Genomic DNA, 57671 nt, shown 5'->3' with positions numbered 1-57671 from the left:
TGTTGGCGACCGTCCCCACGCTGCTCTGCGCGATCGAGAACAGCAGCAGTAGGGGCAGCGCGGCGCCCGCGTAGGCGAGGACGAGCGTGTTGACGACGGACGCGATGTGGTCCCGTCCGATCCGGATGCCCGCTCGGTACAGCCCGCGCCGACCCATTGTCGGGTTGGCCTCGTGCAGCTCCCAGACCGCCGACGTCTGCGTGACCGTCACGTCGTCCAGGACACCCAGCGAACCGATGATGACGCCGGCGAGCAGCAGACCGCTCATGTCGATCGTCGGATAGAGGCCGTGGATGAGACCGGTGTTGTCGTCGGTGTTGCCGGTGAGCGCGGCCCAGCCGATGAACAACGAACCGAGGACGCCGATGATCAGCAGCGAGATCAGGGTGCCGAGCACCGCGACCGACGTTCTGGCCGACAGGCCATGACACAGGTACAGCGCGATCAGCATGATGGCGCTCGACCCGACCACCGCCACCACCAGCGGATTCGAGCCCTGGAGAATCGCGGGCAGGACGAAGAAGTTGAGCACCAGGAAGCTGATGGCCAGTGAGACCAGCGCCATGACGCCGCGCAGCCGGCCGACGGCGACCACGGCGAGGGCGAAGATCCCGGCGAGCAGCGCCATCGGGAACCTGCGGTTGACGTCGGTGACCGAGTACTGCAGGTCCTTCGGGGCGGAGGGTTCGTAGGCGACCACGACCTCCTGGCCCTGCTCCAACTGCCGTGACTGGTCCGGCTGCACGATCTCGATGAACGTGCGGCCCTCGTCCTTGCCCGAGTCGATGCGGATGGTCGCCTTCTTGCAGGTGCCGGTCGCCTGCTGCTGGGCGGAGGAGCCCTCGGCCGTGGAGGTGTCGCCGGTCGGCGTGCCCCCCGAGGCGTTGACGGACTCGCAGCTCACCTCGTCCACCTTGGTGACCGTGGCCTGCTGTGTCTGCCGGTCGAAGCCGACCCCGGTGCGCTCGTGCGGCGGGGCGCCACCGGGCCAGAGCACCGCGAGCCCGACGACCACCGCCGCGGCGAACGGGATGAGGACGGCCGCGATGACCTTGCGCAGGTGCTGGGAGACCGGAGCGGCCGGACCGTGCGCGTGGCTGTGACCGTGCCCGTGCCCGTGGCCGTTCCCGTCACCGCCGGACCCGGAACCGCGCCCGTTGCCGTCACCGCCCCCCGGACCGTGCCCGCCCGGGCCCTGCCCCCCGCCCGGACCGTGCCCGTGGCCTCCCGAGCCGTGGCCGTGGCCTTGGCCGCCGCCGGTGCCGCGCGGAGGCTCGGACGGTGGATACGGGGGATGCTGCGTCGTGGTCACCGACCGATCATCGCAAGAACGGAGGGGGCCCTCTGTTCACCGCGCCCGAATTGACGCTAGCGTGGAGGCACCTTTTGTACACGCGGGAGCTCGGAGCACCGGGCTGAGAGGGCGCTGACCTCCGTCCCAGCGATGTTTCACGGGAAACATCACCGAAGTCGAGTGATGTATCCCACGGAACGTCGGCAGACGGATACCGCTGCGTCGACCGCCGAACCTGTTACCGGGTAATGCCGGCGTAGGGAGTAGGTCTCATGACCAACAAGGACGCACGCACGCCTGCCTCCGCGCAAATCCAGGCCAATGGTTCGGCCGGCGGATCGAGCGACGCGGAGGCCGGGAAGTCCATCGGCTGGCACAAGGCGTACGTCGAGGGCTCGCGCCCCGACCTGCGGGTGCCGGTCCGTCAGGTGCACCTCACCAACGGGCAGTCGGTCACGCTGTACGACACGTCCGGCCCGTACACCGATCCGCACGTCGAGACCGACGTCCGCCGCGGGCTGCCCCCGCTGCGGGAGAACTGGATCGTCGCCCGCGGCGACACCGAGGAATACGCGGGCCGTCCCGTCCGTCCCGAGGACGACGGAATCAAGCACACCTCACCGCGCGGAGGGCTGCGCAACCTCGACGCCGTCTTCCCCGGCCGCCCCCGCCAGCCGCGCCGCGGCCGTGACGGCCAGGCGGTCACCCAGCTCGCGTATGCCCGCCGTGGTGAGATCACGCCCGAGATGGAGTACGTGGCCATCAGGGAGAACGTCTCGCCCGAGGTGGTCCGTGAGGAGATCGCGGCCGGCCGGGCGGTGCTGCCGGCCAACGTGAACCATCCGGAGATCGAGCCGATGATCATCGGCAAGCGGTTCCTCGTGAAGGTCAACGCCAACATCGGCAACTCGGCGGTGACGTCCTCCATCGAGGAGGAGGTCGAGAAGATGACCTGGGCGACCCGCTGGGGCGCCGACACGGTCATGGACCTCTCCACGGGCCGCAACATCCACACCACCCGCGAGTGGGTGCTGCGCAACTCCCCCGTCCCGATCGGTACGGTGCCGCTCTACCAGGCACTGGAGAAGGTCGACGGCAGGGCCGAGGAACTGACCTGGGAGATCTACAAGGACACGGTCATCGAGCAGGCTGAGCAGGGTGTGGACTACATGACGGTCCACGCGGGGGTGCGACTGGCGTACGTGCCGCTGACGGCCAACCGCAAGACCGGCATCGTCTCGCGCGGCGGCTCGATCATGGCCGCGTGGTGCCTGGCGCACCACAAGGAGTCGTTCCTGTACGAGAACTTCGAGGAGCTCTGCGAGATCCTCGCCGCGTACGACGTCACGTACTCCCTCGGCGACGGGCTGCGGCCGGGCTCGATCGCGGACGCCAACGACGAGGCGCAGTTCGCGGAGCTGCGAACGCTCGGGGAACTCAACCGGATCGCCAAGCGTTTCCACGTACAGACCATGATCGAGGGCCCGGGCCATGTCCCGATGCACAAGATCAAGGAGAACATCGACCTTCAGCAGGAGATCTGCGATGAGGCTCCGTTCTATACGCTCGGCCCGCTGACCACGGACGTCGCCCCGGCGTACGACCACATCACCTCCGGCATCGGTGCGGCGATGATCGCCTGGTGGGGCACGGCGATGCTCTGCTACGTCACGCCCAAGGAGCACCTGGGCCTGCCCAACCGGGACGACGTCAAGACCGGCGTCATCACCTACAAGATCGCGGCGCACGCGGCCGACCTCGCCAAGGGACACCCCGGCGCGCAGGACTGGGACGACGCGCTGTCCGACGCCCGTTTCGAGTTCCGGTGGGAGGACCAGTTCAACCTGGCCCTCGACCCGGACACGGCCCGGGAGTTCCACGACGAGACCCTGCCGGCCGAGCCCGCCAAGACGGCCCACTTCTGCTCGATGTGCGGGCCGAAGTTCTGCTCGATGAAGATCTCGCAGGACATCCGGCGCGAACACGGCGGCAGCCAGGCCGAGATCGAGGAGGGCATGGCCCAGAAGTCGAAGGAGTTCGCGGCGACGGGCAACCGCGTGTACCTGCCGATCGCGGACTGAGGAAGCGGTCCCGGAGGTCCCTCCCGTCTGCGGGACCTCCGGGACCGCACCCTCGGGCTCGTATGGGTAAGTCGGACATGACGGAGATCGCCGTCCGCTTGTGGCCGGTTGGCGTGATCATTACCTTTGGCCTCTTCGTTCGCCCGCCCGTGCTCGTCCGGCGGGCGCATCCTGAGCCTGTAAGGGAGATCCATGCGCAAGCGCGCAGTCTGCGCCGTGCTCGCCGCCGCCACCGCGCTGGGCGGACTCACCGGCCCCTCCGCCTCCGCGGACGAGGTCGTCGGCGACATCCAGATCACCGACGTCTCCGTCAACGGCGACAAGAACATCGTGGTCGCTCTGGCCGACAAGACAGTCACGGTGTCGGTGACCGCCACCGACCCGTCGGGCATCTGGGACGCGGACTTCCACCTGTGGCGCGGGACCGATCCGGACAACCCCGACGGCTACATCACACCGAACGAGGACACCACCCCGGCGGACTGCGTGGCCTCCAGCGCCACCACCTCCACCTGCTCGAAGACCTTCACCTTCGAGCCGGACTGGTGGCTCACCAACGCCGACGCCGGGACCTGGAAGGTCTGGGTCACGGTGTCGGCCAACGACGACAGCTGGATCGTGCGGGACGCCTACACCACGACCCGTCTCCAGCGGCACTCCCAACTGACCGTGAACGCCGGGCCGGAGCCCGTCACCAAGGGAAAGACCCTCACGGTCACCGGCAAACTCAGCCGGGCCAACTGGGACACGCTCGACTACCGCGGCTACACCAACCAGCCCGTCAGGCTCCAGTTCCGCAAGGCGGGCAGCACCACGTACACCACGGTCAAGACCGTCAACACCTCCAGCACCGGCGGTCTGACCACCACGGTCACCGCCGCCGAGGACGGCTACTGGCGCTGGGACTTCGCCGGTACCTCCACCACGCCGGCGGTCAAGGCGACCGGCGACTTCGTGGACGTGCAGTGACCCCGATCGCCCCAGTGACCCCATGACGGACCCGCCACCGTCCCACGACGGCCCCGTGTCCGGCCCGGTCGGGCCCGGAGACGGGACCTGGGGCGGGGCGCCGGCCGGTGGTCACTCCGGCTGGTGGTCCGGGCCTCCGAAGTCCGGGCTTGTGTAGTCCGGGCTGGAGAAGCGCGGCCGCCGGCCGGACCCACCGTCCCCGGGGCTGGAGAACCCCGGCCGGTCGTAACCGAGATGGGGCATGCGGCTGGTCGGCGCGGGCGAGGCCGTACCGCGCAGCGCGGTCGCCGGGCCGGGGTCGGCGAGCGCCTCCTGGAGGAACGGCAGTATGCCGCGCTCCAGCAGGGCCTCGCGCCAGGCGTCCCGGGCCTTGGCCACTTCCGCGTCCAGCGCGCCGTACAGACCGGCGTCGTCCGACGGCCTGTTGCGCAGGGCGGTGAGGAGCAGTCCCGCGGCGGCGACCAGGATCGCGACCGCGGTCACGGCGCCGAACACCCACCCGGTGGTGAGCATGGTCTGCGCGAACGCCGGCTCGGGCGTGAGCATCTTCAGGATGTACCCGACGAGCAGGAAGATCGCGGCGGCGGTGCCCGCGAGAACGGGCGCCAGGACCGCGACGACGGCGCCGGCACCCGCACCGGCGGTCTCGGCGACCTCGCCCATGGTGGTGGCGAGCCCCACGCCGGCCGAGTCCGACTCCGTGGAGCCGGTCTCGCGGACGGACGACGACGTGGCCGGCGCCGGACGGCGCAGTTCCTCGCGGGCCTTGACGTAGTGCTGGTACTCGGTCGCCGCGGCCGCCGTGATGAACGCGGTGGCGCCCAGCGCCATGGTGCGCAGTTGTTCGGGGTTGAGCCGCTGTCCCACAGCGGCCAGTTCCGGGCGGTGTGGTGCGGAGCGCAGCGCCTCATCGAGGAGCCGCTCGTACTCCTGGCGGTCCTCGCTCAGCAGGTGCTGCGGAACGCTGTTCATGTGCATCCCCCGATGCTCCGTAGGGCTTGGGGCTCGCATGCCAACGAGCCGTCGGGCAGAAACGGAGGGGAGCCTGCTACGGATAAGCCGATGGTAGAGCGGTGACGGTGCGCGGTGACAGGGGGTTTCCAGAAATTGGGCCCTGGCCTGCGCGGTCGCCCCGCCGGTCCGTCGTGCCGGACGCCTGCCCAAAGAGCGTTCAGATATCCAGGGGAAGTTGCTGGACCAGCAGTTTTCCGGCCATGGTCACTCCGCCGTCCATCGCGATGGCCAGTCCGTCGGCGTAGACGTGCGGTCCGTCGACGACCGGGCCCGAGTTGTCCTCGCCGTCCTCGGAGCCGACTTCGCCGAGCAGATAGGGAATCGGGCTGTGGCCGTGGACGACGCGGGTGCCGCCGTACGTGTCGAGCAGTGAGCGAACGGCGTCGGAGCCGCCTTCGTCGCGGAAGGAGAAGCGCTTGGTGAACTTGCGGAACAGGTCCCACACCTCGTCCGCGTCGTTGCGCGTGATCGTCTCGCGGACGGTGTCGTTGACCTCCTCGATGGAGGCGCCATAGTCGAGGTAGGCGGTGGTGTCGGAGTGCACGAGCAGGTGCCCGTCGACCTCCTCCATGGCGTCGAGACGGGCCATCCACTGCAGGTGGTGGTCCTGAAGACGGTCCATGTCGGTCTTCTGACCGCCGTTGAGCAGCCAGGCCGCCTGGAAGGTGGCGGTGCCCGCGCCGGAGTTGACGGGTGTGTCGCCGAACCGTTTGGCGCCGAGCAGCAGCAGCTCGTGATTGCCCATCAGCGCCTTGCAGTAGCCGCCGGCCGCGGCGGCCTCGGCGGACAGGCGCATCACGAGGTCGATGACGCCGATGCCGTCCGGGCCGCGGTCGGTGAAGTCGCCGAGGAACCACAGCCGGGTGGTGCCGGCGCACCAGCGGCCGGAGGCGTCGATGAGGCCCTTGTGCTGGAGGGCCGTCACCAGTTCCTCGAGGTAGCCGTGCACGTCCCCGACGACGTACAGCGGACCGGGACCGTCCGCCGGCTGCGGGGCGGGCGCGGGCACGGCCGCGGGGTCGACGGTCACCTGAACGGTGTCGCCCCGGTTGATGACGGGCAGATCGCGCTGCGTGGGTGTGTACGACTCCGGGAACTCCACCGGTTCCTCGACGGAGCCGGTGAACGGAGTCGCCTGCGAGCCGCGGGTGTACGGAGCGGCTTCGTGGACGTACGCCGGCACCCGGAAGTCGCGCAGCGTCGCCGTCCGCTCCACCTCGGGTCCCTGACCGGCCCCCTGAGTCATCGACCCCTCCACCATCGCGCCGCATCTGCACCGCTTCGGACTGCCTGGTCGCAGCGGCCCGCGGTGTCGTGGGCCCATCATAGGAATGCGGATCGCGCCATGTGATGACCCAGGGGTGGTGAATCGGAGCAAGACTCCAGTTCACCGCGGCTTTCGCCCCGATTGGGCAGGGCTTCGACCACCTGCGACCGGCGCCGACGCGGCTCTACTTCTCCTCGGGCGACCGTGGCGGGCTGACGGTCGTGCGCGGCGAACGTCGCTGGGACGAGGTACGCACGATCAACTCGGTCGGTATCACCTGCTCGACCGGCTGCTCCGACTCGAGCCCTTCGATGGCGTCGATGAGCAGTTGGACGACCGCCGTGCCGATGCGGCGCGGCTTCAGGGAGAGCGTGGTGACGGGCGGGTCGGTGTTGGCGTACACGTTGGACTCGCTGCAGCAGACCAGCAGCAGGTCGTCCGGGACGCGCAGTCCGTAGCGGCGGGCGGCGGCGAGGAGGTCGGTGCCGTTCGGGTCGAACAGTCCGTAGACGGCGTCGGGCCGGTCGGGGCGGGCGAGCAGCCGGTCGGCGGCGATGGCGCCCGCGCACGGGTCGTGCGCCGGGTAGGCCTCGTAGACGGGGTCCTGGCCGACGCGTTCGCACCAGCGCAGGTAGGCGGTCGTGGACAGATGGGTGTACGTGTCGGTCGTGGTGCCGGTGAGCAGGCCGATGCGGCGTGCGCCGGCGTCGGCGAGGTGGTCCAGGATGCCGAGGACCGCGGCTTCGTGGTCGTTGTCCACCCAGGCGGTGACCGGCAGTGAGCCGGCCGGGCGGCCGTCGGAGACGACCGGTAAGCCCTGCCGCACGAGTTCGCTGACCACCGGGTCCTGGTCGGAGGGGTCGATGACGACCGTGCCGTCCAGGGCGACGTTCGACCACACGTCGTGGCGCGAGGTCGCCGGGAGGATGACCAATGCGTATCCGCGGGCGAGCGCGGCGGAGGTGGCCGCGCGGGCCATCTCGGCGAAGTACGCGAACTCGGTGAAGGTGAAAGGTTCATCCCCGTACGTGGTCACGGTCAGGCCGATGAGTCCTGACTTGCCGGTGCGGAGTGTTCTGGCGGCGGCCGAGGGCCGGTAGCCCAGTCGATCGGCGACCTCACGGACGTGGCGGCGGGTGGCGTCCGGGAGCCGGCCCTTGCCGTTGAGGGCGTCGGAGACGGTTGTGATGGAGACTCCGGCGGCGGCGGCCACGTCCCTGATGCCCGCCCGACCCGGCCGGCTGCCTCGGCGTGAGGTATCCGCGCGGCTCACCTGGTGCTTCCCTGCTGCTGTCATGGCGAGCCGATAGTAGGGCTCATGCGGTGGGGTAGTGCGGACGCATATGCACTCGTTGACAGGCACGTTTCTGCATGGCCATAAGAGGTTAACTGCCTTAGAAAGTAAGTCAGTTGTGCGATCTGATACCGATACCTGACTTACTGACGTGCACAGGCCTGCACAGTCCCAGATGTTGCGAAGAGGTCTCAACTCACCTTCACGGGGGATGCGCGCCACGGCGCGAACTACCGGCGCGTAGATATATGTGGGGCGCGCCCCCCGGTTCGTACGCCTTCGGGCGGTGATGCCCCGATGCCAGTGTGACGAACGAGATCTCGGTGGCAGGGGCACGCCGGGCCTCTCCGTCGGCATGAGGTCGGCGCGCGTTCGCCGGGCGGCCGGCAGGAGCCCGCTTCGTGCCTATACGCAGCGGCGCCGAATCCTCATAAGGTGAGCAGTATTGGATGCCGGTGGTCATGAGGAGGACTGCGGTGAGCGAGACGAGCCCCAAGCTGCGCGCCGAGCTGGAGGGTATCCCCACCTACAAGCCGGGCAGGCCGGCCGCCGCGGGTGGCCCGGTGGCCTACAAGCTGTCCTCCAACGAGAACCCCTATCCGCCGCTGCCGGGCGTGATGGAGAGCGTCACGGCGGCGGCCGCGTCCTTCAACCGCTACCCGGACATGGCCTGCACGGGCCTGATGAACGAGCTGTCCGAGCGGTTCGGGGTGCCCGCCTCCCACCTGGCCACCGGCACCGGCTCGGTCGGCGTCGCGCAGCAGCTGCTCCAGGCGACCTCCGGGCCCGGCGACGAGGTGATCTACGCCTGGCGGTCGTTCGAGGCGTACCCGATCATCACGCAGGTCAGCGGTGCCACCTCGGTGCAGGTGCCGCTGACGCCGGGCGACGTGCACGACCTGGACGCGATGGCGGACGCGATCACCGACCGGACCCGGCTGATCTTCGTGTGCAACCCCAACAACCCGACCGGCACGGTGGTGCGGCGGGCGGAGCTGGAACGCTTCCTTGACCGGGTGCCCGGCGATGTGCTGGTGGTGCTCGACGAGGCGTACCGCGAGTTCATCCGCGACGCCGAGGTGCCCGACGGCGTGGAGATCTACCGCGAGCGGCCCAACGTCTGTGTGCTGCGGACGTTCTCGAAGGCGTACGGTCTGGCGGGGCTGCGGGTGGGCTTCGCCATCGCCCATGAGCCGGTGGCCGCCGCGCTGCGCAAGACGGCGGTGCCCTTCGGCGTGAGCCAGTTGGCGCAGGACGCCGCGATCGCCTCCCTGCGTGCCGAGGACGAGTTGCTCGGCCGGGTCGGATCGCTGGTGTGCGAGCGCACGCGGGTGGTCGACGCGCTGCGGGCCCAGGGCTGGACGGTGCCCGAGACCCAGGCCAACTTCGTGTGGCTGCGGCTGGGGGAGCGCACCGTCGACTTCGCCGCGGCGTGCGAGCAGGCGGGCGTCGTGATCCGGCCGTTCCCCGGTGAGGGTGTGCGGGTGACGGTCGGGGAGAACGAGGCGAACGACATCTTCCTGAAGGTGGCGGAAGAGTTCCGCAAGGAGTTCTGAGGCGCGTGACCGCGGGGCGTGGGCGTCTGCGGGCGTTCTACGCCCCGGTCGCGCTCTCCACCCGTACGGGGTCCCCGGCGCGCACCGTCGTCAGCAGGCGGGCGTCACCGTCCAGGCGTCCCATCACGTTGCACGGGCTCGCGAGGCGGCACTCGTCGCCTCGCGAGATCGGCGTGGGCCCGTAGGGGAGCGCGAGGGCGTCGCCGTCGGTCCAGAAGGCGACCGTGCCCGGCTCGACGACCTCACGGGCGTTGGTTTCACGTGGAACGGTGATGCCGGTGTCGAAGTAGACCTCCTCGCCCCAGGTGCGGGCGGTGGCGGTGAAGGGCAGCGCCTCGGCGAGTGCCCGGGTGGTCGGAGTGTCGTCGAGGGACGCGGTGAGATGGCCCGCGGGCCAGGAGATCCGTATCCGTGTCGGCTGTGTCTGCATGCCGGGGATTCAACAAGATGTTGAAGTTGCTGCCAAGGGGTTGACCGGAAGGGGACCCCCCGTTCGGACCTCGAAAACCGGTGCGTCATAATTGCTTGTGAATGTGAACGCTTTCACAAGCGTGTCCCGGTTGCTCCACTCGTGGGTGTGACGAAAGGGACGAAGTGCCTGTGTCCACGGCGATGTAAGGAGAGCCCGACGTGGAATTGGCTTTGGCGCCCGAGACGCTCGCGCGTTGGCAGTTCGGCATCACCACCGTCTACCACTTCCTGTTCGTCCCCCTGACGATCTCCCTCGCCGCCCTGACGGCCGGCCTGGAAACCGCCTGGGTGCGCACGGGCAAGGAGAAGTACCTCAGGGCGACCAAGTTCTGGGGCAAGCTCTTCCTGATCAACATCGCGATGGGCGTGGTCACCGGCATCGTGCAGGAGTTCCAGTTCGGCATGAACTGGTCCGACTACTCGCGGTTCGTCGGCGACGTCTTCGGCGCGCCCCTCGCCTTCGAGGCGCTGATCGCGTTCTTCTTCGAGTCCACCTTCATCGGCCTGTGGATCTTCGGCTGGGACAAGCTGCCCAAGAAGATCCACGTCGCCTGCATGTGGATGGTCTCGATCGGGACGATCCTGTCGGCGTACTTCATCCTCGCTGCCAACTCGTGGATGCAGCACCCGGTCGGCTACCGGATCAACGAGGCCAAGGGCCGGGCCGAGCTCACCGACTTCTGGCTGGTTCTCACCCAGAACACCGCGCTCGCCCAGGCCTTCCACACCCTCTCCGCCGCCTTCCTCACCGGCGGTGCCTTCATGGTCGGCATCTCGGCCTTCCACCTGCTGCGCAAGAAGCACATCCGCGACATGAAGATGTCGCTGCGGCTCGGCCTGGTCACCCTGGTGGTCGGCGGCACGCTCACCGCGATCAGCGGTGACGTCCTCGGCAAGATCATGTACGAGCAGCAGCCGATGAAGATGGCCGCGGCCGAGGCCCTGTGGGACGGCGAGGCACCGGCGCCCTTCTCGGTCTTCGCCTACGGCGACGTCGAAAAGGGCCACAACAAGGTCGCCATCGAGATCCCCGGCCTGCTGTCCTTCCTGGCCAAGGACGACTTCAGCTCGTACGTCCCCGGCATCAACGACGTCAACAAGGCAGAGCAGGAGAAGTACGGGCCCGGCGACTACCGGCCCAACATCCCCGTGACCTACTGGGGCTTCCGCTGGATGATCGGCTTCGGCATGGCGTCCCTCACCGTCGGCCTGGCCGGACTCTGGCTGACGCGGAAGAAGTTCATGCTGCCGCAGCATCTGCGGGTCGGCGACGACGAGGTGCCGCACCTGGTCCTCTTCCCGAACAAGGCACTCAGCCCGAAGCTCACCACCTGGTACTGGCGCATCGCGATCTGGACCCTCGGCTTCCCGCTGATCGCCAACTCGTGGGGCTGGATCTTCACCGAGATGGGCCGCCAGCCGTGGGTGGTCTACGGCGTCCTGAGGACCCGGGACGCGGTCTCCCCCGGCGTCTCCACGGGCGAGGTCCTCGCGTCGATGATCGTCTTCACCACGCTCTACGCGATCCTCGCCGTCGTCGAGGTCAAGCTGCTCGCCAAGTACGTCAAGGCGGGCCCGCCCGAACTCACCGAGGCCGACCTCAACCCGCCCACGAAGATCGGCGGCGACACCCGTGACGCCGACAAGCCGATGGCCTTCTCGTACTAGGCCGAGGGAGCTGCACAGTCATGGAACTGCACGACGTCTGGTTCGTCCTGATCGCCGTCCTGTGGACCGGCTACTTCTTCCTGGAGGGCTTCGACTTCGGGGTCGGCGTCCTCACCAAACTGCTCGCCCGCAACCGGCCCGAGCGGCGGGTACTGATCAACACCATCGGACCGGTCTGGGACGGCAACGAGGTGTGGCTCCTCTCGGCCGGCGGCGCGACCTTCGCCGCCTTCCCCGAGTGGTACGCCACCCTGTTCTCCGGCTTCTACCTGCCGCTGCTGCTCATCCTGGTCTGCCTGATCATCCGGGGCGTGGCCTTCGAGTACCGGGCGAAGCGGCCCGAGGAGAACTGGCAGCGCAACTGGGAGCACGCGATCTTCTGGACCTCGCTGCTCCCGGCGTTCCTGTGGGGCGTGGCGTTCGGCAACATCGTCCACGGCGTCAAGATCGACCAGGATTTCGAGTACGTCGGCGACCTCTGGGACCTGCTCAACCCGTACGCGCTGCTCGGCGGGCTGGTGACGCTCACGCTGTTCACCTTCCACGGCGCGGTGTTCACCGCTCTCAAGACCGTCGGGGAGATCCGGGAACGGGCGCGGAAGCTGGCGTCGCGCGTCGGTCTTGTCACGGCCGTACTGGCCCTGCTGTTCCTGCTGTGGACCCAGGTCGACGGCGGTGACGGCAAGAGCCTGGTCGCGTTCGTCGTAGCGGTCGCCGCGCTGGTCCTGGCGCTGGTGGCGAACCAGGCCGGACGCGAGGGATGGTCGTTCGCGTTGTCCGGCGTCACCATCGTGGCCGCCGTGGCGATGCTCTTCCTGACGCTCTTCCCCAACGTCATGCCGTCCTCGCTGAACGAGGACTGGGGCCTGACCGTCACCAACGCCTCCTCCAGCCCCTACACCCTGAAGATCATGACCTGGTGCGCTGTGATTGCCACGCCGATCGTCCTGCTCTACCAGGGCTGGACCTACTGGGTGTTCCGCAAGCGGATCGGCACCCAGCACATCTCCGACCCCGTGCACTGAGGTGTGTTTCACGTGAAACCCATTGACCCCCGCCTTCTCCGGTACGCCCGGACCACCCGGCACTTCCTGCTGGCCGTGGTCGGTCTGGGCGCGGTCGGAGCGCTGCTCCTCGTCGCGCAGGCCATGCTCATCGCCGAGGTGGTGGTCGGGGCCTTCCAGCAGGGGCTGTCCGTCGCCGGACTGCGCACTCCCCTGCTGCTGTTGGTGGCCGTGGCGGTCGGCCGCTCCTTGGTCGCATGGCTCACGGAACTGGCCGCTCACCGGGCGAGCGCGGCGGTGAAGTCGGAGCTGCGCGGGCGGCTGCTGGAGCGGGCGACCGCGCTCGGCCCCGAATGGCTGGGCGGACAGCAGACGGGATCGCTGGTCGCCCTGGCCACGCGGGGAGTCGACGCGCTGGACGACTACTTCTCGCGCTACCTCCCGCAGTTGGGGCTCGCGGTCGTGGTGCCGGTGGCGGTGCTGGCGCGGATCGTCACCGAGGACTGGGTGTCGGCGGCGATCATCGTCGGCACACTCCCGCTCATCCCGGTCTTCATGGTGCTGATCGGCTGGGCCACCCAGTCCCGGATGGACCGCCAGTGGCGTCTGCTGTCCCGGCTGTCCGGACACTTCCTCGACGTCGTGGCGGGACTGCCGACGCTGAAGGTGTTCGGGCGGGCCAAGGCGCAGGCCGAGTCGATCCGGCGCATCACCGGTGAGTACCGGCAGGCGACCATGCGGACCCTGCGGATCGCCTTTCTGTCGTCCTTCGCCCTGGAACTGCTCGCCACCCTGTCCGTGGCGCTCGTCGCCGTGACGATCGGCATGCGGCTCGTCCACGGCGACATGGACCTGTACGTGGGTCTGGTCATCCTCGTGCTCGCCCCGGAGGCGTATCTGCCGCTGCGCCAGGTCGGCGCCCAGTACCACGCGGCGGCGGAGGGCCTCGCGGCGGCCGAGGAGATCTTCGCCGTCCTGGAGACGCCCGCGTCGGCCCCGGGTACCGCCGCCGTGCCCGACGGAGCGCTCTCGTTCGAGGGCGTGACCGTCCGCTATCCCGGGCGCTCCGAGAACGCCGTGTCCGACGTGACGTTCGCGGTCGCGCCCGGGGAGACGGTCGCGCTCGTCGGACCGAGCGGCGCGGGCAAGTCGACGCTCCTGAACGTCCTGCTGGGCTTCGTCCGGCCCGGCCAGGGCAGCGTGCGCGTCGGGGGAGCCGACCTTCGCGGCCTGGACCTGGCGCAGTGGCACGCCAGGGTCGCCTGGGTGCCGCAGCGCCCGCACCTGTTCGCCGGGACCGTCGCCGAGAACGTACGGCTGGCCAGGCCCGAGGCGGACGACGACGCCGTACGGCGGGCGCTGGCCGACGCGGGGGCGCTGGAGTTCGTGGACGCGCTGCCCGAGGGCCTGGGAACCGTGCTCGGCGAGGACGGCACCGGGCTGTCCGCCGGGCAGCGGCAGCGGCTCGCGCTGGCCCGCGCGTTCCTCGCGGACCGGCCGGTGCTGCTGCTCGACGAACCGACGGCCGCCCTGGACGGCGCGAGCGAGGCAGAGGTCGTGGCGGCGATACGGCGACTGGCGGCCGGGCGGACGGTCCTGCTGGTCGTGCACCGGCCGGCACTGCTGGAGCTGGCCGATCGCGTGGTGCGCCTGGACGGCGGGACGTCGCTGCCGACCCCCGCGGTTCAGGCCTCGGCCGCGGCGGTCGGGGCCCGACGGGTCGAGGAGGCGCCGGCAACGAACGACACCTCCGGACACCAGACGGAGTCCGGCAGCGCCGCGGGCGGTGTACTCGCGCGGGTGCGGGCCATGTCCGGTGCCCGGCGCGGGCGGCTCGGCCTGGCGCTGGTGCTCGGGAGCCTCGCTCTCGGCAGTGCCGTCGGGCTCATGGCGACCTCCGGCTGGCTCATCTCGCGGGCCTCGCAGCAGCCGCCGGTGCTGTATCTGATGGTGGCCGTGACGGCGACGCGCACGTTCGGCATCGGCCGGGCCGTCTTCCGCTACGGCGAGCGCCTCGTGTCGCACGACGCGGTGCTGCGGATGCTCGCCGACACCCGGGTCGCCGTGTACCAGCGGCTGGAACGGCTGGCGCCCGCCGGTCTGCGGCGGACCCGCCGGGGCGACCTGCTGTCGCGGCTCGTCACCGACGTGGACGCGCTGCAGGACTACTGGCTGCGGTGGCTGCTGCCCGCCGGAGCCGCACTGCTGGTGTCCGCCGGTTCCGTCGCCTTCACGGCGTGGCTGCTGCCCGAGGCCGGCGCCGCCCTCGCCGCTGGGCTGCTGGCGGCCGGTGCCGGGGTCCCCCTGGTCACCGGTGCCGTCGCCCGCCGAGCGGAACGCAGGCTCGCTCCCGCCAGGGGAGTGCTCGCGACACGCGTGACCGACCTGCTCACCGGCACCGCGGAACTGGCCGTCGCCGGTGCGCTGCCCGCCCGGACGGCCGAGGCGCGGCGGGCCGACGGCACACTCACCCGGATCGCCTCACGCGCCGCGACCGCCACCGCCCTCGGCGACGGGCTCACCGCGCTGATCTCCGGCCTGACCGTCGCCACCACCGCGCTCCTCGGTGCCCAGGCGGTCGCCGACGGGCGGCTCGGCGGCGTCGTCATGGCCGTCGTCGTCCTCACCCCGCTGGCCGCCTTCGAGGCCGTCCTCGGGATGCCGCTCGCCGTCCAGTACCGGCAGCGGGTGCACCGGAGCGCCGAGCGCGTGTACGAGGTGCTGGACGCCCCGGCGCCGGTACGCGAACCGGCGCGGCCCCACCCGGCGCCCGACGCGCCGTTTACGCTCGTCGTGCGGAACCTGGCCGCCCGCCATGCGGGGCAGGACCGGGACGCGCTGGCCGGGCTCGACCTGACCCTCGACGAAGGGCGCCGGGTCGCGGTGGTCGGGCCGTCCGGGTCCGGCAAGACGACGCTCGCGCAGGTACTGCTGCGGTTCCTGGACGCCGACCAGGGCTCCTACACGCTGGCCGGGGTCGACGCACGCACCCTGGACGGCGACGACGTACGGCGGCTGGTAGGGCTGTGCGCGCAGGACGCGCACCTCTTCGACAGTTCGGTGCGCGAGAACCTGCTCCTGGCCCGCAAGGACGCCGACGAGGGGGAACTGCGCGACGCGCTCGCCCGCGCCCGGCTGCTCCAGTGGGCCGACAGCCTGCCCGACGGGCTCGACACGCTGGTCGGCGAACACGGGGCGCGGCTGTCCGGCGGGCAGCGGCAGCGGCTGGCGCTGGCCCGTGCCCTGCTCGCCGACTTCCCCGTCCTCGTTCTGGACGAGCCCGCCGAGCACCTCGACCTGCCGACCGCCGACGCGCTCACCGCCGACCTGCTCGCCGCCACCGAGGGCCGCACGACGGTGCTCATCACACACCGGCTTGCGGGCCTGGAGGACGTCGACGAGGTGATCGTCCTGGACGAAGGGCGCGTGGCCCAGCGCGGGTCGTTCGCGGAACTGACCGCCGTACCGGGGCCGCTGCGGGCGATGGCGGAGCGGGAGGCGGCGACAGAACTGCTGACGGCGGCCCACTGAACGGGCGGCCCGCTCTCGTGCGGCGGGCCGCTCGTGACGGCAGACGGCAGGCGGCAGACGGAAGGCGGCAGGCGGCGTCGGCGATCCGGCCGAGCTCGTCGGCCGGGCGTCATGTTTCACGTGAAACGACGCTTCCCGACTTTCTGCACCAAACCCAGCTGATTAGGCTCGGTTCATGTCCGCCACCCCAGCTGCCGGTCCCCCGCCGCCGGACACCCGGGTGCGGCGGCTGCTGGAGGCAGTGCGGTCGGTCGGCAGCGGTCTGGAAGTGCACGGCATGCTGCAGCGGATCTGCGTCACCGCGGCGGCCCTCACGGACGCCCAGTACGCGGCCCTCGGCGTACTCAACGAGGACGGGAACGGCCTGGCCGACTTCGTCCACCACGGCGTCGACCCGGAGACCGCCCGCCGTATCGGGCGGCTGCCCGACGGGCACACGGGCCTGCTCGGCGCCCTCATCCGTGACCCGGAACCGGTCCTGCTCACCGACCTGACCACGGACCCGCGTACGCAGGGCATCCCGGTAAACCACCCGGCGATGCGCGCCTTCCTGGGCGTCCCCGTCCGGCTCCGGAACGAGGTCTACGGGAATCTGTACCTGGCCGAGAAGCGCGGCGGGAGGCCGTTCGACGAACAGGACCTCGACACGGTCCGGGTGCTCGCCACGGAGGCCGGCATCGCCATCGGCAACGCCCGGCTGTACGAGACGACCCAGCAGCGGGAACGCTGGATCGACGGATCGGTCGCCGTCACGGCCGCCCTGCTCTCCGGCGGTGATCTCGAAGACGCCCTCCAGGTCGTCGCCGAGCACGCCCGCCGGCTGTCCCGGGCGCTCGCCGGGATCGTGCTGCTGCCCGCCGACGAGGGCGGCCTGGAGGTCGTGGCCGTCGCCGCGGACGAGCCCGCGAAGGCGCTGGGGATCGTCGTACCGCCGGACAGCCCCGTCGTCGCCGCACTCCTCGACGGCAAGGACGTCTTCATCGACGACGCGGCCACCGACCGGCGCCTGACCAGCGATGTCCTGCGCAAGTGGGGTCCGGTGATGCTGCTCCCGCTGTGCAGCGGCGGACACCTCCTGGGGTGCCTCGTCACGCCACGCGCGCGCGGGGAACGTCCGTTCACCACCACGGAGCGCACGCTCGCCGCTCAGTTCGCCGCGCAGGCCGCGCTCGCGCTGATGACGGCGGAGGCTCAGCGGGACCGGGAACGGCTCGCGGTGTACGAGGACCGTGACCGTATCGCCCGCGATCTGCACGATCTGGTGGTCCAGCGGCTGTTCACCACCGGGATGATGCTGGAGAGCGCGCAGCGCCGGTCGGACGTGCCTCAGGTGCGCGACGGGGTCGGCAGGGCCGTGGACGAACTGGACGTCACGATCCAGGAGATCCGCACCGCCGTCTTCGCGCTCCGGCAGGATTTCGCCGAGGCGCCGTCCGGACTGCGCACGCGTGTGCTGCGCGAGATCAGCACGGCGGCCGTGCCCCTCGGCTTCACGCCCTCGCACCGCTTCGTCGGTCCGGTCGACACCGCGGTCGGCGACGTGACCGGCAAGAACCTCATCGCCGCGCTGCGGGAGAGCCTGTCGAACGCCTTCCGGCACGCGGGTGCTTCACGGATCGAGGTCGTCGTGGACGCGACGGTGACGCTGCCGGACGGCAGGCCCGGCGTCCGGCTGGCCGTCGCGGACGACGGCGTCGGCATCCCGGAAGGCGGTCGCCGCAGCGGTCTGCTCAACCTCCGCCGGCGCGCCGAATCCCTGGGAGGCGACTGTCTGCTCGGCCCGGGACTCGGGGAGGCCGGCGGCGGCACGACGGTCGTGTGGCGGGCACCCCTCGAATGACCCTCAGTCAGTCGTGACGCGGGAGACGGCTGTTCGGCGGTACCGCTCATCCGTCCGTGGCGTGTGGTCCCCCAGCCGTACGACGTGAACAGGACCGCAGCGGCCGTCGCGGGACACGATCGCTGTCATGCGATCGTCCCGCCGCCACCCGCTGCTCGTCCTGGCGCTGTTGTGCGCGCTGGCCGTGCTCGCCGCCCGGCCCACCGACGCCGCGGAGGACGGCTCCGACACGAGTGCCGGCGCGCAGGTGGCACGGCTCTACGCGGACGCGGCCGTGGCGACGCGGCAGTACGAGGCGGGGCGGCGCGAGGCCGAGGTGCAGCGGGCGGAGGCACAGCGGCTCGAAGGGCTGCTGGAGCGGGAGCGGCAGAAGATCACGGTCCTGCGGGAGGACCTGGGCCGGATCGCGCGCGCCCAGTACCGCACCAGCGGTGGGCTTCCGCTGGCGGCGCACATGGTGCTGGCGGACAGCCCGGAGGAGCTGATGCGCGGTCAGCACGCGGTGTGGCAGGCGGATCTCGCGGTGCACAACGCGGTGAGCAAGAGCCGCCGCGCCGAGGCCAGGCTCGCCGCCGACGAGGCGAAGGCCGCCGCGGCCTGGCAGGTCCTGGAGAAACGCACCAGCGAGCTCGCCGCTCTGAAGAAGGACATCGAGCAGAAGCTGGAACGGGCCCGCTGGCAGCTCCAGGGGCAGGCGGACGCCTCCGTCGCTGCAGGCGCGTGCCGGGGCGCGGTGCGGCTGGACCAGCCGGAGACACGGTTCACGGGCAAGTGGGTGGCACCCGTGGAGACGTACGAGCTGTCGGCGGGGTTCGGCAGTGGCGGCAGTCGGTGGGCGAACCGGCACACCGGTCAGGACTTCGCGGTGCCGATCGGGACGCCGGTGCGGTCGGTGGGCAAGGGCCGGGTGGTGCGGGTGTCCTGCGGGGGCCCGTTCGGCATCGAGACGGTGATCGAGCATCCCGGCGGCTACTACACGCAGTACGCGCACCTGGCCTCCGTCGCCGTCGACCAGGGGGAGCGGGTGTCACCGGGGCAGTGGATCGGTCAGGCGGGCACCACCGGCAACTCCACGGGACCGCATCTGCACTTCGAGGTGCGGGTCACCAAGGAGATGGGCTCGGCGCTGGACCCCCAGCCGTGGCTGGCCGAGCGCGGCGTACGGCTCGGCCAGGGATGACAGCCCGCGGACGACGCCTTCGCCGGGGTGCTCCGGCCCTACGACGCTCTTGCCGGGGTTGCCTCCCGCCTCACGCGCCCTCGCCGGCATGCCCCGCCTTCCAGCGCTCTCGGCGGGCTCCTGTGACGCCGCGGCCCCCTGGCAGTCGTGCCGTGCCGCTGTGGCCCTTGGCAGTGTGCTGTGACACCGCGGCCCTTGCCAGTCGTGCTGTGGCGCCGCGGTCCCCTGCCAGTCGTGCCGTGACGTTACGGCAGCTCGGCCAGCAACCGTTCGATCACGACGGCCACCCCGTCGTCGTTGTTGGCGACGGTGCGTCCCGACGCGGCGGCGATCACATCCGGGTGCGCGTTGCCCATGGCGTACGACTGACCGGCCCAGGTGAGCATCTCGACGTCGTTGGGCATGTCACCGAAGGCCACGACCTCCTCATGCGAGATGCCGCGCTCGGCGCAGCACAGGGCGAGCGTGCTGGCCTTGGAGACGCCGGGGCCACTGATTTCCAGCAGGGCGCTGGGGCTGGACCGGGTGACGTTGGCGCGGTCGCCGATGGCGAGGCGGCCCAGGGTGAGGAAGGCGTCGGGGTCGATCGAGGGGTGGTGGGCGAGGATCTTCAGCACCGGCTGACCGGCGGCGGGGCCGGAGTCCCCGAGGAGCTCCTCGGCGGGAGCGAGGTTGTCCGGGACCTCGATGTGCAGCTTGGGGTAGTCCGGCTCCTGGTGGAAGCCGTAGGTCTGCTCGACTGCGTACACCGTGCCGGGTGCCGCTTCGCGCAGCAGCCGTACGGCGTCGAGCGCGTTCTGCCGGGCCAGCTCCCGCACCTTCACGAACCGGTGCGCGCCGGGGCCGCCGTGCAGGTCGACCACGGCGGCGCCGTTGCCGCAGATCGCCAGCCCGTGCCCGTGCACGTGGTCGCTGACGACGTCCATCCAGCGGGCGGGGCGGCCGGTGACGAAGAAGACCTCGATGCCGGCCTCCTCGGCGGCGGCGAGGGCGGCCACCGTGCGCGGTGAGACCGACTTGTCGTCGCGCAGCAGGGTGCCGTCGAGATCCGTGGCGATCAGCCGCGGACGGACAGCGGCGGCGGGGATGTCGGGCTGTCGGGTAGCTGAGGTCACCCGGCCATTGTCCCGCATATGCCTGCACGGGCGTGCGGGAGTCCGCACATCTGAGGAGATACGGCCCCTCGGCGGGGCCGTACCGCCCGTCGGGTCAGCCGAGCTGCGCCGCTGCTTCCAGGGCGATCTGCTCGAAGACCTTCTGGTCCGCGGCGAAGTCGGAGTCGGGGATGGGCCAGTGGATCACGATCTCGGTGAAGCCCAGTTCCCGGTGCCTGCCCGCGAAATCCACGAACGCGTCCAGGGACTGAAGCGGGCGGCTCCGGTCCGGGGTGAAACCGGTGAGCAGGACCTTGTCGATCGTGGTCAGGTCCCGGCCGATGGCCGCACAGGCGTCGGCCAGCTTCTCGGCCTGGCCGCGAATGGCCTGAATCGACTGTTCAGAAGTGCCGTTCTCGTACAGCTTGGGGTCGCCGGTCGTGACCCACGCCTGCCCGTGACGTGCGGCGAGCTTCAGTCCGCGCGGCCCGGTCGCGGCCACCGCGAAGGGCAGCCGGGGCCGCTGTACGCAGCCGGGGATGTTGCGCGCCTCGTGCGCCGAGTAGTAGTCGCCCTCGTACGACACCGAGTCCTCGGTGAGCAGCTGGTCGAGCAGGGGAACGAACTCGGCGAACCGGTTGGCACGCTCCCGCGGGGTCCAGGGCTCCTGGCCGAGCGCCGTGGCGTCGAAGCCCGTGCCGCCAGCGCCCACGCCGAGGGTGACCCGACCGCCGGAGATGTCGTCGAGGGAGATCAGTTCCTTGGCCAGGGTGACCGGGTGCCGGAAGTTGGGCGAGGTCACCAGCGTGCCCAGGCGCAGCGAGTCGGTGACGGCCGCGGCGGCGGTCAGCGTCGGCAGGGCACCGAACCACGGACCGTCCCGGAAGCTCCGCCAGGACAGGTGGTCGTATGTGTACGCGGTGTGGAAGCCGAGCTGCTCGGCACGCACCCAGGCCGAACGGCCGCCTTCGTGCCAGCGGCGGTACGGAAGGATCACGGTGCTCAGACGCAGGCTCATGGCATGGAGCGTATGCGGTCGGCCGGGTTTCACGTGAAACAGCTGCTTCACGTGAAACCGCTCCTCAGCGTGACCCGGGAAACCGCAGGTACTGCGGCGGTACGGCCTTGGTCAGCCACACGCCGTTGTCGCTGACCCGGAACTCGTGGCCGTCGCGGTGCATGGCGCCGGCGTCCACGCTCAGCACGACCGGTCGGCCGCGGCGGGCGCCGACCCGGGTCGCGGTCTCGCGGTCGGGCGAGAGATGCACGTCGTGCCGGTCCATCGGCCGGAGCCCTTCGGCGCGGATCGCGTCCAGATTGCGGGCGACCGTGCCGTGGTAGAGGTACGGCGGCGGGGTCGCGGCAGACAAGCCCAGCTCTACCTCGACGCTGTGGCCCTGGCTGGCGCGGATCCGGGTGCCCTCGACCGCGAAGCGCCGCTTGTCGTTGGTGGCCACCACGTGGTCCAGTTCCTCCCGGGTGAACGGGAAGCCGTGGGCGGCGGCAGCGGCGATCAGGACGTCGATCTCGACCCAGCCGCCCTCGTCCAGAGACAGCCCGATCCGTTCCGGCTGGTGCCGCAGGTGCTTCGAGAGGTACTTCGACACCTTCACGGTGCGTCTGTCGTCGGGCTTGCTTTCGCTCATCCCACCAGGGTGCCGGGAGAGACGCGAATCACGCGATTGATTTTGCCTCCGATGTTTGATCCACAACCAACTGCAGTTATCCACAGGCAGATTGGCGATTCTGTGGACAACTGGCCGCTCCCTCCCCGGAGTTCGCCAAGTCTGTGGAACCAGCGAGGACTTGACGTCCAGACTGTCAACCGCCGTTCCGTCGGCCAGAATTGCCGGAGAACGAGCCAACACACGTCACAGAGGCGGTCGCAGGCGGGCGATCGACCTCAACAGGCCGGGAGACAGACGGGAGATCAGACGGGCTCCCCGCGCCTCAACCGACACCGGAACGACGGCGTCGTCGCGCGCCACGGCCTTGAGAATTGCCCGAGCAACCTTCTCGGGCGGGTAGTTGCGCAGTCCGTACAGGCGCGCGGCGCGTTCCCGCAGCCGGTTCTCCTCGTCGGGATCGGCGCCCGCGAAGCGCGCGGTCGACGTGATGCCGGTGGTGACGAAACCGGGGCAGATCGCCGTAACGCCGATGCCCCGACCGGCGAGTTCGGCGCGCAGGCACTCGCTCAGCATCAGGACGGCCGCCTTGGTCGTGCCGTACGCCGGCAGCGCGCGCGAAGGCAGATAGGCCGCCGCCGACGCGACGTTGACGATGTGACCGCCCTGGCCGCGCTCGGTCATCTGCCTGCCGAAGAGACGGCAACCATGCACGACTCCCATCAAGTTGACGCCGAGGATCGTCTGCCACTCCTCCGGTGTGGTGTCGAAGAAGGAGCCGGACAGTCCGATGCCGGCGTTGTTCACCAGGACGTCCACCACGCCGTACTCGGCGGCGACCTTCTCGGCGAGCTTCTCCATGGCCTGCGCGTCGGACACGTCGACCGTCTCCGCCCAGGCGGCCGGCGCACCCGACCGCAGCGCCGACTCGGCCGTCCGGGCGGCGGATTCGGTGTCACGGTCGGCGGCGATCACGCGAGCGCCCGCCGCCGCGAACGCGAGCGCCGTGGCGCGCCCGATGCCGCTGCCCGCGCCGGTGACCAGGACGAGCTGTCCACCGAACCGGTCGGCGTGCCTGCCCGTCGCGGTCGGCTCCGTACGGCCGTTCTCCACTGAGGACACGAAGTCCGAGATCCACGTGGACAGTTGCTCGGGCCGGGTGCGCGGGATCCAGTGCCCGGCCGGCAGCGTGCGCCGGGTCAACTGCGGAACCCACTGCTCCAGTTCGTCGTAGAGCCTCTCCGAGAGATACGCGTCGCCCAGGGGCGTGATGAGCTGCACCGGCACGTGCGCGTGGGCGTCCGCGCGGGGGTGGCGCAGCCGGGGCCGCACGTTGTCCCGGTACAGCCAGGCGCCGTGTGCCGCGTCCGAACGCAGCGACGGGGTGGGGTAGTCGCCGCCCGGCACCTTCTCGACGCGTTCGAGGACGCGGGGCCACAGCCTGCCGAGCGGGCCCCGCCAGGCCAGTTCGGGCAGCACGGGCGTCTGGAGCAGGTACACGTACCAGGACTTGGCGCCCTGGCCGAGGAGTTGACCGACGCGCCGCGGGGTGGGGCGCCTGAGACGCTTGGTGATCCAGTGGCCGAAGTGGTCGAGGGACGGCCCGGACATCGACGTGAAGGACGCGATCCGGCCCCTGGTGCGCTCGACGGTCACGAACTCCCAGGACTGCACCGACCCCCAGTCGTGCCCGACCAGGTGCACCGGGCGGTCCGGGCTCACCAGATCCGCCACGGCGAGGAAGTCGTCCGTCAGCTTCTCCAGTGTGAAACCGCCGCGCAGCGGCTGCGGGGCCGTCGAACGGCCGTGCCCGCGCACGTCGTACAGCACGACGTGGAAGCGGTCGGCGAGGCGGACGGCGACCTCGGACCAGACCTCCTTGCTGTCCGGATAGCCGTGCACCAGCAGGACCGTCGGCCGCTGCGGGTCGCCCAGTTCGGCGACGCACAGCTCGACCCCGCCGGTCCGCACCCAGCGCTCCCGCGCGCCTGTCAGCATCGTCACGCCTCCTCCGTCCGTCGCCGCGCCCGCCCACGTCGGCCGTCCCGGCACGGTCGCCGACCGCGGCAGGTGTCCGGCACGTGGCTTCCGGCGAATCTCGCAGTTGTTAGAGACAGCGTCAATAGGGTCGCGATCACCGGCTGCCCGCCGTTCGCCCTCAGGGGGACCCCTAGGGCCCCGTAATACCTGAGAGTGACGTGAGAACGGCTCTGCGGTCTGACGACCGGCGTGGCCCGCGTCACTACTGTCGACGACGTGACTGTGATCGCGACCGAAAGCCTGAGCAAGCGGTTCCCCCGGGTGACCGCGCTTGACCGGCTCTCCGTGGACGTCGGGCCCGGTGTGACCGGACTCGTCGGAGCCAACGGCGCCGGCAAGTCCACACTGATCAAGATCCTGCTGGGTCTGTCCCCCGCCACCGAGGGCCGCGCCGAAGTGCTCGGACTCGATGTCGCCACCAACGGCGCCGCCATCCGCGAGCGCGTCGGCTACATGCCGGAGCACGACTGCCTGCCGCCCGACGTCTCGGCCACCGAGTTCGTCGTCCACATGGCGCGCATGTCCGGCCTGCCGCCCACCGCCGCGCGCGAGCGCACCGCCGACACCCTGCGCCACGTCGGGCTCTACGAGGAGCGGTACCGCCCCATCGGCGGCTACTCGACCGGCATGAAACAGCGCGTGAAACTCGCGCAGGCGCTCGTGCACGACCCGCGGCTGGTCTTCCTCGACGAGCCGACCAACGGCCTCGACCCGGTCGGCCGCGACGAGATGCTCGGTCTGATCCGGCGCATCCACACCGACTTCGGCATCTCGGTCCTGGTCACCTCCCACCTGCTGGGCGAACTGGAGCGCACCTGCGACCACGTCGTCGTCATCGACGGCGGCAAGCTGCTCCGCTCCAGCTCCACCACCGACTTCACGCAGACCACGACGACCCTCGCCATCGAGGTCACCGACACCGACGAGCACCCCGACGGCACCCGCGCGGTGCGCGACGCGCTCCACGCGCGCGGGGTGACCGTCCAGGCCGGCAGCGGCCTGCCCGGCGCCGGGCACGTGCTGCTGCTCACCGCGCAGGGCGAGGAGACGTACGACCTGGTGCGGGACGTGATCGCGGACCTCGGCCTCGGCCTGGTGCGCATGGAGCAGCGCAGGCACCACATAGCCGAGGTCTTCAAGGACGGCGACCGGGAAAGCGCCCACCGGGACGGCGCGGGCCAGGACAGCGACACACAGCGGAAGGAGGCGGTCGGCCATGGCGGTTGAACGGCCCCTGCGGGCACCGGTGGCACCCACGGATGACCAGACCCGCATCCACAACATCGGCTACCGCAACTACGACGGCCCCCGCCTGGGCCGCGCCTACGCCCGGCGCTCGCTGTACTCGCAGTCCCTGCGCGGCGCCTACGGACTCGGCCGCTCGGTCAAGTCCAAGGTGCTGCCGATGCTGCTGTTCGTGGTGATGTGCGTGCCCGCGGCCATCATGGTCGCCGTCGCGGTCGCCACCAAGGCCAACGACCTGCCGGTCGACTACACGCGCTACGCGATCGTGATGCAGGCCGTCATCAGCCTGTACGTCGCCTCGCAGGCACCCCAGTCCGTCTCCCGCGACCTGCGCTTCAAGACCGTCCCGCTGTACTTCTCGCGGCCGATCGAGACCGCCGACTACGTCCGGGCGAAGTACGCGGCGCTGGCCTCGGCGATGTTCATCCTCACCGCGGCCCCGCTCCTCGTGCTGTACGTGGGCGCGCTGCTGGCCAAGCTCGACTTCACCGACCAGACCAGGGGATTCGCGCAGGGACTCGTGTCCGTCGCACTGCTGTCACTGCTGTTCGCCGGAATCGGCCTGGTCATCGCCTCGGTCACGCCGCGCCGCGGCTTCGGCATCGCGGCCGTCATCGCCGTCATGACCATCTCCTACGGCGCGGTCTCCACCCTCCAGGCCATCGCGGACGCGCAGGGCAGCGGCGGGGCCATCGCCTGGATCGGCCTGTTCTCACCGATCTCCCTGATCGACGGGGTGCAGTCCGCGTTCCTCGGCGCGACCTCGACCTTCCCCGGCGGGGTCGGCCCGAGCGACGGCGAGGGCGTCGTGTACGTCCTGGTCGCCCTCGGCCTGATCGCCGCCGCCCACGGCCTCCTGATGCGCCGCTACAAGAAGGTGGGACTGTGACCACGCCCACCCTTCTCCCGCCACCACCCTTTCTAAGGAATGGGCTGCGCCCATGAGCACTCTTTCCCTCGACCACGTCTCCCGCTGGTTCGGCAACGTGGTCGCCGTCAACGACATCACGATGACGATCGGCCCCGGCGTCACCGGCCTCCTCGGTCCCAACGGCGCCGGCAAGTCCACCCTCATCAACATGATGGGCGGCTTCCTCGCCCCTTCCACCGGCACCGTCACCCTCGACGGCCGGCAGGTCTGGCGCAACGAGCAGATCTACCGGCACATCGGCGTGGTCCCCGAGCGGGAGGCGATGTACGACTTCCTCACCGGACGCGAATTCGTGCTCGCCAACGCCGAGTTGCACGGCCTGGGCGCCAAGGCGGCCCAGCGGGCACTCGCCACGGTCGAGATGGAGTACGCGCAGGACCGCAAGATCGCCACGTACTCCAAGGGCATGCGGCAGCGCGTGAAGATGGCCTCCGCGCTCGTCCACGAACCGTCGCTGCTGCTGCTCGACGAGCCGTTCAACGGCATGGACCCGCGCCAGCGCATGCAACTGATGGACCTGCTGCGGCGCATGGGCGACGAGGGCCGCACCGTGCTGTTCTCCTCCCACATCCTCGAAGAGGTCGAGCAACTCGCCTGGCACATCGAGGTCGTGGTCGCCGGACGGCACGCGGCCGGCGGCGACTTCCGCAAGATCCGCCGCCTGATGACCGACCGGCCGCACCGCTACCTGGTGCGCTCCAGCGACGACCGTGCCCTCGCCGCCGCGCTGATCGCCGACCCGTCCACGTCCGGCATCGAGGTCGACCTCGCCGAGGGCGCGCTGCGCGTCCAGGCCGTCGACTTCGGCCGCTTCACGGCCCTGCTGCCGAAGGTCGCCAGGGACCACGGCATCCGGCTGCTCACGGTCTCGCCGTCCGACGAGTCCCTGGAGTCCGTGTTCTCGTACCTGGTCGCGGCGTAGGAGGCCCAAGAGATGTACGACCCCACAGTCGCCCGGCTCACCTACCGGGCCCTGCTCGGCCGGCGCCGGGCCCTCATCCTGGGCGCGCTGCCGCTGCTGCTGATCGTGATCTCCGTGATCGTGCGCGCGCTGGTCGGCGCCGACGACCAGACGACGGCGGACGTGCTGGGCGGGCTCGCGCTCGCCACCATGGTGCCGATCATCGGTGTCATCGCGGGCACCGGCGCCATCGGTCCCGAGATCGACGACGGTTCCGTGGTCTATCTGCTGTCCAAGCCGATCAAGCGGCCGACGATCATCTACACCAAGCTGATCGTCGCGGTCGCGGTGACGATGGTCTTCTCGGCGGTGCCCACGCTGATAGCCGGTCTGATCCTGAACGGCAACGGCCAGCAGATCGCCGTCGCCTACACCGTGGCCGCGCTGGTCGCCTCCATCGCGTACGCGGCGATGTTCCTGCTGCTCGGCACGGTGTCCCGGCACGCGGTCGTGTTCGGCCTGGTCTACGCGCTGGTCTGGGAGGCGCTGTTCGGCTCGCTGGTGCCGGGGGCCCGCACCCTGAGCGTCCAGCAGTGGTCGCTGGCCGTCGCCCAGAAGGTGTCCGGCGGCGATCTGGTCACCTCGGACGTCGGCCTGACGACGGCCACGGTGCTGCTCGCGGCGGTCACGGTGCTCGCCACGTGGTACGCCGGGCAGAAGCTGCGCGCGCTGACGCTGGCCGGGGAGGAGTGACAGGGGCGGGGCGGACGGCGGCGACGCCCTCGTGCCCCGCTCGTTAATCGGTGGCCGTCGATCCGGCGCCCGCGCACACTGGTGGTGGCCGCGCCGCCGGTGGAGTCGGCGCCACGGTCCGGGAGAACGGGGAGCAGCCCGGGGCGGCCGCTTCGAGCACGCGGCGCGGCTACGCGTCCGCGTGGGCCGCCTTCCCCGTTGTGCCCCGTGTCATGGGGCACCCTGCGCCGGGGCGGGCGGGGTTGGCCGCGCGAACCGGCGCCGACGGTGCCGGCCGCGCCCACACCCGCACCGCCCCGGCGGCACGACTACCCGCGGCTACGCCGACCGGGCCAGCATCCGCTCCAGCACCACCGCGATGCCGTCCTCGTCGTTCGAGACGGTCACCTCGTCCGCCACGGCCTTCAGCTCCTCGTGGGCGTTGGCCATCGCCACGCCGTAGGACGCCCAGGCGAACATCGGGAGGTCGTTGGGCATGTCGCCGAAGGCGATCGTGTCGGCGGCCTTCAGCTTCAGCCGGCGCGCGGCCAGCGACAGTCCCGTCGCCTTGGACAGGCCGAGGGGGAGCAGCTCGACGATGCCCTCGCCCGCCATCGTCACGGTGACGAAACCGCCCGCGGTCTGGCGGGCCACCTCGGCCAGTTCGTCGTCCGACAGGGTCGGATGCTGCACGTAGATCTTGTTCAGCGGGGCGGTCCACAGGTCCGACGCGTCCGTGAACGGGGTCGCGGGCAGCGTGCCCTGGACCGCGTAGCCGGGGCCGACCAGGACCTCGCCGTCGAGGCCGTCGCGGCTCGCCGCGAGGTACAGCGGGCCGATTTCCGCCTCGATCTTGGCCAGCGCCAGACCGGCCAGCTGGCGGTCCAGCGTCACCGTCGTCAGCAGGCGGTGCGCGCCGGCGTCGTACACCTGGGCGCCCTGGCCGCAGACCGCGAGGCCGTCGTAGCCGAGGTCGTCGAGGATGTGCCGGGTCCAGGGGACGGCGCGGCCGGTGACGACGATGTGGGCCGCGCCCGCCGCGGTGGCCGCGGCGAGCGCCTCACGGGTGCGCCGCGAGACCGACTGGTCGGAGCGCAGCAGCGTCCCGTCCAGGTCGGTCGCGATCAGCCGGTACGGGAAGCCCCCGGTGGGAGCCGTTCCGGTCGGTGCGGGGGCCGCCGCGGTCACTTGGCCACCGGTTCCAGGACCTCCCGGCCGCCCAGGTAGGGACGCAGCACCTCGGGCACGCGCACCGAACCGTCGGGCTGCTGGTGGTTCTCGAGGATCGCGACGATCGTGCGCGGTACGGCGCACAGGGTGCCGTTGAGGGTCGCGAGCGGACGCACCTTCTTGTCCTCACGGACCCGGATCGACAGCCGCCGGGACTGGAACTCGGTGCAGTCCGAGGTCGAGGTCAGCTCGCGGTACTTGCCCTGGGTCGGCACCCACGCCTCGCAGTCGAACTTGCGGGCGGCGGAGGAGCCGAGGTCACCGGAGGCGAGCTCGATGACGCGGAACGGCAGCTCCAGCGACGTCAGCCACTGCTTCTCCCACTCCAGCAGGCGCTGGTGCTCCGCCTGCGAGTCCTCGGGCGTGACGTAGGAGAACATCTCGACCTTGTCGAACTGGTGGACGCGGAAGATGCCTCGCGTGTCCTTGCCGTGCGAGCCGGCCTCGCGGCGGAAGCAGGGCGAGAAGCCGGCGTAGCGCAGCGGGAGCCGGTCGACGTCGATGATCTCGTCCATGTGGTACGCGGCGAGGGGCACCTCGGACGTGCCGACCAGGTACAGGTCGTCGTCGGCGAGGTGGTAGACGTCCTGGGCGGCCTGGCCGAGGAAGCCGGTGCCGGCCATCGACTGGGGGCGGACCAGGGCGGGCGTGAGCATCGGCGTGAAGCCTGCCGCGGTGGCCTGGGCCATCGCCGCGTTCACCAGGGCGAGTTCCAGCAGGGCGCCGACGCCCGTGAGGAAGTAGAAGCGGGAGCCGGAGACCTTGGCGCCGCGCTCGACGTCGATCGCGCCGAGGATCTGGCCGAGCTCCAGGTGGTCCTTGGGCTCGAAGCCCTCGGCGCCGAAGTCGCGGATCTCGCCGTGCGTCTCCAGCGTGACGAAGTCCTCCTCGCCGCCCACGGGGACGTCGGGGTGGATCAGGTTGCCGAGCTTGAGCAGCAGTTCCTGGGTCTCGGCGTCGGCGGCGTCCCGTTCGGCGTCGGCGGCCTTGACGTCGGCGGCGAGCTGGCTCGCCTTCTTCAGCAGCTCGGCCTTCTCGTCGCCGCTCGCCTTGGGGATGAGCTTGCCGAGCGCCTTCTGTTCGGCGCGCAGCTCGTCGAAGCGGACGCCGGACGACCTGCGCCGCTCGTCGGCAGACAGGAGGGAGTCGACGAGCGCGACGTCCTCTCCACGGGCGCGCTGCGAGGCGCGCACACGGTCAGGGTCCTCACGGAGCAGGCGAAGGTCAATCACGGGGCCAAGGCTACCGGTGCGCGATGACAGCCCACGACTCACTATTCCGAGCGGTGCCGGAACTATGGCTTACGTTCCGTTATGGGGTAATTGCCCGTCGTGTCAATGCACGGCGTCTCACTCCCTGGAACGGGGCGGTCCCGTGGCGGCCCGTTGACTGGATTTCCTTGTGGAGAGCGGGACTTGAGGCCGGTCGGCGGCGCCACTGTCCACAGGAATCCACAGTGCCGCGGAGTTATCCACAGGCTGTGCGAAAGATCTGTGGACGCGGGAAGTGGTCATTCCGAAAGGTCGTGCAGGGCTGTGAATTCCCGTTCCAAACCCGGTTCGCACCCACTTTCGGGTGGAAATGGGTCGCTCCAAAGGATTCATCGAAGGAAACGAGTGGACGAAGGGTGATGTGGGTGACTGTGGAGGAGGTTGGGGCCCGTAGGGGGATTTGTCGACTGGATGGGGCTTCGCTGTCGACTTGTCCCCAGGTCGAGAAGCTGACCTGTGGATAACTCCTGTGGATAACGAAAATCAGCAGGTAGGACTGGCTGAAACCCTACAAGGAGAGGCACCCGGAACCCGGCTCGCAGGCCCGCCCGGAGCGGAGCCCGACGCCGCGGAAAGCCGGCGAAACGCTCAGAACCGCCCGTCCTGGCACCGCGCCACCCAGTCCGCCGCCGACGCGAACTCCTCGTCCGAGGTGCCCGGCCGCGGCGCCCGTACGTCGGCGACGGTCAGATCGGCGCGCGGGTACGAGCCCAGGTACCGCACCTGGAGGCAGATCCGCTTGAGCCCCATCAGGGCCTCGGCCATCCGGCGGTCGGAGATGTGGCCCTCGGCGTCGATGCAGAAGCAGTAGTTGCCGATGCCGGCGCCGGTGGGCCGGGACTGGAGCAGCATCAGGTTGATGCCGCGCGTGGCGAACTCGCCGAGCAGGTCGCGCAGCCCACCGGGGTGGTCGTCGCGCTGCCAGATCACGACGGACGTCTTGTCGGCGCCGGTCGGCGCGGCGGGCCGGGCCGGGCGCCCCACGAGCACGAACCGCGTCTGGGCGTTCTCCGCGTCGTGGATGTCGGTCTCCAGGGCCTCCAGGCCGTACCGGGCGGCGGCGAACTCGCCGGCGAACGCGGCGTCGTAGCGGCCCTCCTGCACCAGGCGGGCGCCGTCCGCGTTGGAGGCGGCGGACTCCCAGACCACGTCCGGGAGGTGGGCCTTGAGCCAGTTGCGGACCTGCGGCTGCGCGGCCGGGTGGGCGGTGACCGTCTTGATGTCCGACAGCTTCGTGCCGGGCCGCACCAGCAGCGCGAAGGTGATCGACAGCAGCACCTCGCGGTAGATCATCAGCGGCGCGCCCGCGACCAGTTCGTCGAGGGTCGTCGTGATGCCGCCCTCGACGGAGTTCTCGATGGGCACGAACGCGGCCTCGGCCTCGCCGTTGCGGACCGCGTCCAGCGCGGACTGCACGGACACGTACGGGACCAGTTCCCGGGTGGCCGCCTCCGGAAGGGTGCGCAGGGCGACCTCGGTGAAGGTGCCCTCGGGGCCGAGATACGCGTAGCTCGCTGGCATGCCCTCACCCTAATGGCCGCAGGAGGCCGGAGGGGGCGCGTGTCTCACACCCTGACCCCCGGGAGAGTGATGCCTGCCGCACGGCTCGCCTGCCTCCGGCTCGGCATGAGGGAGGGCACGGCGAAGCCACCGGTGTTCGTTCGGCCGGTCGTGCGCCGTCACCCCGCCGTGGGCCCGGCGCCCTCACCCCTCCAGCAGGCGCTGCCCCACGTACTCGCCCTCCGCCGCACCGCCCGGCACCGCGAACAGCCCGCTCGCCTCGTGCCGGACGAACGGCGACAGCGCGTCGCCCCGGTCGAGCTTGCGCTGCACCGGCACGAAGCCGCGCAGCGGGTCCGCCTGCCAGCACACGAACAGCAGCCCCGCGTCGGGCACACCGTCCGCGTCGAAGCCGTCGTGGTACGAGAACGGGCGGCGGAGCATCGCCGCGCCGCCGTTCTGGTCCGGCCGGCTGATCCGGGCGTGGGCGTTCACGGGGACGACAGGATTGCCCTGTGCGTCCGTCTTCTCCAGGTCCATCTCGGTCTTCTCGTCGCCGCCGGTCAGCGGTGCCCCGTCGGACTTGCGGCGCCCGATGACGTCCTCCTGGGCCTTGACCGACAGCTTCTCCCAGTCGTCGAGGAGCATGCGGATGCGGCGGACGACGACGTAGGAGCCGTTCGCCATCCAGGACGGCTCTCCGGAGGCGGGCACGAAGATCCGCCGGTCGAAGTCGGGCTCGCTGGGCTTCGGATTGCGCGTGCCGTCGATCTGGCCCATCAGGTTGCGCGTCGTCATGGGCCGGGAGGTGGCGCCCGGCGACCGGTTGAAGCCGTTCATCTGCCAGCGCAGCCGGGCGGCCGAGCCCACGTCCTTCTGGAGCGCGCGCAGCGCGTGGAAGGCGACCAGCGCGTCGTTGGCGCCGATCTGCACCCACAGGTCGCCGTTGCTGCGGGAGGTGTCGAGACGGTCGGAGGAGAAGTCCGGCAGCGGGTCCAGCGCGACCGGGCGCTGCTTCTCCAGGCCGGTCTTCGCGAAGAAGCCGTGCCCGAAGCCGAAGGTGACCGTCAGCGACGACGGTCCGGCGTCGCGGGCCACATCCGTGTCGTCGTGGGCCGCGGGCTCGCCCGCCATCAGCCGCCGGGCGGTCTCCGACCAGCGGCGCAGCAGGGCGGCCGCCTCCTTGCGTCCGGCGCCCCCCGCCAGGTCGAAGGCGACGAGGTGGCCGTGCGCCTGCATCGGCGTGGTGATGCCGGGCTGATGTTTCCCGTGAAACATCACCTCCTCGGCGCCGAGCGAGGTGAGCGGCGTGGCCTCGGCGGGCCGGGCGGCGTACCCCGCGGCACCGCCCGCCGCACCGAGTACGAGCCCGGTGGCGCCGGCCGTGCCGAGCAGCCGGCGCCGCGAGATGCCCGCGTCGGGCTCGGAGCGCGAGGGCACGGCCCTCGTGGCCGCCTCGGGGCTGCGGGCCTCCGGAATGGACTGGTCAGGCATGGTGCTCAGCCGATCTGCGCGTTCTTGGAGACGGTCACCTGGTCGACGTCGGAGGTCCGCACGGTCACGTCGACCTTCCAGTCGCCCGCCATGGGGAGCTGCACTCCGCTCGCCGACCAGTGCCCGGTGGTGATGTGGTCGGGGACGACGGGCAGCGGCCCCAGGTCCTTGGACTCCAGGGTGAAGGCGATCTTCACCTCGGGGATGTCGAAGGCACGGCCGTTGGGGCGCTGCACGTAGACGTGCAGCTCGTTGGCGCCCACGCGCGCGGGGTCGAGGTCGATCCGCACGAGTCCCTTGCCGTCCTCGCCGCCGGTGTCGAACGGCATGTCCAGCGTCAGTGCCCCGGACGGCGAGGCCGACGTGGCGGAGGACGCGGAGGCGGCGGCCCTGGCGTCCTGCTCGGTGCGTCCGGGCTCGGTCTGCGTCAGCACGGTGGTGACGGCGAGGACGACGACGGCGACACCGGCCTCGGCGAGCACCGAGCGGCGCAGTCCGGAGCGGTTCGGGTCGGCGTCCCGCAGCCGCTTGCGCCGGGCGGCGGCCATGGCGGCCTCCTGCCGGGCGAGCTGCTCGGCCCGCTCCGAACCACCGGCCGCGGCTCGCGCACCGACGCGCGCGCGCCCCGCCTGCGCCGCTACGACGTCCGGTACGACGTCGGACGCGTCCTCGCCCCGCTCGGAGCCGCCACGCGAGGAAGCGGCTTCCTCGGACCCGACCCGCGTGGACTCGGCCCGCTCGGACGCCGCTTCCTCGGCCGCAGCGCGCGTGGCCCCGGCCCGCTCGGACCCAGCCTCCTCGGAGACCTGCGCGGACCCGGCCCCCTCGGCCCCGGCCCGCACGGACCCGGCCTCCTCGGCCCCGGCCCGCTCGGACTCGGCTCCCTCGGCTCCCGCCCTCTCGGACGCGACCCGCTCGAACCCAGCCTCCTCGGACCCGGCCCGCACGGACCCGCGCCCCCCGGACCCAGCCTCCTCACCCCCGGCCGTCCCCGCCAGCCGCCCGGTCCACCGGCGCGAGAACCACGCGACGCCCACCAGCAGCGCCACGAGCGCCAGCTTCAGCAGCAGCAACTGCCCGTACCGGGTGTCGGTGAAGGCCGACCAGGAGCCCAGCTGCCGCCACGACTGGTAGATGCCGGTGACGACCAGCGCGACGACGCTGCCGAGGGCGACCCGGGAGAAGCGCCGTACGGCCGCGGCCCCGACCGGGGTGTCCTCGGGCGCCCGGTGCAGGGCGACGAGCAGGGTCGTGAGCCCTCCGAGCCAGGCGGCGACGGCCAGCAGATGGACGACGTCGACCGGCATCGCGATGCCCGGCTGGAGACCGCTGGAGGCGTGCTCCGACATCGCCCAGGTCGCCGCGAGCCCGGCGGCGACGACGGTCCCGCCGACCGCGAGCCCGAAGACGAGGTCCCGCTTCTCCTCGTCCTCGCGCTTGTCGTAGGCGCCGAACAGCACCGCGACGAACAGCGCCGCCGCGGCGAGCAGCAGCAGCCGGGACACCAGGGCGGCGCCCGTCCTGGTCTGGAGCACCTGCCCGAGGAGCTCCAGGTCGAAGACGTCACCGGCCTTCCCCGAGCCGGTGTAGGAGCCGCGCAGGAGCAGCAGCGCGAGCGTCGCGGCGGTGAGCGCCACCCACCCGCTCACGACGAGCCGCTGCACGGGCCGCACCCCGCAGCCGCGCGGCCAGCAGGCCAGGACGAAGGCGGCACCGCCCGCGAGGACGACGAACCCGGCGTACGACACGTAGCGCCCGAGCCCGTAGAGGAAGCCGACGACCCCGCCGCCGGCCTGCTGCCCGGACAGCGCGACGGACGTCTCGGAGGGCGCGCCGACGGAGAAGGTGTAGGCACCGGCGACGGGATGGCTGTCGGCGGACACCACCTGGTAGGCCACGGTGTACGTGCCGTCGGGCAGCCCGGAGTGGAGTCCGACGGCGTACGTCGTGCCGCCGACACCCGCCGGCGTGCCGCTGTCGACGCGTTCACCCTTGGGGTCGAGGACGCGCAGCGCGCCGTCGGACATCGCCACCTCCTCGGAGAAGGTGAGCGTGATCCGGGTCGGGGCCCTGTCGACCACCGCCCCCTGCCGGGGGTCGCTGCCGGTCAGCGCGGCGTGCGCGGAGGCCGGGGCGGCGCCGGCGAGCAGCGCACCGGTGACGGCCAGGAACAGCAGCACCAGGATGCGCGTGCGCAGGGCGATGGTCGGCGTCACGTGGTCCCTCCCTCAGTGTCCGGAAGTCGGCCGGTACGTGGCCGGCTTCACCGGCATCTCGACCGTGACCGGGTCGGAGTGGGCGAAGCGCAGCTCGACGGAGACCGTCTCACCCTGTTCTGGCCTGTGCGTCAGCTTCTCGAACATCAGGTGGTTGCCGCCGCTCTCCAGCACGAGCCTGCCGCCGGCCGGGATCTCCAGGCGGTCGACCTCCCGCATGGTGCCGTCGGCGGTCTCGTGCACGGTGACCCGGCCCGCCGCCTCGCTGGTGACGGAGGTCAGCTCGTCGGCGGTGCCGCCCTCGTTGGTGACCGTGAGGAAACCGGCCGCCATGGTGTCGGAGACCGGCTGCGGCATGTAGGCGGCGCCGACCGCGAGGTCCGGCGCGGAGTCGGAGGAGGAGCCCGAGCCGCAGCCCGCCAGGGCGAGCGCCCCGGCGAGTCCCGCGGCGAGCGGACCGAGCCGCCTCACGGCTTCTCGCCCTTGATGAGCTTGGGCAGGTCCTTGATGTAGTCGTCGGGGCCGGCGTCCTCGCCGTAGAGCACGTAGCCGCCGTCGGTCTTCGGCGAGAACGCGATGACCTGGGTGCCGTGCATCGAGACGACCTTGCCGTTCTTGTCCTTGTGCGGCGGGTCGATGGAGATGCCGAGGGTGCGGGCGCCGGCCTGGATAGTGTCGAACTCGCCGGTCAGACCGATGAAGTCGGAGTCGATGCCCTTGAGCCACTTGCCGAGCTCGGCCGAGGTGTCGCGCTCGGGGTCGGTCGTGACGAACACGACGCGCAGCTTGTCCTGCTCGGCCTTGGGCAGCTGCTTCTTGGCGACGGCGATGTTGTTCATCGTCAGCGGGCACACGTCGGGGCAGTGCGTGTAGCCGAAGTAGACCAGGGTGGGCCTGCCCGCGGTGGCCGCCCGCAGGTCGTACTTCTCGCCCTTAGTGTCGGTGAGGACCAGGTCCGGCTTCTCGAACGGCTTGTCGAGGACGGTGGCCGCCTTTTCGGAGCCGGCCTCCTCGGAGACCGCGGTGACGGGCTTGTCGTCGTCGTCGCCGCTGCCGCAGGCGGAGAGGGTCAGGCAGGCGGCGGCGAGCAGCGCGGCCGCCGCGAACGTCTTCTTGCGCATAGAAAAATGTCCCAGATGTGAGTGCTCCGGCGCGCACCGGGGTCGCACGGCTCGTCGAGTCCGCCGACGGCCCCGGTGCGCACCGGGAGAGGTGGACGTCAGACGGTGGTCCGCCGACGGCCGGCGAACACGCCGTAGGCGACACCGGCCGCGCCGACGACGATGCCGACGACGCCGAGGACGCGGGCGGTGGTGTCGGTGTCGTCGCCGTCGGCGGCGGCCGCGGTGTTCTCGGTGTCCGCCGCGTCGTCGGAGGCCTCCTCGGCAGCCGTGTCGTGGCTGTGGCCGTCCTCCTCGGCGGCCGACAGCTCGAGCACCGGCGCCGGGAACTCGGGCTCCTCCTGGCCCTCCTGCGGGACCTCGATCCAGCGCACGACCTCCTTGTTGGAGTACGTCTGGAGCGCCTTGAAGACCAGCTCGTCGGCGTCCTCGGGCAGGGCGCCGACGGAGACCGGGAACTTCTGGAAGTAGCCCGGCTGGACACCCTTGCCGTCGGCGGTCCAGGTGACCTTGGTGACGGCCTCGGTGATCTTCTTGCCGTGCAGTTCGAGGGGCTTGTCCAGCTTCGACTTGGTGACCTCGACCTTCCAGCCGTCGACGGCCTGCGGCATCACGGACGCCAGCGGGTGGTCGGTGGGGAAGCTGACCTCGAGCTTGGTGGTGGAGGCGTTGTCGCGCTCGTTGGGAACCTTGAAGTTCACCACCGCGTAGCCGCCCTTGGCGGCCTCGCCCTCCGGCTGCACGCTGACGTGCGCGAGCGCGGGGGAGGACAGGGCGAGCACGGCGGTGCCGGCGACGGCGCCGACGGCAGCGATACGGGAAGCCTTCATGAAGGAGCACTCCGCTTCGAGTGAGTCGGTGGCGCACGGGAGTTCCCGTGCGTCCGGTGACGGTGACGAGGGGGTTCGCGCGCGGCCGGCTCCGGGGCGCCCGGCGGGCAGTCCCGGAGAGGGGCGCCCGTGGGCACTCCCGGCAGGGGGCGCCTCGCGGTTGCCCGGGAAAAGGGGCGCACGCGCGCGTGCCGCACGACGGCGGCCCCCTCCGGCACAGGGCGGAGCGGTGGTCGCGTCGTGTCAGGCGGCGAGAGCGAAGGCGCCGGCGGGCGGGCCGCGCCGGACGACGCTGTGCTGGAGTGCCGTGGTGCGCAGCTCCGGCGGCGCGAGCAGCGCGGTGCTCGGCAGGGCGGGCCCGGTCCGCGGCGCGCCCGGCAGCCCGGCGTACAGCGCGCGGGTCAGCGCCAGCGCCCCGCGCAGGGACCGGACGAACGCCCCCTCGGCGACGGTGTGCGCCGACAGCGCGGGCATCTCCAGCAGCCGCAGCAGGGCGAGGTCCCCGCGGCGCAGCAGCCAGCCCGCGACGACCGCCGCGAGGACGTGGCCGAGCAGCATCGACAGGGACGGCAGCAGCGCGGCCGAGGACCCCGCGGCGGTGGACATGGCGTCCGCCGGGTGGTGCGCGACGGTGGTCTGTCCGGCGAGGTCCGGGTACACGCGTGCGTCGGTGAGGATCCGCTGGGCGTCGGCGGGGCTGAGGCCTCCCGCCGTGGTCCCGCACACGAACCGCGCGGCGTGCTGGACGAGCGTGGCGTCGGACACCGGTGTGGCGGAGCCCGCGCCGGACGCGGTGGCCGCCGTCGAGGTGTGCTGCCCCAGCCCGAACAGCGTGTGCAGCGCGGTCTGACCGACCGCGAGCAGCGCCACGATGCCCGGCAGCGAGCGCTCGCGCCCGGTGAACGGCACGGCGACCACGACCGCCCCGAGGAATCCCACGCCGAGCGTCCACAGCGGAATGGTGCCGAGGGAGGCCAGTGCGTGCCCGGCCGCGGCCAGCACGACGCAGACCGCGGCGAACATCGCGGCCTTCGTCACCCGGAGATCGTGTCCGGGGCGCGTGCACGGGTGGGGGGCAGTCATGGCGGGCCCATCATCGCACCGGCGGGGTGGGCGCCGTACGGCAGGTCCGCAAGATGACGTACAACCGGAAGATCACCTTCTGGGGTGAAAGTGCCCTCGCATACACCGTCCGCCGCCCTCGGCGCATCCCCCGTATGGGCGGCATCACGTCAACTTCGTGCTTACCGGAGAGTACTCGGGGCAATACGTAACGGTATGTCGAGGCACGGCCAGGAGGCTGGAGCATGAGCATCTGGTGGTCACTCCATCTTCGGCGCGAAGCTGCCAGCGTGCCGCTGGCCCGCCGCCTGCTGCTCGGCACCATGGAGACCGCGGGCGTCGACCCCGACATCTCCTACGACCTCTCCGTCGCCCTCAGCGAGGCCTGCGCGAACGCCGTGGAGCACGGCGGTGACGGCGGGCGCGGCGGCTCCTCGGAGGCCTACCGCGTGACCGCCTACCTCGACGGCGAGCGGTGCCGCATCGAGGTCACCGACGCCGGACCGGGCTTCGCGCACGAGCCGTCCCCGGTGAGGGAACCGGCCCGGCTGCCGCGTCCCGACGCGGAGCACGGCAGAGGGCTGTGCCTCATCGAGGAGCTCACCGACCACGTCCACATCGGCAACAAGCCGGGCCGGGGCGGCGCGGTGGTCAGCTTCGACAAGATCCTGAAGTGGAAGAAGGACACACCGCTGGTCGCCGTGTAGTCGACGGCACGGGCGAACAAGTCGCTCCCGCTCGCCCGCGGACGGATGGCCGGGCACCCGAGGTGCCCGGCCATCCGTCCACGGCAGTACCGTCAGCCCTTGAGTGAGGCCATCCAGCTCTCGACCTCGTCCGACCGGCGGGGCAGCCCGGCCGACAGGTTCCGGTTCCCGTCCGCCGTCACCAGGATGTCGTCCTCGATACGCACGCCGATCCCCCGGTACTCCTCCGGCACGGTCAGGTCGTCGGCCTGGAAGTACAGCCCCGGCTCGACGGTGAGCACCATGCCCGGCTCCAGCGTCCCGTCGACGTACGTCTCGGTCCGCGCGGCGGCGCAGTCGTGGACGTCCATGCCGAGCATGTGCCCGGTGCCGTGCAGCGTCCAGCGCCGCTGGAGACCCAGCTCCAGCACCCGCTCGACCGGCCCCTCCACGAGGCCCCACGCGACGAGCTTCTCGGTCAGCACCCGCTGCGCGGCGTCGTGGAAGTCCCGGTACTTCGCCCCGGGCCGCACCGCCGCGATACCGGCCTCCTGGGCCTCGTACACGGCGTCGTAGATCTTCTTCTGGATCTCGGTGTAGCGGCCGCTGATCGGCAGCGTGCGCGTGACGTCGGCGGTGTAGTACGTGTGCGTCTCCACGCCCGCGTCGAGCAGCAGCAGGTCGCCGGAGCGGACCGGGCCGTCGTTGCGGACCCAGTGCAGCGTGCAGGCGTGCGGGCCGGCGGCGCAGATGGAGCCGTAGCCGATGTCGTTGCCCTCGACGCGCGCGCGGAGGAAGAACGTGCCCTCGATGTAGCGCTCGCTGGTCGCCTCGGCCTTGTCGAGGACCTTCACGACGTCCTCGAAGCCGCGCACGGTGGAGTCGACGGCCTTCTGCAGCTCGCCGATCTCGAAGTCGTCCTTGACGAGCCGCATCTCGGAGAGGAAGACCCGCAGTTCCTCGTCGCGCTCGGCGGTCACCTTGTCGGTCAGCGCGGCCTCGATGCCGGCGTCGTGACCGCGCACGACGCGCACCGGGCCGGTGGCCTCGCGCAGCTGGCCGGCGAGCTCGCGCACGTCGGAGGCGGGGATGCCGTACAGCTTCTCGGCCTCGGTGAGGGAGTGGCGGCGGCCGACCCACAGCTCGCCCTGGCCGTCCAGCCAGAACTCGCCGTTCTCCCGGTTGGAGCGCGGCAGCAGGTAGATCGTGGCGCGGTGTCCGTCGGCCGTGGGCTCCAGGACGAGGACGCCGTCCTCGGTCTGGTTGCCGGTGAGGTACGCGTACTCGACGGAGGCGCGGAAGGCGTACTCGGTGTCGTTCGAGCGGGTCTTCAGGTTGCCCGCCGGGATCACCAGGCGCTCGCCGGGGAAGCGCGCGGACAGCGCGGCGCGGCGGGCGGCGGTCTCGGCGGCCTGGGGGATCGGCTCCAGGTCGCGCAGCTCGGTGTCGGCCCAGCCGCTCTTCATGTTCTCGGCCAGCTCGTCGGACACGCCCGGGTACAGACCGTTCTTCCGCTGCTTGATCGGCTCTTCCTCGGCAGTCTCCGGGGTCTCCGGAAGCTCCTCCGCCACGGTCATCCTCCTTGGGTACGGCACTGGACCGTCCTCCATCGTACGGTCGTACGGCGGGGGACCCGGGGCCGAAGGACCCGTTACCGGCACGTGCGCGCAGAGCGCCCGGAAGCTCCCGCGATCACCGGGATGGCGGCGGACGGCGCGCGGCAGCCGCCGGAACCGGCCTCGCCGGCTACTCGAAGCGCACCGCCAGCAGCACCACGTCCTCCTCGCTGTCGGCCTCGTCGAGACCGCCGGGGAGCATGGTCCGCAGGACGTGGTCGGCGAGGGCGCCGGGGTCGTCGCGGATGCTCCGGGGGACGTTCGCGGCCGCCGCGTGGAGCCGGGCGAAGGCCCGGTCGGCGGGGTCGCCGGTGCGGTGCAGCAGGCCGTCGGTGTACAGCAGAACCGTCTCTCCTGGTTCTGCCTGGACTTCCACGCTGGGCGCCTCCCAGCAGGCGAGCATGCCGAGCGGCGCGGACACGGACGTCTCCACGAACTCGGTGCGCCGCCCGCCGATCAGCAGCGGCGGACTGTGCCCGGCGCCGGCCACGGTGATCTTGCGCAGGGCGGGTTCGCAGTAGCCGAACAGCGCGGTGGCGGAACGGGCCGGTTCGGTCAGCCGCAGCAGCAGTTCCAGGTCGGACAGGACGGCCACCGGGTCCTCGCCCTCCATCACGGCGTAGGCCCGCAGCGACGCCCGCAGCCGCCCCATCGCCGCCACGGCGCTCGGCCCGGACCCGGTCACGGAACCGACGGCGAGGCCGAGCGCGGCGTCCGGCAGCGGCAGCGCGTCGTACCAGTCGCCGCCGCCGCGCGGACCGGTGCGGTGCCGGGCGGCGAGCTGGACTCCCGCGACGCGGGGCAGCCGGGAGGGGAGCAGTTCCTCGGTCATCGTCGCCAGGCACGCGCGCGTGCGCTCGACCTCGACGAGGCGGGACAGGTGCTCGGTGGCGTAGCGGGCGTAGAGGCCCACGAGGTGGCGGCGGTGTGCGTCCGGCTCGGCGGGCTCGTCGTAGAGCCACACGGCGGCGCCGAGGCGGCCGGTGTCCCCACCGGCCAGGGGGAGCGCGTAGCTGGCGGCGTAGCCGAGGCGGGCGGCGACCTCGCGGTGCCGGGGGTCGAGCGTCTTGTCGGCCATCAGGTCGGGCTGGGTGATCTCGCCGTCGCCGCCGGGCAGTCCGTCGAGGATCCTGCCGATCGACAGGGCACTGCGCGGCACGGTCTCAAGATGACCGAGGTCGGCCTGGCCGAGTCCGAGACCGACGGTGGTGTCGGGTCCGAGGCCGTCGGCGGGCTCCAGCATGACGAGTCCGCGCCGGGCGCCGACCAGGGCGGCTCCGGCGTTCAGCAGTTCCTGGAGCGCGGCGCCGAGGGAGTCGGTGCGGGCCAGGCGTTCGGTGAGTTCGTGCAGGGTCGTGAGGTCCGAGACCCAGCCGGCGAGGCGGTCCTGGAGCGCCATGCCGGGGGCGTTCGCGGCGGACGGCGGGGTGACCGGGGCGGTTCCGGGCGCGGCGGCGGACGCGACAGTGTGGGCGGGAGCGGGAACCGTTGAATCGATTCCAGCCACTTTCGACGGGTGAGGGGCGTTCATGGCGTCCGGCTTTCCGACCGGTGCGTACTGCTCAAAAGCATCGCAAACCCCCATGTCATTCTGCGCCGCTAGCAGTGTCTCCACATGTACACGCACTCGTGAGGAGATGTCCAGCATTGTCCTGCTGGGATTCCTGGTGTCCGTGGGACTTTGGCGAACTCTTTCCAGATCTCTTGCGTAAAGGCAAAATTGGCTTGAAACTGCCTCGGGGAGCGGCTTATTGCGGTCGACTGACCTTGCTCCACGGAGCGTCACAGCGGTCGTGATGGGTACGTACTCGGAGAAGGCCAGGGGTGGTTGACAGCCACCGGGAACCTGGTGACCGACCCGGGCGTCTTAGCCACCGACGACCGTGCCCCATCCTCCCGTGGCGGAGGCGGAGAGAAACACGCGCGACGGCAAACGCCAGACTTCGCCACCCCACGCCACGCCCGTGCTCATGAGACACGCGGTACGGGCGAGGCTGCCGCGGACGCAGCCGACGCTCGGCCCATAGGGGTTCCCCTTGTCCACGACAGGGGTGTGATGCGCCAACAGGTACGCACAGTGAAGTGATCGACACATGACGTGATGTGGACCCACGGTGTTGCCAGGCGTGCAACGGAAAGGAACGAGCGCACATGCGCGAGATCCTCGGAAGGCGACGCAGGCTCCTGTCCCGGCGTAACAACGGGCAGCCTGAGTTGATCAGCGCGGCCCGGACTTTCGCCACGGAATGGCAGTGGCCCGTACTCCCGGGCGTGGCGGCGGACCCGAGAGGGCGTTCCCGTTGCGGCTGCCCCGACCCGGAGTGCACGGTGCCGGGTGCGCATCCCTTCGATCCCGGCCTCCTCGCGGCCACCACCGACGAGCGCATGGTGCGCTGGTGGTGGGGCAACCGGCCGGCCGCGCCGATCATCCTGGCCACCGGCGGCAGGGCCCCGTGCGCGGTGTCGCTGCCCGCGCTGCCCGCAGCCCACGCGCTGGAGGCGCTCGACCTGCTGGGCATCCGGCTCGGCCCCGTCGTCGCCGCGCCCACCCGCTGGTCGATCCTCGTCAAGCCGTACTCCATGGAGCAGCTGGGCGAACTGCTGTACGCCAAGGACTTCGTACCCGGCTCCCTCCGCTTCCACGGCGAGGGCGGCTACATCACGCTGCCCCCGTCCGAGACCGGCCAGGGCGCCGTCCGCTGGGAGCGCGCGCCACTGCCCGGCTCGGCCGCGCCGTGGGTGCCCGACGTGGAGGCCGTGGTGGACGCCGTGGTCGAGGCCCTCACTCGTACGGGTGTGAGCGCACCCGAGTTGTAAGGGTGTCGGACGCGGACGGAACCGGGCGCGCGGTACGGCGCGTTAACTTCCCCGCATGCTGCGTCGATCCGGTGAGTACGGCACGCCGAGGTCACCTGGCGGCGGCCGTGACCCGCACCGCGTCCGGCTGCTCGCCCTCGTGGGCGCCGTCGCGTGCGCCGTCCTCCTGCCGCTGGCGGTGGCGTCGGCGGGTTCCGTACGGGACGAACGGCGGGGCGCGCCCGCGGGCCCCCCGCCCGGCGACGCCGCACGTCCCGGGGCGCGCGACGACGGGAAGGCGCCCGTCGGCGGCCCCGGAAGACCACAGGCGCCCGCGGTGCCGGCCGAATCCCCGGGGCTCGGCCTCGGCGGCGGCACCGCCGTCCGCTGCGGACCCGAACTCACCTCACCCGACGGGATCGAGGCACAGACCTGCATCCTGGCCCAGGGTGCCGACACCTGGGCGCGCACCTACTACCGCAACGCGACCGGCGACGCGCTGACCGCCGTCCTGAGCCTCATGGGGCCCGCGGGCCGCGCCGTCCGGATGCACTGCGCCGTCGGCGCCGAGGACGCGCCGGCGATGTGCGAGACGCCCAGGGAGCCGGCCCGCGACGGACTGGCGGCCTACACGGCGGTCACGGAGTTCGCCGGACGCGGCGGGAGCGGGCCGCTGCTGCTGCGGTCCGGAAGCAACTCGCCTCTGCAGAACGGCAGTTGAAAGTCGGCTGCGGTCCGTGAGGAACCGCGGACATGAAAAGACCCGGTTGCTGGCGACGGGGGATGCACCAGCAACCGGGCTACTGGAACGGTAACAAGAGATCGGCTGTTCGCAAATTCGATCTCTGCTTTTCCAGTCACCGACTAGCGTGTCTTCACCGGGAGTTGTGACCAGAGTCACCGCGAACACGGTCGGCGCGGCGTCCCGTCAGCTGAGTGTGACCTGCCGGTTGGTGAGGCCGCCCCGCGCCCGGCGCTCGTCCGCGGTGAGCGGCGCGTCGGAGGCCAGCGCCACGGCGAGACGCTCGGCGAACTCGGCGGCCGGCTTCTCCACGTCCTGCGCCGTCATCCCGGTCGGCAGGTCCCAGACCGGGACGGTGAGCCCGTGGGCGCGGAAGGAGCCCACGAGGCGCGTGCCCTCGCCCAGGCTCGACGTGCCCGCCGCGTGCAGCCGCGCGAGCGCGTCCAGCAACTGCTCCTCCGGGTGCGGCATGACCCAGCGCAGGTGGTTCTTCTCCGGCGTCTCGCACCAGTACGCGGCGTCGACGCCCTGCAGCCGGACGGTCGGGATGGCCGCGGCGTTGGCCCGCTCCAGGGAGGCGGTCACGTCCGGCGTCGCGTTCTCCGGGTCGGGGACCCAGAACTCGAAGCCCTCGTGCACGACTGGCTCGAAGGCGCCCTCCGGGTCGAGCACGTCCTGAAGCCGCGGACCGTCGGCCGGGGCGCGGCGGCCCTGCACCGGCGTGCCCGGCTGCGCCTCCAGCGCGCGCCGCAGGGTGTCGGCGAGGTCGCGGCTGATGTCGCCCGACGCCGTGTCGTTCTGCAGGCCGAGCAGCACCGAGCCGTCGTCGCGGCGCAGCGCGGGCCAGGCCATCGGCAGCACCGTGGCCAGCGTGACCGACGGGACGCCCTCGGGCAGGCCGTCCTTCAGGGTCAGCTCGACCGTGGCCGCCGGCACCAGCTCGCGCAGCGCCACCCAGTCGCACTCGCCGGGCAGTCCTTCGAACGGCCGGTGCACCAGCTCGGTCACCGCGTGCGCGGCGGCCCGGCCGTGACAGGCCTTGTAGCGGCGGCCACTGCCGCACGGGCAGGGCTCGCGCGCGCCGACGACCGGGACCTCTCCGTCGGTGAGCTGCGGGCGCTTGGCCTTCGTCTGGGGGCGCTTCTTGGCCATCTTGGGTGTCTCCCGGTTACGGCTCGTCTCGTACGTCGGGAGCCTAGCCGTTCGCGCCATGGCCGACGGGTCCCTGTGGACAACGGGGCGGTGTGGACGACCCGACCGGGCGGCCGGGCGTGCGGCCACCGGTGCTGTGCGGGCGCGGCCGTGTCTCCACCGGCGCTGCGCGGGCGGCCGTGCGCGCGGTCACCGGCTTGCGCGGCCGGGAGCCGGGGTTGCGCTGCGACCGGCGTTGCGCGCGGCCGGGGCTGCGCTGCCACCGGCGTTGCGCGGGGCCAGGCTGTGGTGTCACCGGTGTCGTGCGGGCCGCGACGCACCGGCCCGCGCGGACCGGCACCGTGCTGCCACTGATACCGCCACCGCCACCGCCGTGGCGGCTCGGCCGGTCAGTCCAGGTCGTCGAACGCGTCCGCGAAATCCAGGCCGGGAATCTCCGACACCGAGGGGGCCGTCACGCGCGCGGCGAAGTCGTCGCGGCGGTAACCCGCGTCCGGGTCGTGGACGTCGCCGTGCACGACCACCCATACCGTCACTTCGCCCCGGGCGTCGTCCCGTACGCCCCAGTCGTCGGCCAGCGCGGTGATGATGTTGAGCCCGCGGCCGCCGTGCGCGGTGACCGAGGGCGTGGCCGGAGCCGGGCGGGTCGGACCACCCCCGTCCGTGACCTCCACGATGAGCCGCCCGCTCGCGTCGACGCGCCACGCGGCCCGGACGTCACCGTCACCGGCCAGGGCGTCGCCCAGTGGTCTGCCGTGTTTGCACGCGTTGCTCAACAGCTCCGAAAGGACCAGAACGGCGTCGTCGACGACCGATTCCGCCACGCCACCGCCGCGCAACTGCTCGCGCATCCGGCGTCTTGCTGCCCCCACGCCCGCAGGGCCATGGGGTACGGCCATGCTCGACGACGTGGGCACCTCCTGTGCCACCACCAACGCCACCCCCGAGACCTCCTTCGCCCCACGCCACGGTGTGGATGCCCTTTTGGGTTGTGCCGGAAACCGGTCGATCGCCCTCCGGTGACGCGTTCGCCACGTTCGGACACGGAGGGAACGCGTCGTAGTACTCCCGGTAACCGAATGGCTGGAACGCAGCGGTCCGGATCGGCCCACGCGCGCGTGCCGGGCTCAGCGGCCGAGCCGGTCCAGCACCGCGCGCGGGCGGTTCGTGATGATGGCGTCGACGCCCAGCGCGACGCACACGTCCACGTCCTCGGGCTCGTTCACCGTCCACACGTGCACCTGGTGCCCCGCCTGCTTCAGGCGTTCCACGTACGTGGGGTGGTTGCGCACGATGCGGATCGACGGGCCCGCGATGTCGACGCCCGCGGGCAGCCGTCCGTCGCGCAGCCGGGGCGAGACGAACTGCATGAGGTAGACCGTCGGCAGGTTCGGCGAGGCGGCACGCACGCGGTGCAGCGATCTGGCCGAGAAGCTCATGACGCGCACCGGCGACTCGGCGGCGCTCGCGGGCGTGTCCAGCCCGAAGCGCTTCAGCAGGAGCAGCAGCCGCTCCTCGACCTGGCCCGCCCAGCGCGTGGGGTGCTTGGTCTCCACGGCGAGTTCCACGCGGCGTCCGGCGTCGGCGACGAGTTCGAGCAGTCGCTCCAGGGTGAGGACGGAGGTCGCCTCGCGGTCCTCGGGGCGGTGCTCCCAGTCGGGCTCCTCGTCGCGACCCCGGAAGGCGTCGCGGTGCTTCCAGGAACCGAAGTCCAGGGCGGCGAGGTCGTCGAGCTCCAGCGCGGAGACGGCGCCGCGGCCGTTCGACGTGCGGTTGACGCGGCGGTCGTGGACGCAGACGAGGTGGCCGTCGGCGGTCAGCCGGACGTCGCACTCCAGGGCGTCCGCACCGTCCTCGATCGCCTTCTTGTAGGCGGCCAGCGTGTGTTCGGGGGCGTCTTCCGAGGCTCCGCGGTGGGCGACGACCTGGATCCGGTGCTGTCGTGCGTGGGTCACCGCGTCATGGTGCCACCGCCCGGGGGTAGGCGTGCAGGCGGAGCCGCCGGGCTTGCGTCCTTTTCGTCTGACATGACCTATATAAAGAATGGTCGTGGACCCACAGGTACCGCTTATGGTGCTCTGACGGCCCGTGGGAAAAGCTGACCGCATACAGAAAAGACATGCGCAGCTGAACGCACCGGACCGTCGACCAGCGTGAGCGGGCGCGGCCGAGTGCGACCGAGAAGAACAGCCGTGGATCGAGGAGAGAAGCTGTGAGCACCGAGAACGAGGGCACCGCGGTACCCCCGGCCCCGTCTGCACCTCCCGTGCCGGTGGACGCTCCCGCAGCCTCCCCGCAGGCGGCGGCCCCGGCCGGCGACCCGCCCACGACCCCGATGCCGTCGGCGCCCGCGAACGCTCCCGGCGCACAGGGGCAGCAGGGGGCGCAGACCGACGGCCATGCTCCCGCGTACGCCTCGGCGGGCACGCCGGAGCCGACCGGCTCCCACGGTGCGGAGGGCCATGGCGCCGGACCGCGGGGCTCGGCGCCCGACGCCTCCTGGCCGCCGCCCCCGCCGCCCGGCGGCCCCTACGGCGACGGCGGCCACGGCGGCCAGGGCCCCTACGGCCACGGACCCGGCGGTGCCGGTGGGTCCGGCGGCCCCGGTGGACCTGGCGGCTGGGGAGCCCCGTACCAGCAGCCCGCCCCCAAGTCCGGCCGCGGTCGCGGCGGTGTGGTCGCGGCGATCCTGACCGCGGCGCTGGTCGCGGGCGGCCTGGGCGGCGGCCTCGGCTACACGCTGGCCAAGAACAACGACGAGACGGGCTCCACGACGGTGTCCGCCTCCCAGAGCGGCGGCGACCTCAAGCGCGACCCGGGCACGGTCGCCGCGGTGTCCGCCAAGGCCCTGCCGAGCACGGTCACCATCGAGGCCGAGAGCGACAGCGGCGAGGGCGGCACCGGCACGGGCTTCGTCTTCGACACCCAGGGTCACATCGTCACCAACAACCACGTGGTGGCGGAGGCCGTCGACGGCGGCAAGCTGTCGGCGACCTTCCCGAACGGCAAGAAGTACGACGCCGAGGTCGTCGGCCACGCGCAGGGCTACGACGTCGCCGTCATCAAGCTCAACGACGCGCCGTCCGACCTGAAGCCGCTCACCCTCGGCAACTCCGACAAGGTCGCCGTCGGTGACTCCACGATCGCGATCGGCGCGCCCTTCGGCCTGTCGAACACGGTCACGACGGGCATCATCAGCGCCAAGAACCGCCCGGTCGCCTCCAGCGACGGCACGGGCAGCCAGGCGTCGTACATGAGCGCGCTGCAGACCGACGCGTCGATCAACCCGGGCAACTCCGGCGGCCCGCTGCTGGACGCCCAGGGCAACGTCATCGGGATCAACTCCGCGATCCAGTCCACGAGCAACGGCGGCTTCGGCACCGGTCAGTCCGGCTCGATCGGCCTCGGCTTCGCCATCCCGATCAACCAGGCCAAGTACGTCGCGCAGCAGCTCATCAAGACCGGCAAGCCGGTGTACGCGAAGATCGGCGCGTCCGTCTCCCTGGAGGAGTCGGCGAACGGCGCGAAGATCACCGACCAGGGCGCGGGCGGCTCCGAGGCGGTCGAGCCGGGCGGCCCGGCGGACAAGGCGGGCCTCGAACCCGGCGACGTCATCACCAAGCTCGACGACCGCGTGATCGACAGCGGCCCGACCCTGATCGGCGAGATCTGGACCCACCAGCCCGGCGACAAGGTCCGCATCACCTACGAACGGGACGGCAAGGAGCACACGGTGGACCTCACCCTGGCCTCCCGAGTCGGCGACAGCTGATCCCACCGGCCCCCGCGGACCCGCTACCCTTGACCCGCGCCGCCGATCACGGCCGGCGCGGGGTGGGTTGCCCGAGCGGCCTAAGGGAACGGTCTTGAAAACCGTCGTGGCGCGAGTCACCGTGGGTTCAAATCCCACACCCACCGCACATGTGAACGGCCCCTGACCAGGCGATACGGTCAGGGGCCGTCGTATTGTGGGCTCGGGGGCCGTCGGTGGGACCGTGTTTCGGTTGGCCGGGCAGGGCGTTGCGCAAGCCGGCCTGATACTCGCGGGCCACCGTCGACGGCGGTGCCTTCGAGGACGGTCCTCACGTACTGGAAGCCTCCGTGGCCTCCTCCCAGGTGTGGTGTTCGGCGTGGCCGACGAAGAGACAGCAGCCCTCACCGTCAGGTCCTGGGGCCGCCATTGGACAGTCCGGCAGGGCGACCAGCTCCGCCTCCGTCCTCCCGAGCCAGCGGAGCCACAAGGCAGTTCCGTACTCGTCGAGGTCATCGAGGAAGCCGTAGTGCTCACCGTCGTCGTGAAGGGGCAACTGGCACTGCACGGCACTGTCGACGCAGCTCGACGCCAACCTCTCCTGGGCTTCCCGCAGCAGGGCCACGGGCACCCGGTGCCAGTGCGCGCACCGTGTCACGACTCCGCCCGAGGTGAGCCGGTGAAGCGCGGGGAGAGGTCCGTGCAGCGCGGGCACAGGCACGGCGGAAAGCCGATGGGGTTGTCGAGAAGCACCGGATTCTTGTCCTCTCGTACCTCTGTCACCCGGCCCCAAGTCCGGCCGGAGTCACGGGAGACCCTGAGCGTCATGAGGACTCGCTGCTCAGCACTTGGAGGCGGTGTCGACGCACCGTCTTCCGGTTCGCGCGACGGAGCCTTGCTTCTCGTGACCATGACTGAACTCCTCCGTGAATCCCGCAGCTCGTTCGGGGCAGAACCCAGGAAAGCGCGGGGAAGCGGGGGTCTCCACGGCATCAATGCGGCAGTCTTGGCGCAGGTCCGTGCACGGTGCCGAAGGTGCCGAACCGCGGGAAGGGGGCGCCATGGGACTGGCGGAAGCCGCAGGGCCCTGGGCTACAGTCAGGAAAAGTTGTCCCAGTTACTCGGCGTGGACCGCACGACGGTCGGACGCTGGGAAAGCGGAAAAGTCGCTCCTCAGCCAGTTCAGCGACAGGGCTTGGCCGCTGTGCTCGACATCAGTCTTCGAGAGTTGGACACCCTGCTGAAGCTGCCAGGAGCCGCAGGCCAGCAGACCGCCGGGCACCATCGCAGTGATCCTCCGAGTGCGGGAGACCCCGACGACATGATCCGCCGTGAGTTCCTCCGCATACTCACTGTCAGCGGCGCCCTGTCCGCCTTGCCGGTCGAGGAGGCCGGGCCCTGACCGAGGGCGTTCGTCGGGGAATGCCCGCAGACTTCGCGCGGATGAACAGACACCTCTGGCAGGTGTACCGGCTGGCTCGCTCCAAGGGGTCTGTCCATCCCGTCGTCCGGGATCAGTTGACGACGCTGAACGAGGCTCTGGCAAGCAACAGGGGAAGCGCGCGGTCCTTGCTGAGCGCGGCCGCCGACCTGTTTCAGCTGGCCGGCGAGGTGGCGTTCGACAGCAATCGGTACTCCGAGGCGTCCGCTTCGTACGCGCTTGCCGCGTCGCTCAGCAAGGACGCCGAGGCGTACGACCTGTGGGCATGCGCGCTCGTCCGGCACGCCTACGTCGACATGTCCGAGCAGCGGCATCGGCAGGCCGTCCAGATGCTCGGTGCGGCCGAGCGACTGGCCGACCGAGGGGACAGCAATTACTCGACCCGGCATTGGGTCGCCGCGGTTCAAGCCGAGGCGTACGCCGGTCTTGGCGACCTGGATGCGTGCGAGCGGGCGATGGACCGGGCGGAGGCGGTCCGCGGTCTCAGCGCGGACGGCGCCACCGGTGGCTGGCTCAGGTTCGACGGAGCGCGTCTGACCGAGGAACGGGGGTCCCGCTACGTACAGCTCGGCCGCCTCGACCTGGCGGAGAGCACCCTGAGGGATGCCCTGAAGCAGACGGCCCTGGCGTCCGGACAGTCGTACCGGCGGCGTGGAGCGGTGCTCACCGACCTGGCTGCCATCGGTGTGAAGCGCCGGGACGGCGAACAGGTCGTGGCGTACGGCAGGGAGGCCATCGACCTGGCTCGATCGTCCAGGTCGGGATACGTCGCCCGTAGACTCCGGGCCCTGTGCGACGAGTTCGGCCCCTTGAGCCGTGACCACCGTGTGGCGGAGTTGCGGGCCGAGATCGCCGCTCTGAGTACGCCGTGACGAGAGGGGTTGGGCATGTCGCAGACCGAGGGCGCACGACTGTTCCGGGAAGCCTGGATCGCGGGAGTCAACCAGCACTTCCCGGGAGAGCCGAAGGCCGGTTACGTCACGCCGTGGGACGACACCCCGCAGTGGGAGCGTGAGGCCGCGGGTGCCGTCTATGAGCAGGTACGGCACTTCGTCCAGATCAGCGGTGGCACCACGGCGCGACTGACGCGTGAGCAGAAGGGCCGCTTCGTGGCGACGTGCTGGACGGCCCAGATGTTCAAGCACTTCGACGAGCCGAAGCCGGGGTATGTGGCCGACTGGTCCGAACTGCCGCACTGGCAGCAGGAGACCGATGCCGACATCTTCGAGGCCATCGAGAAGTCACTGAGCTGACCGCACCGCGTCGGCCTGCCAGGTGGTAATCACTGACGAGTGACCGGTCGGTGCGGACAGCGGGACACCGGCCCTCAGTCGAGAGCGTCGGCGACGGACAAGAAAACCCCCGCGCCGAACACGGCCAGGACCACGAGGGTCAGGGTCACCAGCACGCAGCACGACGCGAACGCCGTCGTCACCCAGGCCCGGCCGACCGCGCGGTGGTAGTCCGTGTCGTCGTCCCAGTCGTCCCAGTCGTCCCAGTCGCCCCAGTCGCCCCAGCCGTCCATGCCGCCCCCCTTCCGGCCGGTCACAGCTCGTAGTCCCGGGCCAGGTCCTCCCACGGCACGTCTCTGAGGCCCTCCTCCGCGTCGTGGCCCGACGGGACCTCCGGGGTCGGCTGGAACCAGACGATCGTGAGGCGGGAGCGGTACAGGACCGGGTCGTGGTGGGCCGGGTCGACGGCCGTCGAGTGGAAGGTGCCGACACACGCCACCCGGGGCAGCACCTCCACCGGCCCGAACGCCCCCGCGTACTGGTCCGGATGCTCGCGCGCGGGCGGCACGAGGTGGACCGGCGCGGCCGGCTCGGCGCGTTCCGCCGAGCGCAGCAGGGCGTTGATCCTCATGTCGTTGACCGGCTTGCAGGGGTAGCCCTCCAGCATCCCGCCGTACGTCGAGGACAGCCGGAGCTCCGCGAGGTCGATCGAGCGTCCGGAGGCGAGGACGACGCGGGTGAGCGACATGGTCGGGACTCTACGGCGGTGGTGCATGCGGGTCTTTCGGTGGGGCCGGGAAGCGAGGGCGCGTGCGGTGTGCCTGTGTCAGGGGCGGTGGCCGGTCATGCGGGCCGCCGAGGCGATGGTCGCGCGGGCCTCCCGTTCCGTCAGGCCGGTGTTGAGGGCCGCGTCGACGAGCGGGGCGACCAGCGCGGGGCCGATGCCGTCCTCGTAGGCGCGGCAGGCCGCCCAGAACAGGCGGGTGTTGCGCTGGCCCTCGTGCGCGGCGAGGACGAACTGCACGAGGCCCTGGCCGTGGCTGCCGGCCGGCGCGGAGCCGGGGGGCGCGGTGCCGCGCGCGCGGGGCGTGCGCGGTGGTGGGAGCAGGAGGCGCAGCAGGGCGGGTGGGCAGGTGGCCGGCGGCAGGTGGGCGGTGCCGGGGGCGGCGGTGTAGACGCCGTGGTCGGTGCGGGAGCCGGGGCCGACGAGGTAGCCGCCGGCGCCGCGGATGTCGATGCCGGGGGCGAGCCGGCCGGCGGAGTTGGGGACGACCGCGTCGGGCGGGCCGCTCAGCCACAGGTGCCGGCCGCCGCTGGGGGTCAGGACGACGACCGTGGCGGGGATCGTGAACAGGTGGCGCAGGGCGAGTTCGCGCAGCGCGACCGAGGAGACCGAGGAGACCGAGGAGTCGGTGTCGGACCGCACGTCCAGGTCGATGCCGATGAGGTGGTGCGGGGGCAGGCCGCAGGCGATGCCGTAGCCGGTCGCCCGGGGCGCGGCGGCGAACAGGGCGCGGATGCGGGCGGGGTCGGTGGAGGCGTCGTAGACCCCGTGGCCGAAGCGGCCGCACTCGCCGTGGCAGGGGCCGGCGGCGGGGTCGTCGCGGTGCGGGGAGCGCAGGGCCGGGAGTTTCGTCCGGGACAGGGGGATGACGGCCAGCCCGCGTTCGGCGGCTGACAGGGCGTGTGCGAGGGCCAGCGTCGTGGCCTGCCGGTCGGTGGTGGCCATGCCTCCATGTTCGTACGTGCGTTCGAAAAAGGGAAGGGTGGCTCGCCGGGCGCGGGGAGATACGGCGGTCGACCGGGGGCGTGATGGCGTGGCGCCGCCGTCGTCCCGACAACCGTCCCGCCCCGTGAGGGCGCCCCCGCACCCCCCAAGGGGAAACCCGCAGTACGGCTCGTCCCCTCGTCCACCTTCAGGAGGTGCAGTCGGCCCCGCCCCTACAACCTGAGGGGGAGTTCCCTTCGGGACCTCCGGGCGATCCGCCCGAGTCCCCGCCGCTCATAGCGTTGAGCCATGACCACACTCGTCTGCACCAACGCGTCAGGAGCCGCCGCGCCGGCGACGCGGACCCGCCCGTACCCGTCGTTCTCGTCGTACGTGATGGCCCGCCGCCCGGTGCTGCTGCGGACCGCCCGGTCGCTGACCGCGAACCCGAGCGACGCCGAGGACCTGTTGCAGACGGCGCTCACCAAGACGTACGTCGCCTGGGAGCGCATCGAGGACCATCGCGCGCTGGACGGCTACGTGCGCCGCGCGCTGGTGAACACCCGCACCTCGCAGTGGCGCAAGCGCAAGGTCGACGAGTTCGCGTGCGACGAGCTGCCCGAGCCCGAGCCGCTGCCCGGCCGCGACGACCCGGCGGAGCAGCAGGCGCTGCACGACGCCATGTGGCGGGCGATCATGAAGCTGCCCGCCCGGCAGCGGGCGATGGTCGTCCTCCGGTATTACGAGGACCTCAGCGAGGCCCAGACGGCGGAGGTGCTCGGTGTCTCGGTCGGCACGGTGAAGTCGGCCGTCTCCCGTGCTCTCGGCAAGCTCCGCGACGACCCTGAGCTGGGGCTTGTCCGGCAGTGACGGGTCCGGCGCGGGCGGCCCCGGGGTGAAGAGGGGGATGTGGTGAACTGATCGATCACTCGCCCCTAGTGACATACCACGCGGTATGTGCGCAGAATCAGCCCAACCCTTGCCGCCGCGTAGGCAATGTCGCCCCGGGAGGACACCGTGCTGAGCACGATGCAGGACGTACCGCTGCTGATTTCGAGGATCCTGACGCACGGGTCCACGATCCACGGCACCTCACAGGTGACCACCTGGACCGGCGAGCCGGAACCGCACCGCCGCTCGTTCGCGGACATCGGCGCCCGCGCCGCCCGGCTGGCGCACGCCCTGCGCGAGGACCTCGGCGTCGCGGACGACGACCGTGTCGCGACCCTCATGTGGAACAACGCCGAGCACGTCGAGGCGTACTTCGCGATCCCCTCCATGGGCGCGGTCCTCCACACCCTGAACCTCCGCCTGCCCGCCGAGCAGCTGGCCTGGATCGTGAACCACGCGGCCGACCGCGTCGTGATCGCCAACGGCTCGCTGCTGCCGCTGCTCGCGCCGCTGCTGCCCCACCTGAAGACGATCGAGCACGTCGTCGTCTCCGGTCCGGGCGACCGCTCCCTGCTCGCCGAGGCCACCGTTCAGGTCCATGAGTACGAGGACCTGATCGCGGACAAGCCGACCACGTACGACTGGCCGCAGTTCGACGAGCGCCGCGCCGCCGCCATGTGCTACACCTCCGGCACCACCGGCGACCCCAAGGGCGTCGTCTACAGCCACCGCTCGATCTACCTGCACTCCATGCAGGTCAACATGACCGAGTCGATGGGCCTGACCGACGAGGACACGTCCCTGGTCGTGGTCCCGCAGTTCCACGTGAACGCCTGGGGTCTGCCGCACGCCACCTTCATGACCGGCGTGAACATGCTCATGCCGGACCGTTTCCTCCAGCCGGCCCCGCTCGCCGAGATGATCGAGCGCGTCAGGCCGACCCACGCCGCCGCCGTGCCCACCATCTGGCAGGGCCTCCTCGCCGAGCTCACCGCCCGGCCGCGCGACGTCGCCTCCCTCGCCCAGGTCACCATCGGCGGCTCGGCCTGCCCGCCCGCGCTGATGGAGGCGTTCGACAACCTCGGCATGCGGGTCTGCCACGCGTGGGGCATGACGGAGACGTCCCCGCTCGGCACGGTCGCCCGTCCCCCGGCCCACGCCGTCGGCACGGACGAGGAGTTCGGCTACCGCCTCACCCAGGGCCGCTTCGCCGCCGGTGTCGAGGCCCGCCTCACCGGGCCCGGCGGCGAGCGCCTGCCGTGGGACGGCGAGTCGGCCGGCGAGCTGGAGGTGCGCGGCCCGTGGATCGCGGGCGCCTACTACAACGGCCCCGGCGCCGAACCGCTGCGCCCCGCCGACAAGTTCAGCGAGGACGGCTGGCTGAAGACCGGCGACGTCGGCACCATCAGCCCCGACGGCTTCCTCACGCTCACCGACCGCGCCAAGGACGTCATCAAGTCCGGCGGCGAGTGGATCTCCTCGGTGGAGCTGGAGAACGCCCTCATGGCCCACCCGGACGTCGCCGAGGCCGCCGTGGTCGCCGTCCCCGACGAGAAGTGGGGGGAGCGCCCGCTGGCCACGGTCGTCCTCAAGGAGGGCTCCACCGCCGACTTCGAGACACTGCGCGCCTTCCTCGCCGAGGAGGGGAAGATCGCCAAGTGGCAGCTCCCGGAGCGCTGGTCGATCATCGAGGCGGTCCCGAAGACGAGCGTCGGCAAGTTCGACAAGAAGGTGCTGCGCCGCAAGTACGCGGAGGGGGACCTGGACGTCACCCAGCTGTGACGCGGGAAGTGAGGTGACGGGCGGGGCTCCGAGGGAGCCCCGCCCGTCCCACGTGGTGGACGGCTGCGGAGCCTCCGGCCGCCCCACTGCCTCCCACTGGTTCGATGTACGCGCGCGCGGGACCCTCGTCGGTCGGCGACGTCCGCACCCCGGTGTGGAGCACGCACAGCCTCCGGCAACCGGCAACCGGCAGCCAGCCTCCGGCAACCGGCAGCCAGCCTCCGGCAACCGGCAACCGGCAACCGGCAACCGGCATCCGGCCACCCGTCGCCCGCCGTCAGCCGCCCTCGGTGCGACGACCGGCGACGACCGGCGACGGACGCCGCGCCGTGCGTCAGTTGGTGCCGATGCGGGCGAGCAGGTCGACGATCCGGGCCTGCACCTCCGCGCTGGTGGACCGTTCGGCGAGGAACAGCACCGTCTCGCCCGAGGCCAGCCGCGGCAGGTCGCCCTGGCCGACGGCGGCCGTGTAGACGACCAGCGGCGTGCGGTTGAGCTGCCCGTTCGCGCGCAGCCAGTCGATGATCCCGGCCTGGTGCCGGTGCATCTGCATCAGGTCCAGCACGACGAGGTTCGGCCGGAACTGCGACGCCAGCGTCACCGCGTCCTGGTCGCTCGCCGCGCGCGCCACCTGCATCCCGCGCCGCTCCAGCGTCCCGGTCAGCGCCAGCGCGATCTCCGCGTGCTGTTCGATGAGCAGCACGCGCGGCGGGTGCTGCTCGCTGTCGCGCGGCGCCAGGGCCTTCAGCAGGACGGCGGGATCGGCGCCGTACGCCGCGTCCCGTGACGCCTGTCCGAGCCCCGCCGTGACGAGGACCGGCACCTCGGCCGCGACGGCGGCCTGCCGCAGCGACTGGAGCGCGGTGCGCGTGATCGGCCCGGTCAGCGGGTCCACGAACAGCGCGGCGGGGAAGGCCGCGATCTGCGCGTCGACCTCCTCGCGCGAGTGCACGACGACGGGCCGGTAGCCGCGGTCGCTCAGCGCCTGCTGCGTCGCGACGTCCGGCGCGGGCCACACCAGCAGCCGGCGCGGGTTGTCCAAAGGCTCGGGCGGCAGCTCGTCGTCCATGGGCTGCGGACGCGGCGGATCCGCGACCTCCACCGCACCACCGGGACCGTCCAACGGCTCCGGCCCTTCGGCGGCGTTCTCGTCCGGCGCCCCTATGGCGTACGAACGCCCGGTTCCCTCGGTCCGCCCGGCGAGGGGGGACGACGGGGACTGCCCGGCGGACGCGGGCTGCGCCGGCGGGGCGGACTGCGGGGCGCCCTGCGCCGCCACGGGCTGCTCGCCGGACGGGTGCTGCCGGGCCGCCTGCTCCGGACGCCCGGTGCCCGGGTCGGGCGGCGTCCCCAGCTTGCGCCGCCGACCCGAGGCGCCCGGCTGCTGCGGGCCGGGGGTCGCCGACGGCTGGG

Annotated in this window: 46 protein-coding genes, 1 tRNA gene, 2 pseudogenes and 1 riboswitch (1 of these 50 running past the window's edge); of the genes and pseudogenes, 21 read left to right on the top strand and 28 right to left on the bottom strand. The window is 71.5% G+C overall.

Going from position 1 to position 57671, the window contains the following annotated elements; translation table 11 throughout:
- Nucleotides 1–1312: the 5' portion of a YibE/F family protein gene (locus tag QC282_RS18525; RefSeq protein WP_279550581.1), read on the bottom strand. 197 nt of this gene lie to the left of the window's left edge; the window shows 1312 of its 1509 coding nt (coding positions 1–1312); the start codon lies at nucleotides 1310–1312; its stop codon lies beyond the left edge, outside the window.
- A gap of 72 nt (nucleotides 1313–1384) precedes the next feature.
- Nucleotides 1385–1574: riboswitch (TPP riboswitch) on the top strand.
- Between QC282_RS18525 and thiC the strand changes: the two genes are divergently transcribed.
- Together thiC and QC282_RS18515 are read left to right on the top strand one after the other, a co-directional pair.
- Nucleotides 1567–3375 (top strand): phosphomethylpyrimidine synthase ThiC, encoded by a 1809-nt coding sequence (gene thiC / locus QC282_RS18520; protein WP_279550580.1) that lies wholly within the window; start codon nucleotides 1567–1569, stop codon nucleotides 3373–3375. Its footprint overlaps the riboswitch before it by 8 nt.
- 192 nt (nucleotides 3376–3567) lie before the next feature.
- A complete protein-coding gene (locus QC282_RS18515; RefSeq protein ID WP_279550579.1) occupies nucleotides 3568–4344 on the top strand; it encodes a calcium-binding protein in 777 nt (258 codons plus the stop codon).
- Nucleotides 4345–4455: 111 nt separating this feature from the next.
- Here the strand turns inward: QC282_RS18515 and QC282_RS18510 are convergent, their stop codons facing one another.
- From QC282_RS18510 to QC282_RS18500, 3 genes are all read right to left on the bottom strand, one after another.
- Nucleotides 4456–5322 carry a hypothetical protein gene (locus QC282_RS18510; RefSeq protein WP_279550578.1) on the bottom strand — a complete coding sequence of 289 codons (867 nt, stop codon included), beginning with the start codon at nucleotides 5320–5322 and terminating at the stop codon, nucleotides 4456–4458.
- A gap of 193 nt (nucleotides 5323–5515) precedes the next feature.
- Nucleotides 5516–6619 (bottom strand): metallophosphoesterase, encoded by a 1104-nt coding sequence (locus QC282_RS18505; protein ID WP_279550577.1) that lies wholly within the window; start codon nucleotides 6617–6619, stop codon nucleotides 5516–5518.
- Between the two features lie 190 nt (nucleotides 6620–6809).
- Complete coding sequence (locus QC282_RS18500) at nucleotides 6810–7922, bottom strand: LacI family DNA-binding transcriptional regulator (protein WP_279550576.1); 1113 nt, start codon at nucleotides 7920–7922, stop codon at nucleotides 6810–6812.
- A 473-nt stretch (nucleotides 7923–8395) separates the two neighbouring features.
- On the opposite strand from QC282_RS18500, the gene hisC reads away from it, so the two are divergent.
- The gene (hisC, locus tag QC282_RS18495; RefSeq protein ID WP_279550575.1) at nucleotides 8396–9475 is read left to right on the top strand and encodes a histidinol-phosphate transaminase; all 1080 of its coding nucleotides are present in this window, start codon (nucleotides 8396–8398) and stop codon (nucleotides 9473–9475) included.
- A 37-nt stretch (nucleotides 9476–9512) separates the two neighbouring features.
- On the opposite strand, the gene QC282_RS18490 is transcribed toward hisC, so the two are convergent.
- On the bottom strand, nucleotides 9513–9905 hold the full coding sequence (locus tag QC282_RS18490; RefSeq protein ID WP_279550574.1) for a cyclophilin-like fold protein: 393 nt from the start codon (nucleotides 9903–9905) through the stop codon (nucleotides 9513–9515).
- A 200-nt stretch (nucleotides 9906–10105) separates the two neighbouring features.
- Between QC282_RS18490 and QC282_RS18485 the strand changes: the two genes are divergently transcribed.
- The 5 genes from QC282_RS18485 to QC282_RS18465 all read left to right on the top strand — a co-directional run bounded on the left by QC282_RS18485 (nucleotide 10106) and on the right by QC282_RS18465 (nucleotide 19169).
- Nucleotides 10106–11614 carry a cytochrome ubiquinol oxidase subunit I gene (locus tag QC282_RS18485; RefSeq protein WP_279550573.1) on the top strand — a complete coding sequence of 503 codons (1509 nt, stop codon included), beginning with the start codon at nucleotides 10106–10108 and terminating at the stop codon, nucleotides 11612–11614.
- Between the two features lie 20 nt (nucleotides 11615–11634).
- Nucleotides 11635–12639, top strand: coding sequence for a cytochrome d ubiquinol oxidase subunit II (gene cydB, locus QC282_RS18480; protein WP_279550572.1), 1005 nt, complete (start codon nucleotides 11635–11637; stop codon nucleotides 12637–12639).
- 12 nt (nucleotides 12640–12651) lie between these two features.
- Entirely contained in the window at nucleotides 12652–16149 is a 3498-nt protein-coding gene (gene cydD, locus QC282_RS18475) for a thiol reductant ABC exporter subunit CydD (protein ID WP_279550571.1), read from the top strand.
- Between the two features lie 175 nt (nucleotides 16150–16324).
- Entirely contained in the window at nucleotides 16325–17989 is a 1665-nt protein-coding gene (locus QC282_RS18470; protein ID WP_279550570.1) for a GAF domain-containing protein, read from the top strand.
- A gap of 127 nt (nucleotides 17990–18116) precedes the next feature.
- Nucleotides 18117–19169, top strand: coding sequence for a M23 family metallopeptidase (locus QC282_RS18465; protein WP_279550569.1), 1053 nt, complete (start codon nucleotides 18117–18119; stop codon nucleotides 19167–19169).
- 245 nt (nucleotides 19170–19414) lie between these two features.
- Here QC282_RS18465 and QC282_RS18460 read toward each other — a convergent pair whose 3' ends face one another.
- The 4 genes from QC282_RS18460 to QC282_RS18445 form a co-directional block, all read right to left on the bottom strand.
- Nucleotides 19415–20302 carry a Cof-type HAD-IIB family hydrolase gene (locus QC282_RS18460; RefSeq protein ID WP_279550568.1) on the bottom strand — a complete coding sequence of 296 codons (888 nt, stop codon included), beginning with the start codon at nucleotides 20300–20302 and terminating at the stop codon, nucleotides 19415–19417.
- Nucleotides 20303–20378: 76 nt separating this feature from the next.
- Nucleotides 20379–21281, bottom strand: a complete 903-nt coding sequence (locus QC282_RS18455) for an LLM class flavin-dependent oxidoreductase (protein ID WP_279550567.1) — start codon at nucleotides 21279–21281, stop codon at nucleotides 20379–20381.
- A gap of 64 nt (nucleotides 21282–21345) precedes the next feature.
- A complete protein-coding gene (locus tag QC282_RS18450; protein ID WP_279550566.1) occupies nucleotides 21346–21909 on the bottom strand; it encodes an RNA 2'-phosphotransferase in 564 nt (187 codons plus the stop codon).
- A gap of 225 nt (nucleotides 21910–22134) precedes the next feature.
- On the bottom strand, nucleotides 22135–23886 hold the full coding sequence (locus tag QC282_RS18445; protein WP_279550640.1) for an SDR family oxidoreductase: 1752 nt from the start codon (nucleotides 23884–23886) through the stop codon (nucleotides 22135–22137).
- A 264-nt stretch (nucleotides 23887–24150) separates the two neighbouring features.
- Here QC282_RS18445 and QC282_RS18440 point away from each other — a divergent pair, with 264 nt between their 5' ends.
- Genes QC282_RS18440 through QC282_RS18425 form a run of 4 tightly spaced genes read left to right on the top strand, consistent with a single transcriptional unit; the run spans nucleotide 24151 to nucleotide 27758 of the window.
- Complete coding sequence (locus QC282_RS18440; protein ID WP_279550639.1) at nucleotides 24151–25155, top strand: ABC transporter ATP-binding protein; 1005 nt, start codon at nucleotides 24151–24153, stop codon at nucleotides 25153–25155.
- Entirely contained in the window at nucleotides 25145–26062 is a 918-nt protein-coding gene (locus QC282_RS18435) for an ABC transporter permease (RefSeq protein WP_279550565.1), read from the top strand. Before QC282_RS18440 ends, QC282_RS18435 begins: the two co-directional genes overlap by 11 nt.
- 52 nt (nucleotides 26063–26114) lie before the next feature.
- The gene (locus tag QC282_RS18430) at nucleotides 26115–27026 is read left to right on the top strand and encodes an ABC transporter ATP-binding protein (RefSeq protein WP_279550564.1); all 912 of its coding nucleotides are present in this window, start codon (nucleotides 26115–26117) and stop codon (nucleotides 27024–27026) included.
- A 12-nt stretch (nucleotides 27027–27038) separates the two neighbouring features.
- Nucleotides 27039–27758: an ABC transporter permease gene (locus tag QC282_RS18425; RefSeq protein WP_279550563.1), complete on the top strand. Its 720-nt coding sequence runs from the start codon at nucleotides 27039–27041 to the stop codon at nucleotides 27756–27758.
- Nucleotides 27759–28076: 318 nt separating this feature from the next.
- Here QC282_RS18425 and QC282_RS18420 read toward each other — a convergent pair whose 3' ends face one another.
- From QC282_RS18420 to QC282_RS18380, 9 genes are all read right to left on the bottom strand, one after another.
- On the bottom strand, nucleotides 28077–28925 hold the full coding sequence (locus QC282_RS18420) for an HAD family hydrolase (RefSeq protein ID WP_279550562.1): 849 nt from the start codon (nucleotides 28923–28925) through the stop codon (nucleotides 28077–28079).
- Complete coding sequence (gene serS, locus QC282_RS18415) at nucleotides 28922–30199, bottom strand: serine--tRNA ligase (protein WP_279550561.1); 1278 nt, start codon at nucleotides 30197–30199, stop codon at nucleotides 28922–28924. Before serS ends, QC282_RS18420 begins: the two co-directional genes overlap by 4 nt.
- 627 nt (nucleotides 30200–30826) lie before the next feature.
- Complete coding sequence (gene pheA, locus QC282_RS18410) at nucleotides 30827–31759, bottom strand: prephenate dehydratase (protein ID WP_279550560.1); 933 nt, start codon at nucleotides 31757–31759, stop codon at nucleotides 30827–30829.
- Between the two features lie 183 nt (nucleotides 31760–31942).
- Complete coding sequence (gene efeB / locus QC282_RS18405) at nucleotides 31943–33232, bottom strand: iron uptake transporter deferrochelatase/peroxidase subunit (protein ID WP_279550559.1); 1290 nt, start codon at nucleotides 33230–33232, stop codon at nucleotides 31943–31945.
- 5 nt (nucleotides 33233–33237) lie between these two features.
- Nucleotides 33238–35448: a copper resistance CopC/CopD family protein gene (locus QC282_RS18400; protein ID WP_279550558.1), complete on the bottom strand. Its 2211-nt coding sequence runs from the start codon at nucleotides 35446–35448 to the stop codon at nucleotides 33238–33240.
- 12 nt (nucleotides 35449–35460) lie between these two features.
- On the bottom strand, nucleotides 35461–35919 hold the full coding sequence (locus QC282_RS18395) for a copper chaperone PCu(A)C (RefSeq protein ID WP_279550557.1): 459 nt from the start codon (nucleotides 35917–35919) through the stop codon (nucleotides 35461–35463).
- Nucleotides 35916–36569, bottom strand: a complete 654-nt coding sequence (locus tag QC282_RS18390) for an SCO family protein (protein ID WP_279550556.1) — start codon at nucleotides 36567–36569, stop codon at nucleotides 35916–35918. The genes QC282_RS18395 and QC282_RS18390 overlap by 4 nt, the downstream gene beginning before the upstream one ends.
- Nucleotides 36570–36667: 98 nt before the next feature.
- Nucleotides 36668–37399, bottom strand: coding sequence for a YcnI family protein (locus tag QC282_RS18385; RefSeq protein ID WP_279550555.1), 732 nt, complete (start codon nucleotides 37397–37399; stop codon nucleotides 36668–36670).
- Nucleotides 37400–37642: 243 nt separating this feature from the next.
- Nucleotides 37643–38482: a hypothetical protein gene (locus QC282_RS18380; RefSeq protein ID WP_279550554.1), complete on the bottom strand. Its 840-nt coding sequence runs from the start codon at nucleotides 38480–38482 to the stop codon at nucleotides 37643–37645.
- 224 nt (nucleotides 38483–38706) lie between these two features.
- On the opposite strand from QC282_RS18380, the gene QC282_RS18375 reads away from it, so the two are divergent.
- Entirely contained in the window at nucleotides 38707–39168 is a 462-nt protein-coding gene (locus QC282_RS18375; protein ID WP_279550553.1) for an ATP-binding protein, read from the top strand.
- 92 nt (nucleotides 39169–39260) lie between these two features.
- On the opposite strand, the gene QC282_RS18370 is transcribed toward QC282_RS18375, so the two are convergent.
- On the bottom strand, nucleotides 39261–40718 hold the full coding sequence (locus QC282_RS18370) for an aminopeptidase P family protein (protein ID WP_279550552.1): 1458 nt from the start codon (nucleotides 40716–40718) through the stop codon (nucleotides 39261–39263).
- Nucleotides 40719–40893: 175 nt separating this feature from the next.
- Nucleotides 40894–42411, bottom strand: coding sequence for a PP2C family protein-serine/threonine phosphatase (locus QC282_RS18365; protein ID WP_279550551.1), 1518 nt, complete (start codon nucleotides 42409–42411; stop codon nucleotides 40894–40896).
- 503 nt (nucleotides 42412–42914) lie between these two features.
- On the opposite strand from QC282_RS18365, the gene QC282_RS18360 reads away from it, so the two are divergent.
- Nucleotides 42915–43580, top strand: coding sequence for a bifunctional DNA primase/polymerase (locus QC282_RS18360; RefSeq protein WP_279550550.1), 666 nt, complete (start codon nucleotides 42915–42917; stop codon nucleotides 43578–43580).
- A gap of 55 nt (nucleotides 43581–43635) precedes the next feature.
- A complete protein-coding gene (locus QC282_RS18355) occupies nucleotides 43636–44280 on the top strand; it encodes a hypothetical protein (protein ID WP_279550549.1) in 645 nt (214 codons plus the stop codon).
- 207 nt (nucleotides 44281–44487) lie between these two features.
- On the opposite strand, the gene QC282_RS18350 is transcribed toward QC282_RS18355, so the two are convergent.
- The 3 genes from QC282_RS18350 to QC282_RS18340 all read right to left on the bottom strand — a co-directional run bounded on the left by QC282_RS18350 (nucleotide 44488) and on the right by QC282_RS18340 (nucleotide 47408).
- Nucleotides 44488–45453 (bottom strand): DUF5926 family protein, encoded by a 966-nt coding sequence (locus tag QC282_RS18350; protein WP_279550548.1) that lies wholly within the window; start codon nucleotides 45451–45453, stop codon nucleotides 44488–44490.
- A gap of 389 nt (nucleotides 45454–45842) precedes the next feature.
- Entirely contained in the window at nucleotides 45843–46394 is a 552-nt protein-coding gene (locus QC282_RS18345) for an ATP-binding protein (RefSeq protein WP_336621078.1), read from the bottom strand.
- 186 nt (nucleotides 46395–46580) lie between these two features.
- Complete coding sequence (locus QC282_RS18340) at nucleotides 46581–47408, bottom strand: glycerophosphodiester phosphodiesterase (protein WP_279550547.1); 828 nt, start codon at nucleotides 47406–47408, stop codon at nucleotides 46581–46583.
- Between the two features lie 257 nt (nucleotides 47409–47665).
- Here QC282_RS18340 and QC282_RS18335 point away from each other — a divergent pair, with 257 nt between their 5' ends.
- Both QC282_RS18335 and QC282_RS18330 read left to right on the top strand, forming a co-directional pair.
- Nucleotides 47666–49225 (top strand): S1C family serine protease, encoded by a 1560-nt coding sequence (locus QC282_RS18335; RefSeq protein ID WP_279550546.1) that lies wholly within the window; start codon nucleotides 47666–47668, stop codon nucleotides 49223–49225.
- Between the two features lie 61 nt (nucleotides 49226–49286).
- Nucleotides 49287–49371 (top strand) — tRNA-Ser (locus tag QC282_RS18330).
- Here QC282_RS18330 and QC282_RS18325 read toward each other — a convergent pair.
- A pseudogene (locus QC282_RS18325) lies at nucleotides 49353–49551 on the bottom strand (hypothetical protein); the annotation flags it as partial. The gene QC282_RS18330 and the pseudogene QC282_RS18325 overlap by 19 nt on opposite strands.
- Before the next feature lie 761 nt (nucleotides 49552–50312).
- On the opposite strand from QC282_RS18325, the pseudogene QC282_RS18315 reads away from it, so the two are divergent.
- Nucleotides 50313–51517 (top strand): annotated as a pseudogene (locus QC282_RS18315) (multiprotein-bridging factor 1 family protein).
- A 15-nt stretch (nucleotides 51518–51532) separates the two neighbouring features.
- A complete protein-coding gene (locus QC282_RS18310; protein ID WP_279550545.1) occupies nucleotides 51533–51898 on the top strand; it encodes a hypothetical protein in 366 nt (121 codons plus the stop codon).
- A 74-nt stretch (nucleotides 51899–51972) separates the two neighbouring features.
- On the opposite strand, the gene QC282_RS18305 is transcribed toward QC282_RS18310, so the two are convergent.
- Genes QC282_RS18305 through QC282_RS18295 form a run of 3 tightly spaced genes read right to left on the bottom strand, consistent with a single transcriptional unit; the run spans nucleotide 51973 to nucleotide 53606 of the window.
- Entirely contained in the window at nucleotides 51973–52170 is a 198-nt protein-coding gene (locus tag QC282_RS18305; protein WP_279550544.1) for a hypothetical protein, read from the bottom strand.
- A gap of 20 nt (nucleotides 52171–52190) precedes the next feature.
- Nucleotides 52191–52652, bottom strand: coding sequence for a hypothetical protein (locus QC282_RS18300; RefSeq protein ID WP_279550543.1), 462 nt, complete (start codon nucleotides 52650–52652; stop codon nucleotides 52191–52193).
- A 51-nt stretch (nucleotides 52653–52703) separates the two neighbouring features.
- Nucleotides 52704–53606, bottom strand: coding sequence for a bifunctional DNA primase/polymerase (locus QC282_RS18295; RefSeq protein WP_279550542.1), 903 nt, complete (start codon nucleotides 53604–53606; stop codon nucleotides 52704–52706).
- Between the two features lie 288 nt (nucleotides 53607–53894).
- Here QC282_RS18295 and QC282_RS18290 point away from each other — a divergent pair, with 288 nt between their 5' ends.
- Both QC282_RS18290 and QC282_RS18285 read left to right on the top strand, forming a co-directional pair.
- On the top strand, nucleotides 53895–54455 hold the full coding sequence (locus QC282_RS18290; RefSeq protein WP_279550541.1) for a SigE family RNA polymerase sigma factor: 561 nt from the start codon (nucleotides 53895–53897) through the stop codon (nucleotides 54453–54455).
- A 126-nt stretch (nucleotides 54456–54581) separates the two neighbouring features.
- Nucleotides 54582–56258 carry a long-chain fatty acid--CoA ligase gene (locus tag QC282_RS18285; protein ID WP_279550540.1) on the top strand — a complete coding sequence of 559 codons (1677 nt, stop codon included), beginning with the start codon at nucleotides 54582–54584 and terminating at the stop codon, nucleotides 56256–56258.
- 334 nt (nucleotides 56259–56592) lie between these two features.
- On the opposite strand, the gene QC282_RS18280 is transcribed toward QC282_RS18285, so the two are convergent.
- A partial coding sequence (locus QC282_RS18280; protein ID WP_279550539.1) for a response regulator occupies nucleotides 56593–57671 on the bottom strand: 1079 nt, incomplete at its 5' end.

The sequence above is a fragment of the Streptomyces sp. DH24 genome, assembly GCF_029813775.1.
Taxonomy (GTDB): Bacteria; Actinomycetota; Actinomycetes; order Streptomycetales; family Streptomycetaceae; genus Streptomyces.
This window is presented reverse-complemented; position numbering and strand designations above follow the sequence as displayed.

Bases quoted from the DNA above. Each gene is read 5' to 3' on its own strand.
- efeB (WP_279550559.1), bottom strand. From the start codon at position 33,232: ATGCCTGACCAGTCCATTCCGGAGGCCCGCAGCCCCGAGGCGGCCACG.
- QC282_RS18490 (WP_279550574.1), bottom strand. From the start codon at position 9,905: ATGCAGACACAGCCGACACGGATACGGATCTCCTGGCCCGCGGGCCAT.
- QC282_RS18360 (WP_279550550.1), top strand. From the start codon at position 42,915: ATGCGCGAGATCCTCGGAAGGCGACGCAGGCTCCTGTCCCGGCGTAAC.
- QC282_RS18310 (WP_279550545.1), top strand. From the start codon at position 51,533: ATGTCGCAGACCGAGGGCGCACGACTGTTCCGGGAAGCCTGGATCGCG.
- QC282_RS18355 (WP_279550549.1), top strand. From the start codon at position 43,636: ATGCTGCGTCGATCCGGTGAGTACGGCACGCCGAGGTCACCTGGCGGC.
- QC282_RS18365 (WP_279550551.1), bottom strand. From the start codon at position 42,411: ATGCTGGACATCTCCTCACGAGTGCGTGTACATGTGGAGACACTGCTA.
- QC282_RS18445 (WP_279550640.1), bottom strand. From the start codon at position 23,886: ATGCTGACAGGCGCGCGGGAGCGCTGGGTGCGGACCGGCGGGGTCGAG.
- QC282_RS18375 (WP_279550553.1), top strand. From the start codon at position 38,707: ATGAGCATCTGGTGGTCACTCCATCTTCGGCGCGAAGCTGCCAGCGTG.
- thiC (WP_279550580.1), top strand. From the start codon at position 1,567: ATGACCAACAAGGACGCACGCACGCCTGCCTCCGCGCAAATCCAGGCC.
- QC282_RS18285 (WP_279550540.1), top strand. From the start codon at position 54,582: ATGTCGCCCCGGGAGGACACCGTGCTGAGCACGATGCAGGACGTACCG.
- QC282_RS18435 (WP_279550565.1), top strand. From the start codon at position 25,145: ATGGCGGTTGAACGGCCCCTGCGGGCACCGGTGGCACCCACGGATGAC.
- QC282_RS18455 (WP_279550567.1), bottom strand. From the start codon at position 21,281: ATGAGCCTGCGTCTGAGCACCGTGATCCTTCCGTACCGCCGCTGGCAC.
- QC282_RS18305 (WP_279550544.1), bottom strand. From the start codon at position 52,170: ATGGACGGCTGGGGCGACTGGGGCGACTGGGACGACTGGGACGACTGG.
- QC282_RS18385 (WP_279550555.1), bottom strand. From the start codon at position 37,399: ATGAAGGCTTCCCGTATCGCTGCCGTCGGCGCCGTCGCCGGCACCGCC.
- QC282_RS18460 (WP_279550568.1), bottom strand. From the start codon at position 20,302: ATGCGGGACAATGGCCGGGTGACCTCAGCTACCCGACAGCCCGACATC.
- QC282_RS18290 (WP_279550541.1), top strand. From the start codon at position 53,895: ATGACCACACTCGTCTGCACCAACGCGTCAGGAGCCGCCGCGCCGGCG.
- QC282_RS18510 (WP_279550578.1), bottom strand. From the start codon at position 5,322: ATGCACATGAACAGCGTTCCGCAGCACCTGCTGAGCGAGGACCGCCAG.
- QC282_RS18465 (WP_279550569.1), top strand. From the start codon at position 18,117: ATGCGATCGTCCCGCCGCCACCCGCTGCTCGTCCTGGCGCTGTTGTGC.
- QC282_RS18500 (WP_279550576.1), bottom strand. From the start codon at position 7,922: ATGACAGCAGCAGGGAAGCACCAGGTGAGCCGCGCGGATACCTCACGC.
- QC282_RS18295 (WP_279550542.1), bottom strand. From the start codon at position 53,606: ATGGCCACCACCGACCGGCAGGCCACGACGCTGGCCCTCGCACACGCC.
- QC282_RS18515 (WP_279550579.1), top strand. From the start codon at position 3,568: ATGCGCAAGCGCGCAGTCTGCGCCGTGCTCGCCGCCGCCACCGCGCTG.
- QC282_RS18470 (WP_279550570.1), top strand. From the start codon at position 16,325: ATGTCCGCCACCCCAGCTGCCGGTCCCCCGCCGCCGGACACCCGGGTG.
- QC282_RS18380 (WP_279550554.1), bottom strand. From the start codon at position 38,482: ATGACTGCCCCCCACCCGTGCACGCGCCCCGGACACGATCTCCGGGTG.
- QC282_RS18505 (WP_279550577.1), bottom strand. From the start codon at position 6,619: ATGGTGGAGGGGTCGATGACTCAGGGGGCCGGTCAGGGACCCGAGGTG.
- QC282_RS18390 (WP_279550556.1), bottom strand. From the start codon at position 36,569: ATGCGCAAGAAGACGTTCGCGGCGGCCGCGCTGCTCGCCGCCGCCTGC.
- QC282_RS18425 (WP_279550563.1), top strand. From the start codon at position 27,039: ATGTACGACCCCACAGTCGCCCGGCTCACCTACCGGGCCCTGCTCGGC.
- pheA (WP_279550560.1), bottom strand. From the start codon at position 31,759: ATGCCAGCGAGCTACGCGTATCTCGGCCCCGAGGGCACCTTCACCGAG.
- QC282_RS18430 (WP_279550564.1), top strand. From the start codon at position 26,115: ATGAGCACTCTTTCCCTCGACCACGTCTCCCGCTGGTTCGGCAACGTG.
- QC282_RS18300 (WP_279550543.1), bottom strand. From the start codon at position 52,652: ATGCACCACCGCCGTAGAGTCCCGACCATGTCGCTCACCCGCGTCGTC.
- QC282_RS18350 (WP_279550548.1), bottom strand. From the start codon at position 45,453: ATGGCCAAGAAGCGCCCCCAGACGAAGGCCAAGCGCCCGCAGCTCACC.
- QC282_RS18450 (WP_279550566.1), bottom strand. From the start codon at position 21,909: ATGAGCGAAAGCAAGCCCGACGACAGACGCACCGTGAAGGTGTCGAAG.
- cydB (WP_279550572.1), top strand. From the start codon at position 11,635: ATGGAACTGCACGACGTCTGGTTCGTCCTGATCGCCGTCCTGTGGACC.